Annotated in this window: 47 protein-coding genes, 1 tRNA gene and 1 pseudogene; 27 read left to right on the plus strand and 22 right to left on the minus strand. The window is 60.7% G+C overall.

What is annotated here, in order from left to right; all coding sequences use genetic code 11:
• Nucleotides 1–351 precede the first annotated feature (351 nt).
• From AC4BBN_RS19345 to AC4BBN_RS19355, 3 genes are all read left to right on the plus strand, one after another.
• Nucleotides 352–855: a DUF1269 domain-containing protein gene (locus AC4BBN_RS19345; RefSeq protein WP_490593651.1), complete on the plus strand. Its 504-nt coding sequence runs from the start codon at nt 352–354 to the stop codon at nt 853–855.
• Nucleotides 856–916: 61 nt separating this feature from the next.
• The gene (locus AC4BBN_RS19350) at nt 917–1072 is read left to right on the plus strand and encodes a hypothetical protein (protein WP_490593652.1); all 156 of its coding nucleotides are present in this window, start codon (nt 917–919) and stop codon (nt 1070–1072) included.
• Nucleotides 1072–1470, plus strand: a complete 399-nt coding sequence (locus tag AC4BBN_RS19355; RefSeq protein WP_490593653.1) for a hypothetical protein — start codon at nt 1072–1074, stop codon at nt 1468–1470. Before AC4BBN_RS19350 ends, AC4BBN_RS19355 begins: the two co-directional genes overlap by 1 nt.
• Nucleotides 1471–1701: 231 nt before the next feature.
• Here the strand turns inward: AC4BBN_RS19355 and dnaK are convergent, their stop codons facing one another.
• Complete coding sequence (gene dnaK, locus AC4BBN_RS19360; RefSeq protein WP_490593654.1) at nt 1702–3645, minus strand: molecular chaperone DnaK; 1944 nt, start codon at nt 3643–3645, stop codon at nt 1702–1704.
• Between the two features lie 261 nt (nt 3646–3906).
• Between dnaK and AC4BBN_RS19365 the strand changes: the two genes are divergently transcribed.
• Entirely contained in the window at nt 3907–4566 is a 660-nt protein-coding gene (locus tag AC4BBN_RS19365; protein ID WP_490593655.1) for a BON domain-containing protein, read from the plus strand.
• Between the two features lie 167 nt (nt 4567–4733).
• On the opposite strand, the gene AC4BBN_RS19370 is transcribed toward AC4BBN_RS19365, so the two are convergent.
• From AC4BBN_RS19370 to AC4BBN_RS19400, 7 genes are all read right to left on the minus strand, one after another.
• Nucleotides 4734–5453: a Crp/Fnr family transcriptional regulator gene (locus AC4BBN_RS19370; protein ID WP_490593656.1), complete on the minus strand. Its 720-nt coding sequence runs from the start codon at nt 5451–5453 to the stop codon at nt 4734–4736.
• Nucleotides 5454–6258: 805 nt separating this feature from the next.
• Entirely contained in the window at nt 6259–7362 is a 1104-nt protein-coding gene (tal, locus tag AC4BBN_RS19375; protein WP_490593657.1) for a transaldolase, read from the minus strand.
• A gap of 4 nt (nt 7363–7366) precedes the next feature.
• Nucleotides 7367–8782, minus strand: coding sequence for a glucose-6-phosphate dehydrogenase (gene zwf / locus AC4BBN_RS19380; RefSeq protein ID WP_490593658.1), 1416 nt, complete (start codon nt 8780–8782; stop codon nt 7367–7369).
• Between the two features lies 1 nt (nt 8783).
• Complete coding sequence (locus AC4BBN_RS19385; protein WP_490593659.1) at nt 8784–9026, minus strand: hypothetical protein; 243 nt, start codon at nt 9024–9026, stop codon at nt 8784–8786.
• A 163-nt stretch (nt 9027–9189) separates the two neighbouring features.
• Nucleotides 9190–9795 (minus strand): histidine phosphatase family protein, encoded by a 606-nt coding sequence (locus AC4BBN_RS19390; protein WP_490593660.1) that lies wholly within the window; start codon nt 9793–9795, stop codon nt 9190–9192.
• The gene (locus AC4BBN_RS19395; protein ID WP_490593661.1) at nt 9795–10835 is read right to left on the minus strand and encodes a class I fructose-bisphosphate aldolase; all 1041 of its coding nucleotides are present in this window, start codon (nt 10833–10835) and stop codon (nt 9795–9797) included. Before AC4BBN_RS19395 ends, AC4BBN_RS19390 begins: the two co-directional genes overlap by 1 nt.
• On the minus strand, nt 10813–13209 hold the full coding sequence (locus AC4BBN_RS19400) for a phosphoketolase family protein (RefSeq protein ID WP_490593662.1): 2397 nt from the start codon (nt 13207–13209) through the stop codon (nt 10813–10815). Before AC4BBN_RS19400 ends, AC4BBN_RS19395 begins: the two co-directional genes overlap by 23 nt.
• A gap of 348 nt (nt 13210–13557) precedes the next feature.
• On the opposite strand from AC4BBN_RS19400, the gene AC4BBN_RS19405 reads away from it, so the two are divergent.
• The 7 genes from AC4BBN_RS19405 to AC4BBN_RS19435 all read left to right on the plus strand — a co-directional run bounded on the left by AC4BBN_RS19405 (nt 13558) and on the right by AC4BBN_RS19435 (nt 23329).
• Complete coding sequence (locus AC4BBN_RS19405; protein ID WP_490593663.1) at nt 13558–13800, plus strand: hypothetical protein; 243 nt, start codon at nt 13558–13560, stop codon at nt 13798–13800.
• A gap of 68 nt (nt 13801–13868) precedes the next feature.
• Nucleotides 13869–15290 carry an efflux transporter outer membrane subunit gene (locus AC4BBN_RS19410; RefSeq protein WP_490593664.1) on the plus strand — a complete coding sequence of 474 codons (1422 nt, stop codon included), beginning with the start codon at nt 13869–13871 and terminating at the stop codon, nt 15288–15290.
• Nucleotides 15287–16612 (plus strand): efflux RND transporter periplasmic adaptor subunit, encoded by a 1326-nt coding sequence (locus tag AC4BBN_RS19415; RefSeq protein ID WP_490593665.1) that lies wholly within the window; start codon nt 15287–15289, stop codon nt 16610–16612. Before AC4BBN_RS19410 ends, AC4BBN_RS19415 begins: the two co-directional genes overlap by 4 nt.
• A gap of 35 nt (nt 16613–16647) precedes the next feature.
• A complete protein-coding gene (locus tag AC4BBN_RS19420; RefSeq protein WP_490593666.1) occupies nt 16648–17397 on the plus strand; it encodes an ABC transporter ATP-binding protein in 750 nt (249 codons plus the stop codon).
• Nucleotides 17397–18611, plus strand: coding sequence for an ABC transporter permease (locus AC4BBN_RS19425; protein ID WP_490593667.1), 1215 nt, complete (start codon nt 17397–17399; stop codon nt 18609–18611). Before AC4BBN_RS19420 ends, AC4BBN_RS19425 begins: the two co-directional genes overlap by 1 nt.
• 352 nt (nt 18612–18963) lie before the next feature.
• Nucleotides 18964–21954: a bifunctional diguanylate cyclase/phosphodiesterase gene (locus AC4BBN_RS19430; RefSeq protein ID WP_490593668.1), complete on the plus strand. Its 2991-nt coding sequence runs from the start codon at nt 18964–18966 to the stop codon at nt 21952–21954.
• Between the two features lie 10 nt (nt 21955–21964).
• On the plus strand, nt 21965–23329 hold the full coding sequence (locus AC4BBN_RS19435) for a TAXI family TRAP transporter solute-binding subunit (protein WP_490593669.1): 1365 nt from the start codon (nt 21965–21967) through the stop codon (nt 23327–23329).
• Nucleotides 23330–23498: 169 nt separating this feature from the next.
• Here the strand turns inward: AC4BBN_RS19435 and ettA are convergent, their stop codons facing one another.
• The gene (ettA, locus tag AC4BBN_RS19440; protein WP_490593670.1) at nt 23499–25160 is read right to left on the minus strand and encodes an energy-dependent translational throttle protein EttA; all 1662 of its coding nucleotides are present in this window, start codon (nt 25158–25160) and stop codon (nt 23499–23501) included.
• A gap of 246 nt (nt 25161–25406) precedes the next feature.
• On the opposite strand from ettA, the gene AC4BBN_RS19445 reads away from it, so the two are divergent.
• The 3 genes from AC4BBN_RS19445 to AC4BBN_RS19455 all read left to right on the plus strand — a co-directional run bounded on the left by AC4BBN_RS19445 (nt 25407) and on the right by AC4BBN_RS19455 (nt 28845).
• Complete coding sequence (locus AC4BBN_RS19445; protein ID WP_490593671.1) at nt 25407–27188, plus strand: DEAD/DEAH box helicase; 1782 nt, start codon at nt 25407–25409, stop codon at nt 27186–27188.
• A gap of 272 nt (nt 27189–27460) precedes the next feature.
• Complete coding sequence (gene gloA / locus AC4BBN_RS19450) at nt 27461–27868, plus strand: lactoylglutathione lyase (protein ID WP_490593672.1); 408 nt, start codon at nt 27461–27463, stop codon at nt 27866–27868.
• 89 nt (nt 27869–27957) lie between these two features.
• Nucleotides 27958–28845 (plus strand): caspase family protein, encoded by an 888-nt coding sequence (locus tag AC4BBN_RS19455; RefSeq protein WP_490593673.1) that lies wholly within the window; start codon nt 27958–27960, stop codon nt 28843–28845.
• 39 nt (nt 28846–28884) lie between these two features.
• On the opposite strand, the gene eda is transcribed toward AC4BBN_RS19455, so the two are convergent.
• Together eda and edd are read right to left on the minus strand one after the other, a co-directional pair.
• A complete protein-coding gene (gene eda, locus AC4BBN_RS19460) occupies nt 28885–29547 on the minus strand; it encodes a bifunctional 4-hydroxy-2-oxoglutarate aldolase/2-dehydro-3-deoxy-phosphogluconate aldolase (RefSeq protein ID WP_490593674.1) in 663 nt (220 codons plus the stop codon).
• Entirely contained in the window at nt 29538–31355 is a 1818-nt protein-coding gene (edd, locus tag AC4BBN_RS19465; protein ID WP_490593675.1) for a phosphogluconate dehydratase, read from the minus strand. Before edd ends, eda begins: the two co-directional genes overlap by 10 nt.
• A 138-nt stretch (nt 31356–31493) precedes the next feature.
• Here edd and AC4BBN_RS19470 point away from each other — a divergent pair.
• A pseudogene (locus AC4BBN_RS19470) lies at nt 31494–31804 on the plus strand (aldehyde dehydrogenase family protein); the annotation flags it as partial.
• 162 nt (nt 31805–31966) lie between these two features.
• On the opposite strand, the gene AC4BBN_RS19475 reads toward AC4BBN_RS19470, so the two are convergent.
• The 5 genes from AC4BBN_RS19475 to AC4BBN_RS19495 all read right to left on the minus strand — a co-directional run bounded on the left by AC4BBN_RS19475 (nt 31967) and on the right by AC4BBN_RS19495 (nt 38916).
• Nucleotides 31967–32830, minus strand: a complete 864-nt coding sequence (locus AC4BBN_RS19475) for a dienelactone hydrolase family protein (protein WP_490593676.1) — start codon at nt 32828–32830, stop codon at nt 31967–31969.
• 64 nt (nt 32831–32894) lie between these two features.
• A complete protein-coding gene (locus AC4BBN_RS19480) occupies nt 32895–34130 on the minus strand; it encodes a sensor domain-containing diguanylate cyclase (RefSeq protein WP_490593677.1) in 1236 nt (411 codons plus the stop codon).
• A gap of 15 nt (nt 34131–34145) precedes the next feature.
• Nucleotides 34146–35249, minus strand: a complete 1104-nt coding sequence (locus tag AC4BBN_RS19485; protein WP_490593678.1) for an ABC transporter substrate-binding protein — start codon at nt 35247–35249, stop codon at nt 34146–34148.
• Nucleotides 35250–35291: 42 nt separating this feature from the next.
• A complete protein-coding gene (gene alaS, locus AC4BBN_RS19490) occupies nt 35292–37916 on the minus strand; it encodes an alanine--tRNA ligase (protein ID WP_490593679.1) in 2625 nt (874 codons plus the stop codon).
• A 70-nt stretch (nt 37917–37986) separates the two neighbouring features.
• Nucleotides 37987–38916, minus strand: a complete 930-nt coding sequence (locus AC4BBN_RS19495) for a LysR family transcriptional regulator (protein ID WP_490593680.1) — start codon at nt 38914–38916, stop codon at nt 37987–37989.
• 290 nt (nt 38917–39206) lie between these two features.
• Here AC4BBN_RS19495 and AC4BBN_RS19500 point away from each other — a divergent pair, with 290 nt between their 5' ends.
• From AC4BBN_RS19500 to AC4BBN_RS19540, 9 genes are all read left to right on the plus strand, one after another.
• Nucleotides 39207–40358, plus strand: coding sequence for an ABC transporter substrate-binding protein (locus AC4BBN_RS19500; RefSeq protein WP_490593681.1), 1152 nt, complete (start codon nt 39207–39209; stop codon nt 40356–40358).
• A gap of 22 nt (nt 40359–40380) precedes the next feature.
• Complete coding sequence (locus AC4BBN_RS19505; protein WP_490593682.1) at nt 40381–41406, plus strand: ABC transporter ATP-binding protein; 1026 nt, start codon at nt 40381–40383, stop codon at nt 41404–41406.
• Nucleotides 41399–42352 (plus strand): ABC transporter permease, encoded by a 954-nt coding sequence (locus AC4BBN_RS19510; protein ID WP_490593683.1) that lies wholly within the window; start codon nt 41399–41401, stop codon nt 42350–42352. The genes AC4BBN_RS19505 and AC4BBN_RS19510 overlap by 8 nt, the downstream gene beginning before the upstream one ends.
• Nucleotides 42342–43154 (plus strand): ABC transporter permease, encoded by an 813-nt coding sequence (locus tag AC4BBN_RS19515; RefSeq protein ID WP_490593684.1) that lies wholly within the window; start codon nt 42342–42344, stop codon nt 43152–43154. The genes AC4BBN_RS19510 and AC4BBN_RS19515 overlap by 11 nt, the downstream gene beginning before the upstream one ends.
• 64 nt (nt 43155–43218) lie before the next feature.
• On the plus strand, nt 43219–44637 hold the full coding sequence (locus AC4BBN_RS19520) for a gamma-aminobutyraldehyde dehydrogenase (protein WP_490593967.1): 1419 nt from the start codon (nt 43219–43221) through the stop codon (nt 44635–44637).
• Nucleotides 44638–44665: 28 nt separating this feature from the next.
• Nucleotides 44666–44739, plus strand: a tRNA-Gly gene (locus AC4BBN_RS19525).
• Between the two features lie 77 nt (nt 44740–44816).
• Nucleotides 44817–45992, plus strand: a complete 1176-nt coding sequence (locus AC4BBN_RS19530) for a PQQ-dependent sugar dehydrogenase (protein ID WP_490593685.1) — start codon at nt 44817–44819, stop codon at nt 45990–45992.
• An 85-nt stretch (nt 45993–46077) separates the two neighbouring features.
• Entirely contained in the window at nt 46078–48441 is a 2364-nt protein-coding gene (locus tag AC4BBN_RS19535) for a bifunctional metallophosphatase/5'-nucleotidase (protein ID WP_490593686.1), read from the plus strand.
• Between the two features lie 76 nt (nt 48442–48517).
• The gene (locus tag AC4BBN_RS19540; protein ID WP_490593687.1) at nt 48518–49021 is read left to right on the plus strand and encodes a hypothetical protein; all 504 of its coding nucleotides are present in this window, start codon (nt 48518–48520) and stop codon (nt 49019–49021) included.
• Here the strand turns inward: AC4BBN_RS19540 and AC4BBN_RS19545 are convergent.
• Nucleotides 49013–49651 carry a CoA transferase subunit B gene (locus tag AC4BBN_RS19545; RefSeq protein ID WP_490593688.1) on the minus strand — a complete coding sequence of 213 codons (639 nt, stop codon included), beginning with the start codon at nt 49649–49651 and terminating at the stop codon, nt 49013–49015. The two genes, AC4BBN_RS19540 and AC4BBN_RS19545, sit on opposite strands and share 9 nt — an antisense overlap.
• Before the next feature lie 2 nt (nt 49652–49653).
• Nucleotides 49654–50361 carry a CoA transferase subunit A gene (locus tag AC4BBN_RS19550; protein WP_490593689.1) on the minus strand — a complete coding sequence of 236 codons (708 nt, stop codon included), beginning with the start codon at nt 50359–50361 and terminating at the stop codon, nt 49654–49656.
• Nucleotides 50362–50438: 77 nt separating this feature from the next.
• Here AC4BBN_RS19550 and AC4BBN_RS19555 point away from each other — a divergent pair, with 77 nt between their 5' ends.
• The gene (locus AC4BBN_RS19555) at nt 50439–50993 is read left to right on the plus strand and encodes a LuxR C-terminal-related transcriptional regulator (RefSeq protein ID WP_490593690.1); all 555 of its coding nucleotides are present in this window, start codon (nt 50439–50441) and stop codon (nt 50991–50993) included.
• 75 nt (nt 50994–51068) lie between these two features.
• On the opposite strand, the gene AC4BBN_RS19560 is transcribed toward AC4BBN_RS19555, so the two are convergent.
• The 3 genes from AC4BBN_RS19560 to AC4BBN_RS19570 form a co-directional block, all read right to left on the minus strand.
• The gene (locus AC4BBN_RS19560; RefSeq protein WP_490593691.1) at nt 51069–52241 is read right to left on the minus strand and encodes an extracellular solute-binding protein; all 1173 of its coding nucleotides are present in this window, start codon (nt 52239–52241) and stop codon (nt 51069–51071) included.
• Nucleotides 52242–52325: 84 nt separating this feature from the next.
• Nucleotides 52326–53699, minus strand: a complete 1374-nt coding sequence (locus tag AC4BBN_RS19565) for a glutamine synthetase family protein (protein ID WP_490593692.1) — start codon at nt 53697–53699, stop codon at nt 52326–52328.
• Nucleotides 53700–53828: 129 nt separating this feature from the next.
• Nucleotides 53829–54860, minus strand: coding sequence for a S1/P1 nuclease (locus AC4BBN_RS19570; RefSeq protein ID WP_490593693.1), 1032 nt, complete (start codon nt 54858–54860; stop codon nt 53829–53831).
• Between the two features lie 215 nt (nt 54861–55075).
• Between AC4BBN_RS19570 and AC4BBN_RS19575 the strand changes: the two genes are divergently transcribed.
• Entirely contained in the window at nt 55076–55633 is a 558-nt protein-coding gene (locus AC4BBN_RS19575; RefSeq protein WP_490593694.1) for a C40 family peptidase, read from the plus strand.
• A 74-nt stretch (nt 55634–55707) separates the two neighbouring features.
• Nucleotides 55708–56598, plus strand: a complete 891-nt coding sequence (locus AC4BBN_RS19580) for a dienelactone hydrolase family protein (protein WP_490593695.1) — start codon at nt 55708–55710, stop codon at nt 56596–56598.
• Nucleotides 56599–56675: 77 nt separating this feature from the next.
• On the opposite strand, the gene AC4BBN_RS19585 is transcribed toward AC4BBN_RS19580, so the two are convergent.
• Nucleotides 56676–57548, minus strand: a complete 873-nt coding sequence (locus tag AC4BBN_RS19585; protein ID WP_490593696.1) for a DUF1932 domain-containing protein — start codon at nt 57546–57548, stop codon at nt 56676–56678.
• Nucleotides 57549–57671 lie beyond the last annotated feature (123 nt).

Below are 57671 nucleotides of genomic sequence, written 5' to 3' on the forward strand. Positions count from 1 at the left end.
TGAAGGTGTCGGGACCGCGCATGGTGCAAAGTGGTTCGGCTCGGTGGCGATGCGTTCAGCTCAGCAGCATGCGTGCCAGGCGGGGGGGGCAAGGTGGGCAGTATTTCAGCAGCCTGTTAGGCGGGACCAATGATCATGACGGTCGCTTTCACGGCATATGGCTCTGCGAGCCGAATTCCGCAGACAGTTAACCAAGCAATGCATGCCGTGCCGACGTGCGCTGCCGTACAGACCGCACTAGACCGGTGGGGCATGCTCAGTTGCCCAGCCCATAAGGCGCCGATCCCCCGAAAAGGTAAACGGCCAAGTTTGGCTCGGGAAAAGCCCATCCACGTAACACGAAAGCTCATCATGAAAAGCTCAGATTCCTCCTTATACGTTTTTGATACTCGAACCGAAGCCGAAGAAGCGATTCGCAAGCTAGCCCAATCCGGTTTCGAAATGAACCATCTTTCGCTGGTGGGCAAGGGTTACCACAGCGAAGAGCAACCCATGGGCTTTTACACGGCGGGCGACCGCATTAAGGCCTGGGGCGGCACTGGCGCTTTCTGGGGTGGCATCTGGGGTTTGCTGCTCGCACCCGCTGTTTTTGTCTTACCGGGTCTCGGGGTTCTAGGTATGGCGGGCCCGTTGGTGGCTACCCTGGTTTCTGCATTGGAGGGAGCCGTAGTGGTCGGCGGCCTCTCCGCACTCGGCGCTGCGTTGACGCAGATTGGAGTGCCGAACGACCAGGTCATCAAGTACGAAGCAGCGCTGAAGGTCGACAAGTTCCTACTGGTGGTGCACGGTAGCGTTGAGCAGCAAGCTCAGGCCCGCGCCCTGCTCGAACAATCCAAGGCCGCCATCCCGGTATGAAGGGGCCACGCGCGCATTACCACGCATTCCAGGTAAAACACACCATTCGAATGGAGCACTCATGAAGCACGACAGCAAGACCAAACCAGTCGGCCCACTCCCGGCGCGTCCTTCGCGCGCCTTGACCGCCAAACAGAAGCAGGAAAAGGTAGAACCGCTGGAGGTGCTGGGACGACACAGCAACACATGGCAAAAAGATCACAAGGGAGCACGCTGATGACCTACCAGGGCGCCCGCGCCCGCCCCGAGCCCAACGATAGCCAACGGGTATTTCACATTTCCGCTATTCGTTGGGACAAGGAGGGCCACGTGGGCGACGTCTCATGGGCGGAGATCAGCTTTGACGTGAACCAGAAAGTGACCGCCCCGACAATGGTTCCCGTGGCAGACGTCGTCGACGCGATCCACGATGGCGCGCAGGTCAGTGCGGCTTTTCCTCACTGGCCGGTGTCTCTGCCGCCGCGTCCGATCGAGGTGATGAAGCGTCTGGACGGCACCGAAACGATTGTCCTGGTGCAAAACGCAACGGCAGTTAGTGCCGATCTTCCCGATCTGGACGATCTACCCGTGCTCCATGGATCATCTCGACAAGGCCGGGCGGGACTTGATCACTGAGGTGGCGTCAGCCAGATGCAGGGAGGGTTAAGCCGCCCCTGGCCGCTGCTGCTCGCAGCCAGGGCAACACGCCTCCGCTTGGTCACCCCGCAAAAAGTAACAGAGCCGGTTCGACAGGCATCTCCACGACGAGCGAGTGGCTTCGCTACGGCGCATTGCCAATAGGCCTGGGCCACCGAACCAATGCCACGTCCCCTCTGGCACCGCGTTGCCACCATCCGCCCAACTCGTTTATGCCCTTTTAACTTCCTTAACCTCTGCGTCGACCACGCCGTCATCGGCCATGGCGTGCTTAGCAGCTTCTGCGTTTACCGCACCCTTCGTGGCTGATGCGGCCGCAGCCTGCTCGGCCTGCGCTTGGGCATGTATGTTCTCACGGAGCTTCTGACTCGCCGTAATCAAGGATTGCGTATTTCCCTCAATCGCGGACTTGTCTTCGCCTTCAAGGGCTTCTTCCAGCTTATTGATCGCACCTTCGATGCTTTTCTTTTCGAAGGCTTCAAGACGGGCATCGTTCTCGGCGAGAGTCTTCTTCACGCTGTGGAGCATCGCTTCGGCCTGGTTGCGCGCCTGCGCAAGTTCAACCTTCTTCTTGTCTTCTACTGCATTCAATTCGGCGTCCTTCACCATCTTCTGGATCTCTGCTTCGGACAGGCCGGAATTGGCCTTGATAGTGATCCTGTTTGCTTTACCCGTGCCTTTGTCCTTGGCGCCGACGTGTAGGATGCCGTTAGCATCGATGTCAAACGACACTTCAATCTCAGGCGTGCCGCGCGCTGCAGGCGGGATGCCTTCCAGGTTGAACTCGCCCAAGGCCTTGTTGCCCGCAGCAATCTCGCGCTCGCCCTGGAATATCTTGATGGTCACGGCTGGCTGGTTGTCGTCTGCCGTTGAGAATGTCTGAGCGAACTTCGTTGGGATTGTGGTGTTTTTGGCAATCATCTTGCTCATTACACCGCCCATGGTCTCGATGCCCAGTGACAGCGGAGTTACGTCGAGCAGTAACACGTCCTTGCGATCACCCGACAGCACCTGGCCCTGTATCGCCGCGCCTACGGCGACGGCTTCATCGGGATTAACGTCCCTGCGCGGTTCCTGGCCGAAAAACTCTTTCACCTTGTCCTGAACCTTGGGCATACGGGTCATACCACCGACCAGGATCACGTCGTTAATGTCAGTTACGCTGATGCCGGCATCCTTGATAGCCAAGCGGCATGGAGCAATGGTGCGCTCGATCAGTTGCTCGACCAGGCTTTCGAGCTTAGCCCGGGTCAGTTTTATGTTCAAGTGCTTCGGGCCCGAGACATCGGCCGTCACGTATGGCAGGTTGATGTCTGTCGCAGCGCTATTTGAAAGCTCGATCTTTGCCTTTTCAGCAGCATCCTTCAGTCGCTGCAATGCGAGCACATCTTTTGTCAGATCGACGCCTTGTTCCTTCTTGAATTCGGTGACGAGGAAATCAATGATGCGCTGATCGAAGTCTTCGCCGCCCAGAAAGGTGTCGCCATTGGTCGACAACACTTCGAACTGTTTTTCGCTATCGACGCTCGATATCTCGATGATCGACACATCAAAAGTACCGCCACCCAGGTCATAGACGGCGATTTTGCGGTCACCATTTTCGTGCTTGTCCAGACCGAAGGCCAGGGCTGCTGCAGTAGGTTCATTGATGATGCGCTTCACATCCAAGCCGGCGATACGGCCGGCGTCCTTGGTAGCTTGACGCTGTGAGTCGTTGAAGTATGCGGGCACCGTGATTACAGCCTCAGTCACAGGCTCGCCCAGGTAATCCTCAGCCGTCTTCTTCATCTTGCGCAGGATTTCGGCACTTACCTGCTGGGGAGCCAGCTTGTTGCCTCGCACATCAACCCAGGCGTCACCGTTGTCGGCCTTAGAGATGGTGTAGGGCATCAAGTCGATGTCCTTTTGAACCTCCTTTTCGTCGAACTTTCGGCCGATGAGCCGCTTGACCGCGTAGATCGTGTTCTTCGCGTTGGTGACGGCCTGGCGCTTGGCGGATGCGCCAACCAGGACTTCACCGCCTTCTTGATACGCGACGATCGACGGCGTGGTGCGTGCACCCTCCGAGTTCTCGATGACACGCGCAATGTTGCCCTCCATGATTGCCACGCAGGAGTTGGTGGTGCCGAGGTCAATGCCAATAATTCTGGACATGATGTGATTTCTCCTTCAGATGGATGAATAGGTCGTCGCGAGCTGCCACAAGTTTGCGCGAGCCCACAGCCGTAGTCTGTGGGCCACCGCACGCAGCCTCCGGGTCCTTTTGCACCGTATCCGCACAGTCGTGCGGCAGCGCACAGACCTCAGCCTTTTAGAAGCACAAGATGATGTGTGGCTCTTAAATATCGAATCGCGAGGGGCGAAGAAACGTAGGTGCCACTTAACCGCAACATCAACCAACATAAGGAATCAAAGATGAAAACCGATACACAACTGCAGCAGGACGTAATGGCAGAGCTCAAATGGGAGCCCACATTGAGTGCATCCCAGATCGGCGTCTCGGCCAGGGATGGCATCGTTACGCTAACCGGAACCGTCGACGGCTATGCCAAGAAGTCCGAAGCAGAAGACGCCGTGAAACGGGTTGTCGGCGTGACTGCCGTCGTCGAAAAGATCGAAATAAAGTACCCCAGCAATTGGGCAAAGAAGGATGACAATGACATTGCCGCTGAAATTGTTAACGCATATAAGTGGAACTGGGAAGTCCCTTCCGGCAAGGTCAAAGCAAAGGTCGAAAAAGGTTGGGTCACTCTAGAAGGTGAACTGTCATGGAAATTCCAGAGTGATGCTGCGGCTAAAGCAGTGAAGAGTCTGGAAGGTGTTTCGGGCGTTTCTAACAACATCAAGATCAAGTCCAGCACGGACGATGCCGTTGAGAAGGCGGACATCGAAAGCGCGCTTAGTCGAAACTGGTCCGTCTCCGACCAGGGCATCCAAGTCAAGGTCACCGGCCACAAAGCGACACTCACTGGATCGGTTGACTCCTGGTACCAAAAAAATGAAGCAAGTCGTATCGCCTGGAATGCGCCCGGTGTCTGGACTGTGGCCAATGAACTAGTGGTCGAGTACGATTGAGATTGATTGCAGCGCAGTCGAAATTACAGATCTCAATGGTGAGCAACTTCTGAGCGCTGGCGTTTAAATCTTGTCATGACAGCAAGGTCCCCGCGACCGTGGAGTGGCCTTGCTGTAGTCGCCCAGTTGGACTCCGACCGCAACACCTATTGCTACTCTAGGCCCCGCTACACAGCCATCAAATCCGGTAGCAGCCTGTCGTACTCCCTCTTCACGACCGCATAACACTCGCAAGAGCGTGACTCGATTCCTGGACGGTTGATCGCCGTGATATGGCCGCGGGCATAGCGGATGAGTCCAGATCTTTGCAGCTTGAGTGCTGCCTCTGTAACGCCCTCGCGTCGCACACCCAGCATGTTGGCAATCAGTTCCTGCGTCATCACCAGTTCCGGGCCATAGAGCCTATCCAGGCTCAACAGCAGCCAGCGGCACAGTTGTTGGTCCAGGGTATGGTGGCGGTTACAAACGGCAGTTTGGGCCATCTGAGTTATGAGGGCCTGGGTGTAGCGCAGCAATAAATGAAGCACTGGTCCTCCGCGATCGAACTCCGCATGCATCGCGTTCGCTTTAAGTCGGTAGCCATGCCCCGCACTCTGCACGACGGCCCGGCTCAATGTCGAGCCGCCGCCCATAAAAAGTGATATACCGACGATGCCCTCGTTTCCAACAACGGCAATCTCAGCCGATGAACCGTTCTCCATGACGTACAGCAGCGACACGATGGCGGTGGTGGGAAAGTAAACGTGGCTCATGATTCGACCGGACTCATATAGGACCTGCCCAAGCGCGAGTTCGACCCTCTCCAGATCAGGCTTCCATCTTTGCCACTGCTCTGGAGGCAGGGAAGCCAGCAGGTGGTTTTGAACAGACTGGAGGGCGTTGGTCATGTGAGAGATCCCAAGACTATTGTTTATATTTTTTTATCATAGGGAGATGGCGCACAAATACTGTTCGCTAACGAACACATTGATATCTCTCGGATGGTCACCGAGACAGCCAGTCAGCCAGTCAGCCAGTCAGCCAGTCAGCCTCCCAGGATCGTGGTGATGCGGATGCTTCGCGCCACCAATCGTGCATATCGCAATTTGGGAACACCATTTGTAAGTACTATGGATTGCCAATGTGAATATGGAGGCCAAGCATCCGCAGTAACCCCCGTAGTGATCTTCAACTAGGGAAAGCGCGGGTCGAGTGGGTAGCGTTAATCGGCTTTTCATGCAGCCTAGCCGGCACGATTCACGACTCGATCTGGCCTGTAATCGTGGCAGGTCGGCCAGGAAGCACCGACGCTATAGCGCAACTTGGCGCCGATCCAGGGTTGCCTCAAAGGCAATATCCTTATTCGGTCGTCCCACGGCGGCCAGCAGCACCTTTCGGCCCCGCTGTTGTAGCCGGGCTTCAACCGTAGGGCGTTTGGCCAGAACACGCAGTTCGCACTCGGTGTGCTGATCCAGTTCAATCGTCTCGGCAACCCTCATCACTCCAGCCTCCTGCGAGGTCTGAGCGTGCCGGCACAACTAGGGCAACGCCGAACACTAGGTGATGCCAAGCGGCGTTCAGTACTTGGTTTTCATCAAAACCGAAATGGATCAGCACCACCTTACTAGGAGCTGAGATGCCCAAGGCAAGCATGAAAGCGCTCGTTCGCGGCTGCAATCTGCACCTACCAGGTCGGCCTTGCGTTCAGTTCAGTCACTGCTGATTTTTAGGTGCTGGGAGCGACGACGGTGCCGTACATTTCTCACGGATGCGGGCAAGCAACGCCTGCCATGAAGTGGCAAAGGCCTCCACCCCCTCGCGCTGCAGTCGGGCGGCCAATGCGGCATCGTCCACGCCCTCGCGCCGGAACTCAGCGATCACCACCTCGGCGTAGCCGCCGTCAGGCGGTAGGCCACGCTCTATCTTGCCGTGATCGGCAAAAGCGAGAAGCGTCTTCTCGGGCAATGCAATGATGGTTCCAGGCGCGGCCAGCGCTTGCACGTATAGCGTGTCCGGTGCTGCCGGGTCCTTGGTGCCGGCGCTCGCCCACAGCAGTCGTTGCGGGCGGGCTCCTGCGGAAGCGAGGCGTTGCCAGCGCGGAGATGAAAGCAAATCACAGTGGGTCTTGTAGGCACGCATGGCGATTGCAATGCCCAACCGGCTGTGCAATGGCGAGGCTACCTGCTCTCGTACCGCCGCGTCCCAACGACTAACGAATAGCGAAGCCACCGACGCCACCCTCGCGTCGCGCCCGGCCTCCAGCCTGCGCTCGATGGCGCACATGTAAGACTCTGCAGCTGCAGCGACTTGCTCGCTGGAGAACAGCAAGGTGACGTTGACTGGAACACCGTCGAAGATGAGCTGCTCGATGGCCTCAAGTCCCTCGGCCGTGCCCGGGATCTTGATGAACAGGTTGGCCCGCTCGGCCTTGGCATGCAACCGCTTGCCTGCCTGGATGGAGCGGGCCGTATCACGCGCCAGTAGCGGTGAAACTTCGAGCGACACCCAGCCGTCCACTCCGTCGGTTGCATCAAAGTGCGGACGGAACAGGTCCGCTGCCTGCGACAGGTCTTCTAGCGCCAGTTCGAAGAATAGGTCTTCCTGCGCGAGGCCGGCCTTGTCAAGCACACGGATGCTGGCGTCGTAGCTGTCGCCGACTCCTATTGCCTGCTCGAAAATCGTCGGGGTCGAGGTCAGGCCGGTCACGCCAAGGTCCCGAATGTAGGACGCTAGGGTGCCGCTGGTCAAAAGCGAACGCGTGATGTTGTCTAGCCACAAGCTCTGGCCGAGCTGTTGAAGTGTCTGGATAGCGTTCATGGATTCAGTCCTCGTTGCAGGTGGGTTCGGGATCGCGCCATCCGCCGTCGCCTGCGATCAGATGATTCGCGGCTGGAGGTCCCCAGGTGCCGGGCTCATATACAGTGGACGCACGTTGATCGACTAGGACTGGCTCCACCACTCCCCAGGCAGCCTCGATCGCGTTCTCCCGGGCGAACAAGGCACCATCACCGTTCATGGCGTCCGTCAGCAGCAGCGCATATGGCGCATATTCTTCGGGCGATTGCTCCTGCAGGCGGAACTCGCGCTGTTCGCCGGCAAACGCCCTTCCGGGGCGCTTGACGCGGGCGGCCAATGCGATCGACGAATGGGGCGACAAACGCAACCTCAAATAGTTAGCGTCTTCGCCTAGTGAGGCATCCTCAAAAAGGTTCTGCGGGGGAGACTTGAAACGCACCAACACTTCGCACGCTGTTACTGGCAAACATTTACCGGAACGCAAATACCACGGTACGCCGCCCCATCGCCAAGAATCGATATGTAGCCTAAGGGCAAAGTAGGTCTCAACATCTGAATCCGGGGCAACTCCGGCCTCGTCGCGATAGCCTCGATACTGACCACGCACGACGTCGCTCGGACTCAGTGGCCGCATGGTGTCGAACACATCAGCCTTGTGCCGGTGTACTGCCTCGAAACCACGGGTTGCCGGCGGCTCCATGGCGAGCAGAGCCACGATTTGAAGCAGGTGGTTCTGTACTACATCGCGCAGGCAACCCACACTGTCGTAGAAGGCGCCACGACCACCTACGCCGGTATGCTCGGCCAGAGTGATCTGCACACTGGCGATGTGGTTGCGATTCCAGACCGGCTCAAGAAATGAGTTAGCGAAGCGGAAGTACAGAATATTCATGATCGCCTCCATGCCCAGGAAGTGATCGATACGGAATATCGCGTCTTCGGCGAAGAACTCTGACGCTATACGGTTAAGCGTGTGCGCGGAATTAAGGTCGCGCCCGAACGGTTTCTCCACTATGACCCGGGCACCTTCAGCGAGGCCGCAGCTCCCTAGACCATGAATTACAGCCGGGAAAAATACCGGCGGAATGGCCAAGTAATGGCTCGGGCACTGGGCACCCCGCAGCGCGGCGCGCAACGCCTGGTAAGTTGAGGCTTCCGCATAGTCTCCACCGACATAAGCCAAAGAGGCGAGCAGCCGGTCGAGCACCTGCCGGTCGATGTCGCCACATTCCCGCAGCACGCTTTCACGCACCATGGTTCTGAACTGCTCAATGTCCCAGGGCTGCAACGCGACGCCTACCACTGGCACATGGAGGTCGCCGCGCTCGCTCATCGCGTAGAGCGCCGGGAATATCTTCTTGTGCGCCAGGTCGCCCGTCGCACCGAAAACCACCAAAGCGTCGGCCGGCAAGCGGTTCGCAGGAGTAATGACAGGCTGCATCTCAGTGCACTCCATGGGAAACATTTGCTGGCCTCCCGTCATAGCCATCGAAGCCGGGGTACATCGCCGATTGCACGCAGTTAGCGAAAACAGCATCACCACGCGAATTCTCGAAGATGCGGTCGAGCGCTGGCGCAGCTATGACGATTCCCGGCGCCGCCAGCGCGTCGGCACGATAGTGGAGTTTGCCGCCATCGATAGCGGTGTCGCCCGCCAGAAGCAGTGGTGCGATGTGGCCAATCATTGCCGATCTGCATCGCAACGCTCCGCTCAAAGCGGACCTCGTCCGGATTGGGCCGGGGCTGGAACAAAAGGGGCGAAACAAGGACATTTGCGCAACTCCGAAGTCATACAGAGGTGCAAGGGTCGCGCCATCGCCGCAATGCGTCTGTGCGTTGCCGCACGCTCTACGTCGCACCGAAGCCTGCGCCCGGCACGGCGTTCCAGAGCGCAATCACGGGACGCAGCGCATGTTCACGGTCCAGACCCAAGATGCTGACGGAGGCTGGATCGAGCACGAAGTGACGGCCCTCTTGCACCGCTAATTCGATCCATCGTGTAGCCAGAACTCGACCGAACTGACCATGAGAGAACAATGCCACATTGCCCGACAGCCTACGCAATCGGTCAATGAGTCGGTCGGCGCGGGCTGACACGGCGGTAGGCGTCTCTCCACCAGGGCAGCCATCGCGCCAGATGTCCCAATCGGGCCGACGCCCGCGGATCTCATGAGTTCGGAGACTTTCGTACTCGCCGTAGTCCCATTCGGCCAAGTCAGGGACAGTCTCGGCCGTCGATGCCAGCCCGGCCAGCGCACATGTGCGGCGCGCGCGCAATCGTGGGCTGGTCAGCACCTGCGAGAACGAACTGTGTCTAAGCATGGTTACCAGAGCCCGGGCCATGTGCTCACCCCTCATGGTGAGGGGCAAGTCCGTCACGCCCGTGTGTTGGCCGCTCAACGACCATGCCGTTTCGCCATGCCGGATCAAGAATAATTGCAGCGTCGGGTCCATCAAAGCTCCATGCTGGCGTCGTATCGTCCTACACAGGCGGCGCTGGCGCAGCGGGCCCGGTGCAGCAATGCGCGCTGCGCGGATTCACGGTGAGCACCGCTGCCGGCCCAAGTCTCCAGTGCGGAATGCTGCAGTGCACGCCCGAACGAAAAAGTCAGCGACCATGGCAGGGACTGGTCCGATCTGTCGCCGTAACGCGCCTGCACCGCGTTCAAATGGGCGCATGCCTGCGCCCCCGTCTGCCCCCCTGAGAGGAAAGCAATGCCCGGGACTGCCACCGGCACAACACGCCGCAGGCACAGCATCGTGGCGTTGGCGACCGCCTCCACTGTCACCTGAACGGCGCACCCGCGTCCCGCCACAACCATATTGGGCTTAAGGACCATGGCCTCCAGTGCAACGTCCTGCGTATTCAATGCCGCGAAAACGTGGCGCAGTAGACCCTCGGTAACCTCAAGGCAATGTGCCTGGGAATGGCCTCCATCCATCAACACCTCGGGCTCGACAATAGGCACCAAACCGGCCTCTTGGCACAAGGCGGCGTAGCGGGCAAGTGCGTGCGCGTTGGCGCGCACACAAGCCTCGCTGGGCAGGTGGGCGCCCGAAGGAGCCGCATTGATTACGGCACGCCATTTCGCGAAGCGCGCACCCATCGCTACATACCCCCCTAGCCGCTCGCGCAAGCCATCAAGCCCTTCCGTGACCTTCTCGGAGGGATGAAAAGCCAGAGCTTTGGCGCCAACATCGACCTTGATCCCGACGAGAATGCCGACATCCTGCAGCACCCGAACGAAGGGTGTGCCAGCAATGGTCGCCTGGCGGATGGTTTCGTCGTAAAGGATGGCACCACTGACGTACTGCGCCAGACCGGGCGTGGTGACCAGCAAATCCCGCCAGGCGCGGCGCATAGCCACTGTTTGTGCGATGCCCAGGTCTGCGAAGCGCTTGTCGCAGGTGCCGTTGCTCTCGTCCATGGCAAGCAGGCCCTTACCTTCAGCGAGCATGGCCCGCGTGGTTTCAGCCAGCATCTGAACGTTCATGCGAACCTCCCGACGGCCACTTCCAGCTCCGAATTTCCGGCAGGTCTTGGCCATGCTGGTCGATATAGAGCTTATGCGCGATGAGCTTATCCCTCGCTATCTGCTTCAGGTCCACGCCCGGGCGGCCAAGATGCGGCAGCAGGTCGATGGCGTCCTGCACCAGATGGAAGCGGTCGAGGTGATTCTGAACACGCATGTCGAAGGCCGTGGTGATGGTGCCCTCTTCCTTGTAGCCATGCACGTGCAAGTTGCGGTTGGTACGCCGGTAAGTGAGCTGGTGCACCAGCGAGGGATACCCGTGGAAAGCGAAGATGACATGTTTATCCCGAGTGAACAACGCATCGAAATCGGCCTCATCCAACCCGTGAGGGTGCTCGCTGGCGGACTGCAGGCGCATCAGATCTACCACGTTAATGACCCGGATCTTCAGGCTTGGCAGGTGCTCACGTAGGATGGAAACGGCGGCCAGCACCTCAAGCGTGGGCGTGTCGCCGCAACAGGCCAGCACTAAGTCGGGCTCACCGTCTTGGTCGTTACTGGCCCATTTCCAGATGCTGATGCCTTCGGTACAGTGCCTGACGGCCTCCTCCATCGTCAGCCATTGCGGCAGCGCATGTTTACCGGCGATCACGACGTTTACATAGTTGCGGCTGCGCAGGCAGTGGTCGGTGACGGAAAGAAGGCAGTTGGCGTCCGGTGGCAGGTAGACACGCACAACGTCCGCCTTCTTGTTAACCACATGGTCGATGAAGCCCGGATCTTGATGCGTGAAGCCGTTGTGGTCCTGCTGCCACACGTGCGAGGCCAACAAGTAGTTCAGCGATGCGATGGGCCGGCGCCAGGGCAACTCGCGTGTGACCTTGAGCCACTTGGCATGCTGGCTGAACATCGAATCGACGATGCGGATGAAGGCTTCGTAGCTGTTGAACAGGCCGTGGCGTCCGGTTAGCAGATAGCCTTCCAGCCAGCCCTCGCACTGGTGCTCGCTTAGCATCGAGTCGACTACCTGCCCTTCGCGGGCCAGGAATTCGTCGCTGGACAGTGTTTCGGCACCCCACTGGCGACTGGTTACCTCGAACACGGCGCCGAGCAGGTTGGATACTGTCTCGTCGGGGCCGAAGATCCGGAAGTTGCGCTGGTTCCGATTGAGGTTCGCGACATCCCGCAGAAAGCCGCCCAGCACCCGTGTGTCCTGCGCCTGCAACGCTCCTGGGGCGGGCACATGTACGGCATGCAACCGAAAGTCGGGCATCTGCAAAGAGCGCAACAACAGTCCGCCATTCGCATGCAGATTTGCCCCCATCCGGCGCGCACCGCTGGGTGCCAGCGCGGCGAGTTCGGGCAGCAATCGACCGCTTTCATCGAACAGCTCCTGCGGCCTATAGCTTTTCATCCAAAGTTCGAGCTGGTTCACGTGCTCCGGGAAATCCGGATTCACCACGAGCGGAACCTGGTGTGAGCGGAAAGTATTCTCGATCTGCAATCCATCGACTTCCTTCGGGCCTGTCCAGCCTTTGGGCGACCGGAGCACGATCATTGGCCATGGCGGTCGTACCTTTACGTTGCGGTTCCGGGCATCGTCCTGGATCTGCTGTATCAGTTCAATAGCGCGGTCGATGGCCCCTGACATGCGCTGGTGCATCACCATTGGCTGGTCACCCTCTACGAAGATTGGCGTCCAGCCACAGCCTAGGAAGAAATGTTCGAGCTCATCGTGCCCGATGCGCGCCAATACCGTTGGGTTGCTGATCTTGAAGCCGTTGAGATGCAGGATCGGTAGTACGGCACCGTCTGTGACAGGGTCCAGGAACTTGTTGGAATGCCACGCCGTCGCCAGCGGCCCGGTTTCGGCCTCGCCGTCGCCGATGACGCAGGCCACAATCAAGTCCGGGTTGTCGAAAGCGGCACCGAAAGCGTGGCTCAGCGAATAGCCCAATTCACCTCCCTCGTGGATGGAGCCGGGTGTGGTGGGTGCCACGTGGCTGGATATGCCGCCGGGAAACGAGAACTGCTTGAACAGCTTCTTCAAGCCCGCCTCATCCAGCGTGACCTCCGGATAGACCTCGCTCCAGGTGCCTTCAAGGTACACGTTGCCGACCACCGCCGCACCACCATGGCCCGGCCCTGAGACGTACAACATGTTGATGTCGTATTTCTGGATTGCGCGGTTTAGGTGCACGTAGATGAAGTTCTGGCCTGGCACGGTGCCCCAGTGGCCCACCACCAGTGGCTTGATGTGGGCCATGGCCAGCGGCTCATACAACAGCGGGTTGTCGTATAGATACAGCTGTCCCACGGACAGGTAGTTGGCGGCGCGCCAGTAGGCGTCTATTTTGTATAGCAGGTCAGGCGCAAGGGTGTCAGGGGAGGTCATGGGGGTGTTCCGGTTTGCCAGCGATCGCGCTTACGCAGGCGATTTAGACAGCGTAAGCAGCCGCTGAAGCACGCTTCAGGAAAGGCACGGATCACTGTTATCGAAACGTCCTGTTGCGTCTGTTCGCTGACGCACGCAACGAGGCCCAACCCCACTACATGCTGCGTAATACCCGTGTTGCCTACCGCACAGACCACTGAAGTAGCTTGGTCTAACTTCAAGGCGACATTACATCGCATCCTATGTGCGGCCGAACTGAGCATTGCGTTGACGAACCAAGCGACGAACGCCCTGCGTGCTGTCGCACATGGCTCGGGGCAGCGCATCTATCAACAGAAAGTCGACACCATGTTTTTTGTACGGAAGGCCTACGTTGTGGCCGGGCGCGTCGGTTTACTCGCCGCCATGGCATTCCCCCTTTCTGATGGCGGTATTTGCACCCACTTCAACCGCCCGCCGATGCGCCCCGCCCATGTACTGCTGACGCTGAGATCGGCGAGCGCTTCCCCGCCAGAAAGTACCGCCACACAGCCACACGCCCCCCAGGGCCGAATCGCCGCCAACGCCAAGGCCAACGAGGTGTCCGCCTGAAACATTGCCTCAACTTCTGCATGGTCCTTGCGCCAAGGGCCTATGCCCTGGCGGCAGCGCTCTGCCTGATGCTGCATGTGATCGGTTGCGCGCCGGTCGCACCGTTGGTCACCAAGACTTCGGCCGTTGATATACCCGCTGCATGGACACCCCCCACCGAAGCAGCCGCATTGGAGGCCGGCACTGCATCCCCCGGCGTTTGGTGGCTACGTTTCGATGACCCTTTGATGGCACGGCTGGTGGTGCAGGCATTACATGCCAACACCAGCGTAGCGAGCGCGCAGGCTGCACTGCGCCAGGCAAGGGCGCTGCGCGATGTCGCCGCCGCCTCGTTGCGGCCCACGCTAGCCAGCACGGCATCGGTCCAGCGCCGTAGTGCCACCAGTGCAGCCCTGGGCGACGAGCGCAGCACCGGTAATAGCTTCCAGGCCGGCGTGGACGCTAACTGGGAGCTCGATCTATTCGGAGCCAACCGCAGCGCGCTCGCAGTGACGGAGGCCACGGCCCGTGCCAGCGCGGCAAGCCTTGGCGATGTTCAGGTGTCGATAGCCGCGGAAGCAGCACTAGCCTACATCACGGTGCGCTACACCCAGGTGCGGCGGGCCATCGCCAACGAGAACCTGGCGAGCCAGCAGGAGACACTGCAGATCACTCTCTGGCGCGAACAGGCTGGCCTGGTAACGGCACTTGAATCCGAACAGGCGCGGTCCGCCGCCGAGCAAACGAGCGCGCTGTTGCCGGCACTGGAAACCGCCATCGCACAGGCGAGCCACGCACTGGCGGTCCTCATCGGCCAACCCCCAGCGTCGCTTTCCGCCGTGCTGGTTGCTGGACACGAACTACCGCAGGCCAGCGACGGGCTGGCCTGGCGCATACCGGCCGAGACGTTGCGACAGCGTGCAGATGTGCGCGCCGCAGAACAGCAGGTAATCGCATCACAGGCCCGGGTCAGCCAAGCCGAAGCCCAGCGCTGGCCCAATTTCACCCTAGGCGGGACGCTGGGCCTCAGCGCATTGACGCTGGGTAGCCTGACCAACGGCGCCTCGGTGGTCGGCAGTCTGCTGGCCAGCGTGGACTGGCCGGTGTTCGACGGCGGCCTGGCCCGCGCCCAGGTGGATGTTCAGCAGGCAGCCCTCGAACAGGCGCGGCAGGCCTATCGCGCGGCCGTGCTGCTGGCCTTAAAGGAGGTCGAGGATGCCTTGGCCGCGCTGCGTGGCGACCGCCTTCGCCTGACCAGTCTCGGCCAAGCGGCCGAGGCCGCCACCTCTGCAGCCCGGATGGCAAGCCAGCGGTACAGCAGCGGGCTGGTGGACTTCCAGACCGTGCTGGAAACGCAACGCATGCAACTCGGCACGCAGGATAGTGTGGCCAGCGCCCGCGCCGACGTCAGTAGCGACCATGTACGCCTGTACAAGGCTCTCGGCGGCGCCTGGAGCTCCGATCACATGGAACCCGTCCCCAACCAAACCAGCCGAACCAACACGCCGTGACCACACCAGCGCCTACCACCTCCGACACCGCTGACACACGTAGCGGTGCCACTAACCTCGCCGTGCTGCTCGACGAGCCGCCACCCAAGGCCTGGTACAGCCGCCCTACGCCGTGGCTGCTGGCGGCGGCCGCGCTGCTGGCAACAGCGGGCGGATGGTGGTGGTGGGCAAACCGTGCGGCCCAAGCTGTACCAAGCTACACCACACAGTCTGTCGCACGCGGGGACCTGAGCCTGTTAGTGACCGCCAACGGCACCATCCAGCCGACGCGTTCCATCAACATCGGCTCAGAACTCTCGGGCACAGTGCTGAAAGTCAACGTCGATGTCAACGACAAGATCAAAAAGGGTCAAGTACTGCTGGTGTTGGATACCGCCAAGCTGCGCGACCAGATCCTGCGTTCCCAAGCCACGCTGGCCGCCGCCAGGGCCAAGGTCGGCCAGACCGGCGCCACCGTCCAGGAAGCCCTGGCCGCACTGGGCCGGCTTGAGGAAGTGGAGAAGCTGTCGGACGGCAAGGTGCCCTCCAAGGCCGAACTCGACACCGGCCGCGCCACGCTCGCCCGGGCCGTAGCGGACAATTCAAGTGCCCAGGCCGGCATCAACGACGCGCAGGCGGCACTGTCCACAGACCAGACTAACCTGTCGAAAGCCTCTATCACCGCGCCGGCCGATGGCGTGGTGCTGACCCGTACAGTGGAGCCAGGCACTGCAGTGGCCGCTTCTTTGCAGGCAGTGACGCTATTCACACTCGCAGAGGATCTGCATCGGCTGCGGCTGTGGGTCTATGTAGACGAGGCCGATGTCGGCGCCGTTCAGCTGGGTCAAAGCGCGACCTTCACCGTCAGTGCCTACCTGAGCCGAAGCTATCCAGCGCACATCACCAGGGTGGGGTTCGGCTCGACCGTCACCGACAACGTGGTCACCTACCTCACCTACCTGGACGTGGACAATGCCGACCTGAGCCTGCGGCCGGGCATGACCGCCACGGCCACCATCACTGCCACCCAGCGCCACGACGTGCTGCTGGTGCCCAACACCGCGTTGCGATTCACTCCCAGCGCCGCCGCTAGGCAGACGGCCGCCAAAAGCATCACCGCCAGTCTGTTGCCGCGCATGCCTGGTACCAACAACCGGCGCCCGGCCGCCGCCAGTGCCAGCACCGCCAACGCCAAACAGGTGTGGGTGTTGCGCGACGGTACAGCCGTGGCTGTGGCGGTGGTCCCTGGCGTCAGTGACGGCCACATGACCGAGATCACCGGCGGCGGGCTAGCAACCGGCATGCAGGTGATCACCGATCAAAAAATGGCGCAGGCGAAATGAATCCGGCCACGCCCCAGGCGGCGCCGGCGAGTCCGATGCCACCCACCCCACTGCCGCTGATCCAGCTCCGCGGCGTTACCAAGCGCTATGGCAATGGCCCCACCACGCTGATGGCGCTCAAGGGCATCGCCCTCGACATCGCCGCCGGCGAATTCGTCGCAATCATGGGCCCCAGCGGCTCGGGAAAATCGACCGCGATGAACATCCTGGGCTGCCTGGATACGCCGAGCTCGGGCCAGTACCTCTTCAAGGGCGCTCACGTGGAAGCAATATCACGCGACCAACGTGCACTGCTGCGGCGCCGCTACCTGGGATTCGTGTTCCAGGGATTCAACCTGCTGGCGCGCACGACTGCGCAGGAAAATGTGGAGCTGCCGCTGCTGTACCGCGGCGACAGTGCTAGCTTGCGCCGCGCCGCTGCTACCAAAGCTTTGCAATCGGTTGGCCTAGGAGGCTGGGAGCAGCATACTCCGGCCGAACTCTCCGGCGGGCAACAGCAGCGCGTGGCAATCGCGCGAGCCATCGTCACCCAGCCCGCCGTGGTGCTGGCTGACGAGCCCACGGGCAACCTCGACACCCAGCGCAGCCATGAAATTATGGGGCTGCTGCTGGCACTGAACCGCGACCACGGCATCACCGTACTGATGGTGACGCACGAGCCCGACATGGCAGCGTATGCGCGCCGCATGGTGCATTTCGTCGATGGGGCTATCGCCCTGGATGCAGCCAACCCGTATCCAGTGACGGCGGCACCCATCGGCCTGACGGCCGAGCAGAGCACCTGATGCTGGCCAGTGTCTTCATACTTGCCCTGCATTCGGTACAGCGCAACTTTCTGCGCTCGTTCCTGACTATCCTTGGAATCGTGATCGGCGTGAGTGCCGTCATCACCATGGTTACGCTGGGTAACGGCGCCACACTGGCGATTCAGACCCAAATCTCCAGCCTCGGCACCAACCTGCTGATGGTCAGGCCGGGCCAGCGGGGCTTTGGCGGAGGCGGCGGCGGTGGTGTGCCGCAGTTCACTGAAGCTGACGCAGAGGCCATCGTCGCACAGATCGGGGGAGTGGGGGCCGTCGCACCGCAAGGTACAGCAAGCGTTACCGTCGTGGCAAATGGACGCAGCTGGGCCACCAGCGTCACCGGCAGCAGCAATGCGTGGTTCACCACCGGAAACTGGGTACTCGCCGGAGGACGCATCTTCGACCCCGACGAGCAGCGTGCGGGTGCCGCAGTGTGTGTCATCGGGGAGACTGTGAGGCGCGAGATCTATGGTGGCACGGTTGGCCAGACAGGCCTCGGCGCTCAATTGCGCGTCAAGCAGTTCTCTTGCGACGTCATCGGGATCCTGGCCGCCAAAGGCCAGGGCGGCATGGGCGACCAGGACGATGTGGTGGTCGTGCCACTGCATACCCTGCAGCGCCGCGTAACCGGCAGCCGCAAGGTTGGTACGCTACTGGTTGCCATGCAGGACGGTAGTGACAGCGCCCCGCTGAAGGCGAGCCTGCGCCAATTGCTGCGCGAGCGTCGCAAGCTGACCGAGAGCGACGACGACAACTTCAACATCTTCGATACACAGCAACTAGCCGACACACTGGCGGGAACGACCCAGGTACTCACCACGCTGCTGGGCGCAGTGGCGGCGGTCAGCCTGCTGGTGGGCGGGATCGGCATCATGAACATCATGCTGGTGAGCGTGACTGAGCGTACGCGCGAGATCGGCCTACGCCTGGCGGTCGGCGCACTGGAAAGCGAGGTGCTGCTGCAGTTTTTGATCGAGGCCGTGGTGCTTTCGGCACTGGGGGGCTTGGTCGGCATCATCGTCGCCACCGCTGCCTCCTACGTGCTATCCAGGGCAATGGGCGTGCCATTTGCGTTCGATCCGGCGATCAACCTGCTGTCGATGCTTTTCTCGGCAGCTATCGGAGTGGTGTTCGGCTACTTCCCGGCAAGGCGCGCGGCACAGATGGACCCGATCGAGGCGCTGCGGCATGAATGACCTCACAGGTGCTCCAGCTGGCTAGCAAGAGCCCGTGCCTAAGCCTAACCCCGTTTGTCGGAATGTGAACGCATCAATGCGTTCAATTAAAGAGGTAATTCCTTGCGTTAGACGGGGACAATTAGCACTGAAAGCGATATCGCCAGTACGTTGACGCTACTCCATTTCTCGCTGGCGATGTGCTGCAGTTTGGGAGCTCTAACGGAGCTCTAGCTGAGCTGTCTCCGCCACTTACTCTCTTCGAAGTGCTGCCATATACCCAAGCTATATAGTCAGCGCTGCGAGTCCCCCGTCTACAAGAAACAGAACAACCACTACGCCTTGCGTCATGAAGATTACGTACCCCACACGCTTGCTGCGCACCATCCCCATATGGTTGCTCGGCCTTGCGGTGTTTATGCTGACCGCCATGGCGGCAGCTCTGTTGATATGGAACCTGGAGCAGCGCCGCATTCAAAGCCAGCGCGCGCATGTAGATAGCGTTGTAGCTGACCGTGCCCATGCAATCCAGGCAACCATTGAGCGGGCTTTGTCCAGCGCTTACGCGCTGTCGGCTATGGTGCACCAGGCTGGGGGGGAATTCCCGAACTTTGAGGGTGTAGGCGAAGAAATGTTGCACCTTTACCCTGGTGTGACCATGTTCAGCCTGTCACCCAATGGCGTGGTCAATCGCGTAGTGCCTCTGGCGGGTAACGAGGCCACCATGGGGTTCAATCAACTCGAAGACCCCGTACAAGGCAAGGAGGCGGCACGAGCAATCGCAACCCGCGAATTGACCTTGGCTGGCCCCCTCAACCTGGTGCAAGGCGGATTGGGGCTTGTGGGGCGATTGCCGGTGTATTTGCCAACACCTACCCTCGCGTCCCCCCAGCAAGACAGTTTTTGGGGATTTATATCTGTCGTAATCCGGGTCCCCGAAGCATTGGCCGGCAGCGGCATCTCGCAACTGCAGGAACAAGGCATCGCCTATGAACTATGGCGCATACATCCAGATACCCTTAAAAGGCAAAGCATCACAGGTGCCGGCAACCAGTTTTTACATGACCCCGTAGACCGCAACATCCTGGTGCCCAATGGACGGTGGGTGCTGAGTGCCACACCGGTCAACGGCTGGGGTGACCTCGGGGCTTTGGCGTCTGAAATTGCACTGGGTCTGCTGCTGAGCACCACGATCGCCTGGCTGGCCCAACTGATGCTCCAGCTCAAACGACAGGAGCAAAGCTTAGAAGCACAGGTCGTTGCCCGCACCCAAGAAATTTCGGCGACGCAAACCAAATTAGAAGCCACGCTGGACGCTATTCCCGATCTATTGTTTGAGCTAGGTCCAGACGGCACTGTGCATGATTGCCGGCTTCCCCGGGCTTTGCTGTCGGATATTCCTCTTGAACATTTTTTGGGTAAAAACGTGATGCAGGTCTTGCCCGCCGATGCCGGAAAAGTGATTGCGGCCGGGCTGGAAGATGCCCGACTAAACGGCCACTCGGAAGGCGGCCAGTTCGAGCTCCAGTTGCGGTACAACCTTTTATGGTTTGAAATTTCGGTAGCTCGTAAAGACATTCCCGGCCATGCCGAGCCCCGCTTCATTGTGCTGGCGCGAAATATCACGCTACGCATGCAAGCCGAGCTGGATCTACGTATCGCAGCAACGGCTTTTAATGCCCAAGACGGCCTGGCAATTACCGATGCACAGCGTCAGATATTGCGCTGCAACCCGGCATTTACCCACATCACTGGCTACACCGAACACGAGGCTATTGGTAAAAGTCTGCACATACTCAATTCGGGTAGACACGACAGGGCTTTCTACCAAAACATGTGGGATACCGTGGAAACACAGGGTAGCTGGCGTGGTGACGTGTGGAACAAACGCAAAAATGGCGATATTTACCCAGACTCCCGCACCGTGACCGCTGTGCACGACAAAAATGGCAAGATCACCCACTTCGTCAACACCTTCAACGACATCACGCAGCGCAAAGCGGCGGAAGAAGAAATCAACAAGCTCGCTTTCTACGACCCCCTAACCCATCTGCCCAATCGACGCTTATTGTTGGACAGATTACGCCAAGCAATGGGCTTGGGTGTTCGCAATGGCCAATGCGGTGCACTGCAAGTGATTGACTTGGACAACTTCAAAACCCTCAACGACACGCTAGGGCACGATGTGGGTGACCTGCTATTGCAGCAGGTCGCAATCCGATTGACCGAATGCGTGCGTGAAATCGATACGGTGGCGCGCTTGGGGGGCGACGAGTTCGTGGTGCTGCTGACCCAGCTCAGCAGCTATAACGCCGAAGCGGCGGCCCACGCCGAAGCCGTAGGCGAAAAAATTCTGCAATCGATCAGTCAACCCTACCAGCTAGGATCGCATGAGCATCAAATTTTTGCCAGTATGGGTGTAACACTGTACTTTGGCCAGCAAGACAGCACCGACGAGCTGCTGAAGCAAGCTGATCTGGCGATGTACCAAGCCAAATCAGCAGGACGCAACACGCTGCGCTTCTATGATCCGCAAATGCAGGCTGTCGTAAACGCCAGGGTGAAGCTGGAAGCCGATATACGCCGGGGCTTGGCGCAGCAGCAGTTTGTACTGCATTACCAGGCACAGGTAGATCGGCAAGGCCAAGTTGTTGGTGCAGAAGCCTTACTGCGCTGGCCGCACCCAGAGCGCGGCTATATATCTCCGTCTGAATTTATCCCGCTGACCGAAGATTCTGGACTGATATTGCCCCTAGGCCATTGGGTTTTGCATACGGCGTGTATGCAGCTTAAGCAATGGAGCCAAAGCCCGCTCACCCAAGAGCTCAGCCTGGCAGTCAACGTCAGTGCGCGGCAGTTTCGGCAAGCCGATTTTGTGGAGTCCGTGCTGCACATATTGCAGAACACTGGCGCACCTGCTCACAAATTGAAACTAGAGCTGACAGAAAGCTTGTTGGTGGATGACGTAAATGAAACCAGCGACAAGATGCATGCGCTCAAAGCCCACGGCGTGGGCTTTTCGCTAGATGACTTCGGCACCGGCTATTCATCATTGGCCTATTTAAAGCGCCTGCCGCTGGACCAGTTGAAAATAGACCAGTCATTTGTACAAGACCTGCTCACAAATCCCAAGGATGCTGCCATCGCCCGGACCGTCATCACCCTGGGGCACAGCCTTGGACTGAGTGTCATTGCAGAAGGCGTGGAAACCATGGAACAGCGGCGATTTTTGGCAACAGAATGTTGCGACGCTTACCAGGGCTACTTTTTTGCTCGCCCGCTGCCACTGCAGGACTTTGAGGAATGGCTGCAGCTGTCGCCACGGTCCGACATGATTCACTCAGCCGTCGACCTCTCCAGATAGCCAACGAGCCATGCCCAAGACATTAAAGCTGATCCTGCTGTCTCTACGTGACCTGATCGTTTCCGCTGGGCCAGTGGTGTTCATCGCGATCGGCTCGCTGCTTGCCGCCTACTGGTACCTCGACCCGCAGCCGCCAAAAACCGTGACTCTGGCCACCGGCCCCGCCGGCAGCGCCTATGCCGAATTCGGCAAGCGCTATGCCAGCGCGCTCAAGGCCAGCGGCATCGAAGTCGTGCTAAAGGCCACAGACGGTGCAGCGGACAATCTCCAGATGCTGCGCAACGGTGAGGCCGACGTCGGTTTTGTACGCGGCGGTAGCGCCGACCCGGTAGCTGACGAAGAAGCCGGCCTGGTCTCACTGGGCAGCCTGTTCTACGAGCCGCTGTGGTTGTTCTACCGCATCGACTCGGCTCGAAAAATCGACTTGAATACCGCTGCACTGACAACAATCCCACAACTAAAAAGTCTACGCATCAACATTGACAACCAAGGCAGCGGTGTGCCCGACATCATGGAGAAGATGTTCGAGGCCAACCACATCGAGTTCCGCACGCTGCGGCTATCTAACCTGGAGCCGGCGCCTGCTGTTGAGGCTCTGCTGGCAGGCAAGGTTGATGCAATTGCGCTGGCGTCGGCGCCGCAATCCCCGCTGGTGCAACGCCTGTTACGCGCCCGCGGCATCCAGCTAATGGACTTCGGTCAAAGCGAAGCGTACGCCAGGCGATTTGCCTTTCTTTCGGCCGTCACACTACCGCGCGGCGTAGTAGATCTGGCTGCCGACATGCCGCCGCACGACGTGGCCCTGCTTGCCGCCACCACCTCGCTGATTTCCAGTGACCAGACGCACCCCGCCCTGCGCCAGCTGTTTGCACAAAGTGCGCAAACTATGCACAGCGGTGCCGGCTGGTTCAACCGCGCTCGCGACTTTCCGAATACCCGCACCAGCGAATTGCCAGTCAGTGCCGAAGGTGACCGAGCCATTAACGGCACGCCGTCGTTCTGGCAGCGCTACCTGCCGTTCTGGGCCAGCAATCTAATCGAACGTATGTGGCTGGTCCTCGGCGGCCTGTTGGTACTGATGCTGCCGCTTTCAAAAATCGTGCCGCCGCTGTACCAGTTCCGCGTCCGCAGCCGCGTGTTCCGCTGGTACGCCCGGCTGCGCGAAATCGAAACCAAGGTCGATGCCCGCAACGGCGACCGCGAGGCCCTACTCAACGAACTCGATGAGCTCGACCGTGTGACCCACGGAATCGCCGTACCTCTGTCTTACACCGACGAGCTATACGCCCTGCGCAACAACATCGAAGCCGTGCGCAGGCGCTTGCTGGCGAGCTGGCCCAAATCATCGGAGTCAGACGGAAAAGCAGAGCCGTAAACGGCCATAAATAAAAACGGCCCGCATAAACGGGCCGTTTTTATCCAAGTGCAAGCGAAGCGACGCCCCTTCGTGAACTGCGCGGAACTGGCTTTGCCAGGCCGCTGCAGTTGCCCCCCTGCAAGGGGGGTGGCGCTGCCACACGCAGTGGGCAAGCCTGGGGGTGTGCTTACTTCAAAGCCTTGTAGCGCATGCGCTTGGGCTTGGCACCCTCCTCACCCAGTCGCTTCTTCTTATCAGCTTCGTACTCTTGGTAGTTTCCGTCGAAGAAGGTCCACTGGCTATCGCCTTCAGCTGCCAGGATGTGGGTGGCGATACGGTCCAGGAACCAGCGGTCATGGGAGATCACCAGCATGGTGCCGGCGAATTCCAGCAGCGCGTCTTCCAACGCGCGCAGGGTTTCCACGTCCAAGTCGTTCGACGGCTCATCCAGCATCAGCACGTTACCCCCGGCGATCAAGGTCTTGGCCAGGTGCAAACGGCCACGCTCGCCACCGGACAACATGCCGACTTTCTTCTGCTGGTCCGCACCGTTGAAGTTGAAGCGGCCGCAGTAGGCACGGCTGGCCATCTGGAACTTGCCCACGTTCAGGATGTCGAGTCCGCCGGACACGTCTTCCCAGACAGTTTTTTCATTCGACAAATCGTCACGGTGCTGGTCCACAAAGGCCATCTTCACGGTCTGGCCGATCTTTACTTCACCCGAGTCGGCTTTTTCCTTGCCCGCAATCAGCTTGAACAGCGTGGATTTACCGGCGCCGTTGGGGCCGATGATGCCGACGATGGCGCCAGCGGGGATTTTGAAGCTCAGGTTGTCGATCAGCACGCGGTCGCCAAAGGACTTGGTCACGTTGGTGAATTCGATCACTTCATGGCCCAGGCGGTCGGCCACCGGGATAAAGATTTCATTGGTTTCGTTGCGCTTCTGGTATTCGAAGTCGCTCAATTCCTCGAAGCGGGCCAGACGGGCCTTGCTCTTAGCCTGGCGGGCCTTGGGGTTCTGGCGCGACCATTCCAATTCCTTCTTGAGGGCCTTGGCGCGGGCTTCTTCACCCTTTTGCTCGGCTTCCAAGCGAGCGCCCTTTTGCGTCAGCCAGTCGGAGTAGTTGCCCTTGTAAGGGATGCCGGAGCCACGGTCCAGTTCCAAAATCCACTCTGCCGCGTTGTCCAGGAAGTAGCGGTCATGGGTAATGGCCACCACGGTGCCGGAATAGCGCTGCAGGAATTGCTCCAGCCAGTCCACCGATTCAGCGTCCAAGTGGTTGGTGGGTTCGTCAAGCAGCAGCATGTCGGGCTTGCTCAGAAGCAGTCGGCACAGCGCCACACGGCGCTTTTCACCGCCGGACAGCACACCAATGTTGGCGTCCCAAGGCGGCAGGCGCAGCGCGTCGGCGGCGATTTCCAGTTGGTGCTCGGAATCAGTTCCGGCGGTGGCGATGATGGCTTCCAGCTCAGCCTGCTCGGCGGCAAGGGCGTCAAAGTCAGCGTCTTCTTCGCCGTAGGCGGTGTAGACCTCTTCCAGACGGGCCTTGGCGGCAAACACCTTGCCCATGCCGGCTTCGACGCTTTCGCGCACGGTCTGGGTCGGGTCCAATTGGGGTTCTTGCGGCAAATAGCCGATGTTCAGGCCGGCCATGGGGATGGCTTCGCCTTCAATTTCCTTGTCCAGACCGGCCATGATCTTCAGCAAGGTGGACTTGCCGGAGCCGTTGGTACCTAGTACGCCGATCTTGGCGCCAGGGAAGAAACTGAGAGAAATGTCTTTAAGAATGTGGCGCTTGGGCGGCACGATCTTGCCGACGCGGTTCATGGAAAAAACGTATTGAGCCATCTGTTTTGAAGGTCTGGTTAGTGCAAAAAAATCTGCCGAAACTAGTCGGGCGGACCCTGATTATCCCAGCATGCGACAATCTACCTGTTGCGGCATTCCAATTGGCTGCAACGCCAGCACTTCGCTGGGGGCCAAAACGACTTGTTTTGCGTCCATTTTTAAAAAATGTCTGCCTTTGATTGGTGCCCGTGTTGACTGTACGGGCGATAGGCCAGGCTTCCAAGCGCCCAGGACGGGCGCAACAAAATGAACTTTGAAGAACTGAATCTGGCCCCGGCCATTCTGAAGGCCGTGCAAGAGCAAGGCTATACCGAGCCCACACCGATCCAAGCACAGGCCATCCCGGTCGTCTTGGCTGGGCACGATCTACTGGGCGGCGCCCAAACCGGCACCGGCAAGACAGCAGCGTTCACTCTGCCCCTGCTGCAGCGTCTGAGCGAAAGTGCTCCCGCGCAAAACAAATTCGGTGGCAAGGGCATTCGCGCCTTGGTGCTGACCCCCACCCGCGAACTCGCAGCCCAGGTTGAAGAATCCGTGCAAACCTACGGCAAATACCTGGAGCTGAGCTCCACCGTAGTCTTTGGTGGCGTGGGCATGAACCCGCAAATCACCAAGGTCAAAAAGGGCGTGGACGTTCTGGTGGCCACCCCCGGCCGCCTGCTGGACCTGATGCAGCAAGGCATGCTAGACCTGGGCCAGGTGCAAATCCTGGTGCTGGATGAAGCCGACCGTATGCTGGACATGGGCTTCATCCACGACGTGAAGAAGGTGCTGGCCGCTGTGCCCAAGGACAAGCAAAGCCTGTTGTTCTCGGCCACTTTCAGCGATGAAATCCGCGATCTGGCTGCCACCCTGCTGAAGAATCCGCAAAGCGTGCAAGTCACGCCGCGCAACACCACCGTGCAGCGCATCACCCAGGTGATCCACCCGGTGGGTCGCGGCAAGAAGAAGGCTTTGCTGGCCCACATCATCAACGAACACAAGTGGAGCCAGGTGCTGGTGTTCACCCGCACCAAGTTCGGCGCCAACAACGTGGCCGAATTCCTGGAAAAGAACGGCATCACCGCCATGGCGCTGCACGGCAACAAGAGCCAGTCCGCCCGTACCCAGGCACTGCAAGGCTTCAAGAGCGGCGATGTGCGCGCCCTGGTGGCCACCGACATCGCGGCCCGTGGCATCGATATTGACGACCTGCCCCACGTCGTTAACTACGAAATCCCGAATGTCTGCGAAGACTATGTGCACCGCATCGGCCGTACTGGCCGCGCGGGTGCCGAAGGCGCAGCCGTCAACCTGGTGTGCCTGGACGAAGAAGGCTTCATGCAAGACATCGAGCGCTTCACCAAGCAAGAAATTGCCGTGCAAGTCATTGAAGGTTTCATGCCTGAACCAGGCGAACGCGCCGAGCCCATCGCCATGGGCCGCCAGACCATCTGGGGCGGCGCTGGCAAGCCACCTAGCCGTGACGTGATGCAAGCCGCAGCCAAGGCGGCACGTACCGAAATGCTGCAGCGCGTGCGCGAAAACAAGGCCTCGCAAGGCGACGGTGGCCAGCGTGCTGGCAATGGCGGTGGCCGTAACGCCCCGCGCGGCGGCCCACGCAGTGCGCCCCAAGGCGATGGCATGGCGCCTCCCCGTCCGCAAGGTGCACGTCCGCCGCAAGGTGGCCGTGGCCCGCGTCCCGGTGGCAGCAACGGCGGTGCTCGCTCCGGTGGCTACGGCGGTGGCGGCGGTGGTTATGGCGGCGGCTACGGTGGTGGCGCACAGCCTGATCACACCCGCTCGGCATCCATGGGCGGCCAGGCGCCTGCACCTCGCGCGACCCAGGGCGGTCAACCAGACCCCATGCGCACCAGCGTAGACAGCATGCTGGACCGTGGTCGCCGTGGCGGCTTTGGTGGCGGCAACCGTAACGGTGGTGGTGGCTACGGCGGCGGAAACAGCGGCGGCTATGGTGGTGGCGGTCGCGGCAACGGCGGCGGCTCCCGGGGGCCCGGCGGCGGTTCGCGCGGTTCTTTCGGCCGTTAATCCAGAAAATTTCAAGTAGATTTCAAGGCTCTAGCGCAGATCGCAACAGCGGGAAGCGCTATAAAATATAGAGCATTTTGGATCTACAACGCAAGGCGCATGCTCCAGGGCATGCGCCTTTTTTATTTGCTATTTTTTTGTAGCTACTTGCGCAGACATTACCTGCGCCAGAGCCTGTTTTCCCATCAAAAATCCATACCCTGCATCGCAACAGTTAAATAGCAAGCCGTTAGTATTTGCGCCCTACCCTTTTCCCATTACAAGGCCCCACCATGCGACTCCTCCATACCATGCTGCGCGTTGGCGATTTGCAGCGATCCATCCAGTTCTACACCGAAGTGCTGGGCATGCAACTGCTGCGCACTTCCGAGAACACCGAATACAAATACTCGCTGGCCTTCGTGGGCTACGGCAGCAACCCGGACCATGCCGAGATTGAGCTGACCTACAACCATGGCGTCAGCAGCTATGAGCCCGGTACGGCGTTCGGCCACATCGCCCTGGGCGTGCCCGATGCCTACGCGGCCTGCGCCAAGATCAAGGCGGCCGGCGGCAATGTGACGCGGGAAGCCGGCCCGGTCAAAGGCGGCAGCACCGTGATTGCCTTTGTGACCGACCCCGATGGCTACAAGATTGAACTGATCCAGCGGGCGGAACACGCCGGCGGCACCGGGTTGTAATAAAGCCGCGCCCCCGCCCTGCGTCGCCGCTTGACAGGTAGCGACAAGCGGGCGGAATATGTCCCCCCAACTACCACCCGGGGGACACCATGGCCAGCCCAAAAACCACCACTCCCGCAGCGGCCAAAGCGCTGTCGCTGCACATCGGACTGAACGCCGTCAGCGGCGCGGCCTACTCGGGCTGGACCGGGCCGCTAGCGGCCTGCGAGTTTGATGCCAACGACATGGCGGCCATCGCCAAGTCCCAGGGCATGAAGTCCACCGTTTTGCTGACCCGGCAGGGCACCCGCGCCAAAGCCCTGGCGGCGATGCGCAATGCGGCCAAGAGCCTGCGTGCCGGCGACCTATTCTTCCTCACCTACTCGGGCCACGGCGGCCAGGTGCCCGACAGCAACGGTGACGAGGCCGACAAACAGGACGAAACCTGGTGCCTGTACGACGGCCAACTGATTGACGACGAGCTGTATTTCGAGCTCAGCCAGTTCGCTGCGGGCGTGCGCATTCTGGTGCTGTCTGACAGCTGCCACAGCGGCTCCGTAACCCGGGCCGGGCCAACAGGACCCCGTGAACGCGCGATGCCCACCGCTGTTGCCATGCGCGTCTACCGCGACCACCAGGCCTTCTATAACAAGCTGCAAAAAGATGTGGCCAAAGCCGCAGGCACCGCAACGGTAGACCCCGACACCGCGCTGGCCCAGGTCGCGGCCAGTAGCCGCCTCACGGCCATCGTGAAGAAATTCAAACCAGCGGTGCTCTTGATTTCTGGTTGCCAGGACAACCAGACCTCGATGGATGGCGACCACAACGGAGCCTTCACAGAGCAGGTGCTGAAAGTCTGGAACCAGGGTGGTTTTGTCGGCAACTACGGCCAGTTTCATACCCGCGTGAAAGCGGATATGCCGCGCACGCAGTCGCCCAACCTATTTACGCTCGGCACAGCGGGTAAGTTCCTGGCGCAAAGGCCGTTTTCAGTTTGAAAAAAAGCGCCTCAAAAGGCGCTTTTTTGATTCTCTTGTTTAGGCCGCTTTCTTCTTCAGGGCTGCCGTGTCCAGACACAGCTGGGTAATGCGGCCCCAGTCGCCGGCCTTCATGGCATCTGTCGGTACGATCCAAGAGCCACCGACGCAGACCACGTTGGGCAAGGCCAGAAAATCTGACGCGTTCTGCAGGGTCACACCACCGGTGGGGCAGAACTTGACATCAAAGAACGGACCGCTCCAGGCCTTCAACATGGCCGGGCCACCTGCTTGCATGGCGGGGAAAAACTTCAACTCGGTAAAGCCGTCTTCCTGCGCCATCATGACCTCGCTACCGGTGGCCACACCGGGCAACAGTGCCAAGCCCAGGTCACGGCAGGCCTGACCAACCGCGCGGGTATAGCCAGGGCTGACGCCAAACAAGGCACCCGCCTTGGCTGCGGCTGCCGCATCTGCCGCACTGCGGATGGTGCCTGCACCGATCACCGCTTCAGGGACTTCCTTGGCGATGCGCTCTATGCATTCCAGTGCCTGCGGAGTACGCAACGTGACTTCCAACATGCGGATGCCACCCGCCACCAAGGCGCGTGCCAACGGCACGGCATGGGCAACGTCGTTCAGCACAATGACCGGGATCACCGGCGCATCTTCCATAACCTGGCGCGCTGTCCAGCGGCCGCTTGCGTTCTTGTTTACATCCATGTGAGAGCTCCTTGTTCTGCAGTCAGGGCATTGCGGCGCATGCCCGAAAATAATTCACGGCCCATGCCCAGCCCATTGGCCACGCGCAGGGAGTCGGGCATGGTGGCCAATGGCCGCGCAGCCCATTCACCATCAGGCACCAGGGCCTGCAAAGTGCCGGCAATTGCATCCAGGCGCACCACGTCGCCATCCAGCAACTTGGCAAGCGGGCCTCCAGCCAGGGCCTCGGGCGATACGTGGATGGCCGAGGGCACTTTGCCGGATGCGCCGCTCATGCGGCCATCTGTCACCAGAGCCACGCGGTAGCCCTTGCCTTGCAGCACGGCCAGCGGTGGTGTCAGCTTGTGCAGCTCGGGCATGCCATTGGCCTGCGGGCCCTGCCAACGCACCACACAGACCACGTCACGGTTCAGCTCTCCGGCATTGAAGGCTACATGGAGTGCCTCTTGCGAATCAAACAGGCGCACAGGCGCTTCGATGACATAACGGTCGTCCGGCACGGCGGACGCCTTGATCACGCTGCGGCCCAGGTTGCCCTGCAGCAACTTCAAGCCACCCGTGGCACTGAAAGGCTCAGCGGCTGGACGCACGATGCTGGTGTCTTTGGATGGGCCCGCAGGTTCCCACTTCAGGCTGTCACCGGCCAGTTCCGGCACGCCTGTGTATTCACGTATGCCACCGGCACGCACGGTCAGCACGTCTTCGTGCATGAAACCGGCATCCAGCAACTCGCGGATGATGAAGCCGGGGCCACCAGCGGCCTGGAACTGGTTCACGTCGGCGCTGCCGTTCGGATACACATGCGACAGCGTGGGCACCACGTCCGACAAAGCACTGAAGTCGTCCCAGTCGATCACGATGCCGGCTGAAGCGGCAACCGCCACCCAATGGATTAAATGGTTGGTGGAGCCGCCCGTAGCAACCAATGCCACCATGGCGTTGACGATGCAGCGCTCGTCCACCACCTTGCCAATGGGAGCAAAGCGTTTGGACTTGACGGCGCCCAGTACCGTGCGGGTGGATTCGCGGGTCAGTTCATCACGCAGTGCACCACCTGGGGCCACAAAGGCCGTGCCGGGTACATGCAGGCCCATGGCTTCCAGCAGCATCTGGTTGCTGTTGGCGGTGCCGTAGAAGGTGCAGGTGCCGGGCGCGTGGTAGGCGGCCGATTCGGCCTCCAGCAGCTCCGCACGCCCCACCAGCCCTTGGGCGGCTTGTTCGCGCACCTTGGATTTGGCGCTGTTGGACAGGCCAGACGGCATCGGACCCGCAGGCACAAACACCATGGGCAAATGGCCAAACTGTAGCGCACCAATCAGCAAACCTGGCACGATCTTGTCGCACACACCCAGCATCAGGGCGGCATCGAACATATCGTGGCTCAGCGCGACCGCAGTGGCCATGGCGATGACATCCCGGCTGAACAGGCTGAGTTCCATGCCTGGCGTGCCTTGCGTCACGCCGTCGCACATGGCGGGAACACCACCTGCGACCTGGGCCGTGGCGCCGTGCAAGCGGGCCTCAGCCTTCACCAGCTCCGGGTACGTAAGCAGCGGGCTGTGGGCCGACAACATGTCGTTGTAGGCCGTCACGATGCCGATGTTCAGCGCTTTTTCGGCAACCACCTTGAACTTGTCGTTGTTCGGCATACCGGCAAATGCGTGGGCCACATTGGCGCAGCCCATGCGCTCGGCACCCGGCTTGCGCTGTGCAGCGGCTTCAAGACGTTCCAGATACGCGGTGCGAGTTGGCCCGCTGCGCGCGCGAATGCGGTCTGTGACCGCGCTGACGGTGGGGTGGAGTTTCATGTTTTTTGGTAACAAAATTACAGCCTCCATGGTACCCCTTAACTGCAATTTTGTACCGCCTGGCAGTTACCAGTGGGTTACGAACGCCCCAGGGCAAACCCTTGGTTACAGCCTCGCCACAGCCACTATTGGACGCCCCACCTGGAAAAGCCGGCCTACGCTCAAACCGTGGGCACCGGCAACCCGATCCGCGAAACACTGAACGCCGATATTCCGCTGACCATCGAGCATTTCCGCTACTTTGCCGGTTGCCTGCGGCCACGGAAGGCGCTTTGAGCGAAATCGACGAAAACACCATTTCCGACCACTTCCACGAACCCCTGGGCGTGGTGGGTCAGGCCACTCCCTGGAACCGCCCGACCCTGATGGCCGCCTGGAAGCTGGCGCCCGCCATCGGAGCCGGCAACTGCGTGGTGCTCAAGCCTGCCGAATCCACGCCGGTCAGCATCATGGACCACTACCAGCAGACCAAAATTCTGCTGCTGGGCTGCAGCCCAGCGTATTTGTGTTCTTCACGCTCTGCGAGTCGATGGAGATCGTAAACAGGCTCCAACAGGTTTCCTACGGTCCAATAAGCCCATAGCGCAGGTAGAACCTACGCAACATGCTACTTATTTAGTAGCAACGGTACCCAGGGTCTGACGCAACTCTTCGCGCACGCTGGCATAGGCCTGTTCGCGCGCTGCGGGGTTGCGGCCAGCATGCACGCCCTGGCCGGGGTGCACGCCATTGGGCACGTTGCGAAGCAGGCGTACGCCACCCGTGGGGTTGTCAAACTCGTGGTAGCTGCCGGGGTAGACATGCAACTCGGCCCCCACCGCCTGGCCCAGTGTGATGCACGGCGCGGCAGGCGTCCAGTCGTCGCTCTCGCCCAGCAGCAGCATCAAGCGGGTGTTCGGCTGGTAGCCGGCCTTGGTGGCGGCGGCGCAGCCTGGGTAGAAGGCAATGGCGGCGGCAAAGGTATTGGGCTGTGCCGCCACCTCGGGCTGGCGACGGTCGGTAGCGGCCAGCACGGCGCTGCCGCCATGCGACCAACCCAGGGCCGCTATCGCCTTCGGGCGGGCCCAGGGTTGGGCCGCGACCCAGGCCAGCGCGCCCAGGGCATCGCTGCGGCGCTGGGTCTGCGTGATGTCGCGCTGGGCCATCTTTTGTTTGCACAGCGAGTCTTCCCCTCGCGATGTCAGGCTGTCGGGGAACAGCACTGCGTAGCCCTGGCCCAGCAGCATATCGGCCATGGCCTGGTGCCGGGCATTCAGCTTGCCACCCTTGGCATACAGGCCGCCGCAACCGTGCATGGCGATCACCGCTGGACGGGTGGCCGGCCCCTGCGTATCGGGCAGAAAAAGCCAAGCGCGCAAACGGGTGCCGTCCAGGCTGTTGAACTGGACCTCCTGCCCCGGGGCTGCGCTGGCCACATGGGCAACCGCACTCAGAGACACTAAAAAAAAGCGCTTCAGCGCCAATGAAATATGCATAAGTAGCTACGAATTAAATAGCAATAGACTATGGAATATAGCCCGCTTGTATGTCTGCTCCGGCCTACTGCGACGGAAACACCCGGTTCCGGCCAGCGGCCTTGGCCTGGTACAGCAAGGCATCGGCCCGCAGGATCAAGGCGCTACCGTCCTCCTCCGGCCGGATCTGAGCTACACCGAAACTGGCTGTCATCGGAATGGACTGCCCGTCAAAACGTACAGGTTCGGATTCCAGCAAGTGGCGCAAGCGCTCGGCGGTGTGTCGGGCGGCAGTCTCGTCGGTCTCGGGCAGCACGATCAGGAACTCCTCGCCGCCCAAACGCACAACCCAATCTACCTGGCTGCGCGACACGCCGCGCAAGCGGTCTGCGGTCACACACAGCACGGTATCACCGCAGGCGTGGCCGAACCGGTCGTTGATCTGCTTGAAGTGGTCTAAATCCATGCAAATCACTGAAAACGGCCGCCCGTAGCGCCGCGCGCGCTCCAGCTCGCGGTGCAGCCGCTCTTCCAGGTGGCGGCGGTTGAAACAGCCGGTAAGAGCATCCGTGATGGACAGCTGGTGATTCGCCTCAGCCAGGGCTTGCAGCTGCTGCGTGCGCTCGGCCACCATCTGGTCCAGGTTGTGAATGTGCTCGCGCAAGCCGTTTTGCAATTTGGAGAAACCATGGGCTACCAAGTCGATTTCATCGCTGTGGTTGCGCGGTGGGCGGTCCAGCACCAGCGGCCGTACCAGCGTCTGGGGCGTCAGCTCCCGGGCAAACTGGGCCAGATGCTGCAATGGGCGCTGCAGCTCGCGGCGCAGCATATAAGAGATCAAAGCGCAAATCAGCAGCGTGAACAGGCCATAGCCGACCAGCACGCTCAAGGCCGTACGCCTCACCTCGTTCACCACGAATTGGGGGTTCGCCCACAGCAGTAGCTCGCCTATCACCTTGCCGCCCTGCGGCGCCGGAATGGGTATGCGCAAGCTGCCTGGCTCCTTACGAAGCTGCACGTCGCCCGCCTCAAATTGCTGGCCCGTGCCCACCATCAGCAGCACATAACCGACCTCGGGGCGATCCGCGATCACATCCACCTGCTGCTGTACGGCCTGTGGCTCGATATCCCATAGGCTGACCGACAACAAGGGCGCACTGGTTTTGGCAACCTCGTCCACCAGATGTTGGAACTGCGCCTTTTGGTGCTGCAGCATCAGCCCCACCTGCACCACAAACACCGCAAGCATGCAGCACAAGGCCAGGCCCAGCGTGCCACGTATAAGGTAACCCGCAAGAGACCGGAACGGTAGGTTCTGCATAGGTGCAGTGTGCAATCAACGCAGCAATTGGGCAAATCCGAAGCTGTATTGCGCCAGCTTGGGGTTCAGCACTTTGCTGTAACGGCGGAAGTCGATGCTGTTGTAGCGCTGGCCAAAACGGTCTTCAAATTTTTGCGCCATGGCCGGCGTGAACACTACAAACATCGGGCGCTCCAACTGCAGCCCCTCGTCCACAAAATCATGGCCATGGTGGTAGTCATACAGCAGCACTAACGCCCAGGCACCCGCCATGAAATGCCCGCCGGCCAGGGCTGTCAGGCGACCGGATTTGACGGCCTCCAGTGCTTCCTTAGATGTATTCACACCGCTGAACCACATGCTGTGGCCTGGCTGCCCACCGCGCTTTTCCAGCGCCTGCATGGCACCAAAAGCGATCTGGTCACTGCCTGCCCACACCAGGCGTGCGGCCGGGTGGCGCGCAAACAGCCAGTCGGCTTGCTCGGCGGCCTTGTCACGCTTCCAGCTGGAATAGACCATCTGGTCCAGCACCGCGTCGTCGGCTTCAGATAGGGCCTGCAGCAGGCCCTGGTTGCGCAATACCGAGCTGGGCGTGGACCGGTCGCCGGCCAGGGCCAGCACATGCAATTTGCCATCGGCAGCCTGGGCCTTGGCGGCGCGCCCCTGCTCCAGCAGCGCCTTGCCCGTCAGGTAGCCAGCATCGGCCGCACGCGGCTCCAGCGAACCCAACCACTGCTTGAAACGCTGGCGCGGCCCGCCCAACTGCGCCTCCTCGACCGCAGACAGTCGGCTGAAGGCCATGAAGCACCGGATGCCAGACCCGTCAAACACGCGCAGCAGCTCGGCCCCGGTGCCGCTGTCATTGGAGAACACCACATAGTCTGGCCGGTTCGCAAGGGGACGCGCCACCAGCGCACGCGCCAGCTCCAGCACGCGCAATTGGTCACGCTCGGCGAACTGGACCTCCAGCTGCAGCCCCAGGCTGGTCGCGGCCACCTGCATAGCCTGGGCCGCAGCCACCCAGTAGGCTTCGTCCGACTTGCCGGGATTAAGAAAAGCCACCGACATGGCGCCCGCAGGCCAAGCCATCAGCATGGCCCAGCACAGGGCGAGGCGCCGGATCAGAGTAAGACGCAGCACGATAGAACTCCAGGGATCAGCACATCCCAGGAAGGTACTGCGTTAAACCCGTTCGCGTACCCAGGCTTGTACCGATGCCAGAGCAGCCGGCAGCTTAGCCGGCTCAGTGCCACCGGCCATGGCCATGTCCGACTTGCCACCGCCCTTGCCGCCAAGCTGGCTGGCAACAAAGTTCGCCAACGCGCCAGCCTGCACCTTGTCGGTACTGTCCTTGGTCACGCCGACTGCGATCTGCACTTTGTCGCCGTCCACGGCAGCCAGCACGATGACAGCGGTTTTCAGCTTGCCTTTCAGCTTGTCCATGGTCTCCCGCAGGGTCTTGGTGTCGGCGCCTTCGAGCTTGGCGGCCAGCAGCTTGATGCCGTTGAGATCCACCGCGCTGTTGACCAGCTCGTCGCCTTGGCTGGAAGCCAGCTTGCCCTTGAGCTGGGCAACTTCTTTTTCCAGCGCCTTGATGCTTTCCAGCGCCAGCGTCACGCGGGCTTGGAGTTCGGCGGGCTGCACCTTAAAGCTGCCCGCAGCTTGGGTCACGGTGCGCTCCAGGTCTTGCAGATAGGCCAGAGCGCCCTCGCCGGTCACGGCCTCGATACGGCGAATGCCAGCGGCCACGCCGCCTTCGGCCACCACCTTGAATAGACCTACATCACCGGTGCGGTGCACATGGGTGCCACCGCAGAGTTCTTGGGTAGTGCCAATGCTGAGCACGCGGACGATCTCGCCGTACTTCTCGCCAAACAGCATCATGGCGCCGGTTTTCTGCGCCGACTCTATGTCCATTAGCTCAGCCTTGGTCGGAGCGTTGGCCAGAATCTCGGCATTCACCAGGGCTTCGATCTGCAGGATTTGCGCGTCGGTGACCGGCGCGTTGTGCGTGAAGTCGAAACGCGTGCGCTCGGCATTCACCAGGCTGCCCTTTTGGTGCACATGCGTGCCCAGTACTTCGCGCAGGGCCTTGTGCATTAGGTGGGTGACCGAGTGGTTGCGCTGGGTGGCGGCGCGCAAAGCCGTGTTGACGCTAGCCGTCACGGTGTCGCCCACATTCAACGTACCCGCTTCCAGCGTGCCCTGGTGGCCGAACACATCGGCCTTGACCTTCTGCGTATCGCCCACGGCAAAGCGGGCCGAGCCACTGGTGATCACGCCCTCATCACCGACCTGGCCACCGCTTTCAGCGTAGAAAGGCGTGGTGTCCAACACCACGGTGCCGGTTTGGCCTACTTTTAGGGCTGCAACGCTGGTTCCATCTGCGTAGAGCGCTACGATTTTTGCAGTAGCTTCGAGTTTTTCGTAACCCACGAATTCGTTGCCAGCGCCGGTGTAGTCCAGCGCCTTGTCCATCTTGAACTTGCCGGCAGCGCGGCCCTTGGCTTTTTGGGCTTCCATGGCGGCGGCAAAGCCGGCTTCATCCACCGACAGGCCGCGCTCGCGGCAGACGTCGGCCGACAAATCCAGCGGGAAACCGTAGGTATCGTGCAGCTTAAAAGCAACGTCGCCGGGCAGCACCTGCACGCCGCCTTCCAGGGCTGCATTCAGGATTTCCATGCCCATCGCCAGCGTCTCGAAGAAGCGCTCTTCCTCGGCCTTCAACACTTCGGCAATGCGCTCTTGCTGCGCCGCCATGGCCGGGTAGGCCGCGCCCATCAGCGCCACGAGGTCGGGCACCAGCTTGTGGAAGAAAGGCTTGGTCTGGCCCAGCAGGTAGCCGTGGCGGATGGCACGGCGGATGATGCGGCGTTGCACGTAGCCGCGGCCTTCGTTGCCGGGGATCACGCCGTCGCTGACCAGGAAGGAGGTGGCGCGGATGTGGTCGGCGATGACGCGCAGGCTCTTGTGGCCCAGGTCTTGTTCGCCAGTTTCACGGGCGGCAGCCTTGATCAGCGCGTCGAAGATGTCGATTTCGTAGTTGCTGTGCACGTGCTGCAGGATGGCGGCCAGGCGCTCCAGCCCCATGCCGGTGTCCACGCAGGGTGCGGGCAGCGGGGTGACCGAGCCATCTTCGGCCATGTTGAACTGCATGAACACGTTGTTCCAGATCTCGATGAAGCGGTCGCCGTCTTCACCTGGGCTGCCTGGGGGGCCGCCTTCGATGTGGTCGCCGTGGTCGTAGAAGATCTCTGAGCACGGGCCACAAGGGCCGGTGTCGGCCATCATCCAGAAGTTGTCGGACTTGTAGCGGCCGCCCTTGTTGTCACCGATGCGGATCACGCGCTCGGGCGGCAGGCCAATTTCCTTGGTCCAGATGTCATAGGCTTCGTCGTCTTCTTCGTATACGGTGGCCAGCAGGCGGTCGGCGGGCAGCTTGTACACCTGGGTCAGCAGTTCCCAAGCCCACTTCAGCGACTCGCGCTTGAAGTAGTCGCCGAAGCTCCAGTTGCCCAGCATTTCGAAGAAAGTATGGTGGCGCGCGGTGTATCCCACGTTTTCCAGATCGTTGTGCTTGCCGCCCGCACGCAGGCAGGCCTGGACCGATACCGCGCGGTTGTAAGAGCGCTTGTCGGTACCTAGGAACACGTCCTTGAACTGCACCATGCCGGAGTTGGTGAACATCAGCGTCGGGTCGTTACCCGGTACCAGCGAGCTGCTGGGCACTACCGTGTGGCCCTTGGATGCAAAGAAGTCGAGGAAAGTCTTGCGGATATCGGCAACGGTGAAAACAGGCTGGGTCATGTCGGTAGTTCTTGGAGCGATGGTCAATGGAGCCGCATATTATCGCCGTGCGTCCACCGCGCCTCGGGCATCAGCGCGGCAAACCACTGACTCCGGCGTGGTGTCCATCCAACGTGGGGCGTACTGCGGTCAGAAAATTGCGCAACGGCTCGGGCAAAACAGCGCCTTTGCGCCAGGCCAGGCCGACTTCCAACAGCGGCAGGCTATGCGCCAATGGCCTGGCCTCGATGCGGTCACCCTCCAGCGACCAGGGCCGGTAAAGCATATCGGGCAGCACCGAACAGCCAGCGCCGGTGGCCACCAGGCTGCGCACAGCCTCCACCGACGAGGTGCGGATCAGCACATTCGGCTCGGCACCGCCCGCATTCCACAGCGCCGTAGCCGCGTCGCCCAGCTCATCCACCTGCAGCAGCACCAGCGGTTGCTGCGCCAAATCAGCACCCTCTACCTTGGCTTCGCTGGCCAGTCGGTGGTTTACGGGGCACCAGACGCGCCAGCCGGATCGCAGAATTGTCTCCGTCGCCAGGGCCCGGTGGTTTTGCAACTGCGACACCACCACCAGGGCCACGTCCAGCTCGCCGCTGACCAGCAGATGTTCCAGGTAATCGCGCCGGTCTTCGGTGATTTGCACCTCGATGCGTGGGAACACCCGCCGGAAGCGGTCCAGCAAGAACGGCAGGTAGTAGCCGACCATGAGGCTGGTGACACCGATATTCAGGCTGCCGGTGACGGTGTGCGGACGCGATGACAAGGCGTCACGCGCATTGCGCATGGCCACCTCGATCTGGTGGGCATGGCGCAGGAACTGGTGGCCGGCATGCGTCAACGACATGCCACGCGCGCGCCGGTCAAACAGCAGCGTGCCGAGATCGGCCTCAATCTGGGCGATGGCCTGTGACACCACCGACTGCGACACACCAAGGTCATGGATAGCAGCCGAAATCGAACCCGATTCCGCCACCGCTATGAAATATCGAATGCTCTTGAAAGAGGTGCTCATTGACCAGGATATTCACACATTAACCGCTGTTGGGGCACTGTTTTGGGCAATTCAGATAGGAAACCGGGCTGCGCACCACGATAGAACCTAGGGTTAATCACTATTTTTACGCAATTTGGTGCAAGGTTTCTGTTTTTCCGATGGATTGTATTGGCCCAGCGGGATGGCTCAGCCGCAAGCCGCCTCCTAAGATTCCTGGCAGGCAGTACAGCGCGCAAAGCTGGCTGTTGACGGGCCCGCTGCGGCGGGCCACCACCTTATTGCCCGTACCCAAAGTGAGGAGAGTCTCCATGTCCACCCCCCGCGTGTTACTCACTGGCCTGTTGGCCGTAGCCGCTGCTGCATCCGTGCTGGCCGCCCCACCCACTGCGATAGGCAAAGGCGAAGGTCAACTGAACATCATTGCCTGGGCTGGCTACATCGAGCGCGGTGAAACCGACAAGGCCTACGACTGGGTCACAGGCTTCGAGAAGGAAACCGGCTGCAAGGTGAACGTCAAATCGGCCGCCACCTCGGACGAGATGGTGTCGCTGATGAAGCTCGGCGGCTACGACCTGGTGACTGCCTCGGGCGACGCCAGTCTGCGCCTGGTGGCGTCGAAGCTGGTCCAGGAAATCAACCCGGCCCTGGTGCCGTCATGGAAGAACGTGGACGCGCGCCTGCAAAACGCCAACTGGCACACGGTGGACGGCAAGCACTACGGCGTGCCCTACCAGTGGGGGCCCAACGTGCTGATGTACAACACCAGCGTATTCAAGGAGGCACCCAAATCCTGGTCAGTGGTATTCGAGCCCACAGTGCTACCTGACGGCAAACCCAACAAAGGCCGGGTGCAGGCCTATGACGGCGCCATTTATATCGCCGATGCCGCCCTGTACCTGATGGCCAAGCAGCCGGAACTGGGCATCAAAGACCCGTACGAACTCAACGACAAACAGTACGCTGCCGTGCTGGCGCTGCTGCGCGGCCAGAAGGCGCTGACGCACCGCTACTGGCATGACTCCACGGTGCAGATGAACGACTTCAAGAACGAAGGCGTGGTGGCCTCCGGCTCGTGGGGCTATATGGTGAACGCGCTGCAAACCGAGAAAAAGCCGATTGCCTCCACCATACCCAAGGAAGGAGTCACCGGCTGGGCCGACACCACTATGTTGCACGCCAGTGCCAAGCACCCGAATTGCGCCTACAAGTGGATGGAGCATTCGCTGAGCGACAAGGTGCAGGCCCCGTTGGCCGAGTGGTTTGGCGCGAATCCGGTAGTCGGTGCCGCCTGCAAGGCCAAGGCACCGGGCGGCAGCGACTTCTGCAAGGACAACGGCTACGACCGCTTCACCGAAGTCAAGTTCTGGAAGACACCGCAAGCCAAGTGCAGCACCCAAGGCAGCTGCGTTCCCTACACCAAGTGGACGATGGACTACATCGCCATCATGGGCGGACGCTGATTTCGCCACACAGAAAGGCCGCATGACCGAAGCCATCGCGTTTACCGACGTTTCCCGCCACTACGGCAGCGTCAAGGCCCTGGACCGTGTCAGTTTCACGGTCCGGGAAGGCGAGTTTTTCTCGATGCTCGGCCCCTCGGGCTCGGGCAAAACCACCTCGCTGCGCCTGATGGCCGGTTTCGAGCAGCCCAGCAGCGGCAGCCTGACGCTTTTCGGCCAGGAAGCCGCTGGCACGCCGCCGTATGCCCGGGACGTAAACACCGTATTCCAGGACTATGCGCTGTTCCCGCACATGAACGTGCTGGACAACGTGGCCTACGGGCTGATGGTGCGCAAGATGCCGCTGGCGGAGCGCCATGCCAAGGCCCGCGAAGCGCTGGAGATGGTGGCCCTGCCAGACCACGCGCTGCGCACGCCAGCCCAGCTCTCCGGCGGGCAACGCCAACGGGTCGCACTGGCCCGCGCGCTGGTGAACCGCCCCCGCATCCTGCTGCTGGACGAACCTTTGGGCGCGCTGGATCTGAAGCTGCGCGAGCAGATGCAGGTCGAACTCAAAGTGCTGCACCGCAAGCTGGGTATCACCTTTGTGTACGTTACGCACGACCAGAGCGAGGCCCTGTCGATGTCCGACCGCATTGCCGTGTTTAACTGCGGGCATATCGAGCAGATCGCCACACCGCGCGAGCTGTACCACCAACCCAAAACCCGTTTTGTCGCCAGTTTTGTAGGCAGCTCGAATGTGCTGGATGCCGCACTGGTGCAGCACATCACGGGCAAGCCGCAGGCGTTTGCAGTGCGCCAGGAAAACATCAGCCTGGCGCCAGCCGGTAAGGCCGCAGCGCCGGGCCGGGTGCAGGTCGAAGGCACGCTGATTGCCGTGCAGTTTTTGGGCGCAACGCAACGCCTGGAAGTGCAGGTCGGCGAGCACACCATCACTGCGCTGCAGCAGGAAACCGAGGCTGCAAGCGCCTTCGCAGAGCAAATCGCGCCAGGAGGCACGGTAGCTCTGCACTGGGCCGCCCAACACATGGTGGCACTCGATGCCTGATGCGCTCACCCTCCCCGCCTGGAAGGACGCGACCCCGGGGCTGCGCCGCCGGCTGTCGAACCTGCTGTACCAGCGCCGCAACCTGGCGCTGTTGTTGCTGTTGACGCCACCGCTGCTGTGGTTCGGCGTGGTCTACGTCGGCTCGCTGCTGACGCTGCTGGTGCAAAGCGTTTTCACCTTTGACGATATGGCGATGTCGGTAACTACCGAGCTGACCAGCCAGAACTTCCAGGACCTGCTGGTGGCCGCGAACCTGGACATCGTGCTGCGCACCCTGGCCATGGCGGTGGCTGTCACGCTGGGCACCGTGCTGCTCGGTTTTCCAATGGCCTACTACATGGCGCACCACGCCAAGGGCTGGGAAAAAGGCTTCTTCTATGTCGGCGTGATGCTGCCCATGTGGGCCAGCTACATCGTCAAGGCCTATGCCTGGACCGTGCTGCTGGCACAGGGCGGCGTGGTGTATTGGGTGCTGAGCCATCTGGGTTTGCTGGGCCTGCTGCAAGCGGTGTTGCAGATGCCGGTGATCGGCGGCGAAACCCTGGCCACCTCGAACCTGGGCCGCTTTCTGGTGTTTACCTACATCTGGTTGCCGTTCATGGTGCTGCCGATCCAAGCCGCCATAGAGCGCGTGCCGGGCAATCTGCTGCTGGCCTCGGCCGACCTGGGGGCCAAGCCGCTGCAAACCTTCCGCAGCGTGCTCTGGCCACTGGCATTTCCCGGTGTGGTGGCGGGCTCGATCTTCACCTTTTCGCTGACGCTGGGCGACTACATCATTCCGCAGCTGGTCGGCCCATCCGGCCTGTACATCGGCAGCATGGTCTACACCTTGCAGGGCACCATAGGCAACCTGCCGATGGCGGCGGCCTTTACCTGCGTGCCCATCGTACTGATCACCATCTACCTGGGCTTTGCACGCCGACTGGGAGCTTTCGATGCGCTTTAAACCGGCCTTGCATGGCACTTATTTGCTGCGCGCAGCGGCCTATGCCGGCCTGGCGTTTCTGCACCTGCCGCTGCTGTTCATCGTCTTGTATGCCTTCAACAGCGACGACGGTGGCTACAGCTTTCCGCTGCGTGGCCTGACCCTGCGCTGGTTCGCCCGCGCCTGGGAGCGCGACGATATTCTGCAGGCCATCAGCCTGTCTCTGAGCGTGGCCGCGATGGCAACACTGATTGCCATGGTGCTGGGCACGATGACGGCGGCGGCGCTAAACCGAGAACGCTTCTTCGGCAAGGACGGTTTCACCACGCTGCTGATCCTGCCCATCGCCCTGCCCGGCATCGTCACTGGCATTGCCTTGCTGGCGGCCTTCAAGCTGATGGACGTGAACCCGGGTTTCTGGACCATTGCCATCGGCCACGCCACCTTCTGCGTGGTGGTGGTGCACAACAACGTAGTGGCCAGACTGCGGCGCATGCCGGCGCGACTGGTCGAGGCCTCGATGGACCTGGGCGCCGACACGCTGACCACGCTGCGCTACATCATCCTGCCGCAACTGGGCACGGCCTTGCTGGCCGGCGGCATCCTGGGGTTTGCGCTGTCGGTGGACGAGCTGATCGTCACCACCTTCACCTCGGGCAGTGAGAAAACCCTGCCGATCTGGCTGCTGAACCAGCTGAGCCGGCCGCGCGAAGTTGCCGTCACCAATGTGGTGGCGCTGACCGTGATGCTGCTGACCATGCCCCTGATCCTGCTAGCCTGGCGGTTGACCCGCGACACCGACACCAGTCCCGGCGCCCACTGAATCACCTATAACCCTCTTCACTCCAGGAAGCTCCACCATGGCCATACAACGATTTCCCACCCAGTTGCTGATCAACGGTGCTACTGTCACCGGCGAAGGCCGCGCAGAAAGCGTGCTCAACCCCTCCACGGGCGAAGTGCTGTGCGAAGTACGCGAAGCCAGTGCCGACCAGCTGCGGTTGGCAGTCGATGCCGCCAGCAACGCCTTTCCCGCCTGGGCCGCACTGACACCGCGCGACCGCAGCGGCTATCTGCTGCAAATCGCCGATTCCATCGAAGCCAACGGCGATGAATTTGCCTCGCTGGAGTCGCTGAATTGCGGCAAACCTTTGAGCGCAGCGCGCAACGACGAGATTCCGGCCATCGCCGACGTATTCCGCTTCTTCGCTGGCGCCCTACGTAACCTGAGCGGCGCTCTGGGCGGCGAATACCTGGCCGGCCACACCAGCATGGTGCGGCGCGATCCACTCGGCGTGGTGGCTTCCATCGCGCCGTGGAACTACCCGCTGATGATGGCCGCCTGGAAGCTCGGCCCGGCTATCGCCATGGGCAATACCGTGGTGCTCAAGCCGTCCGAAAACACGCCGCTGACCACCTTGCGCCTGGGCGAGCTGCTGGCCGCTATTCTGCCGCCGGGCGTGGTCAACATCGTCTGCGGCCGGGGCGATACCGTGGGCGCACCGCTGATCCGCGACCCACGCATCCGCATGGCGTCGCTTACCGGCGATGTCTCCACAGGCAGCAAGATCATGGAAACCGCCGCCCGCGGCATCAAACGCACGCACCTGGAGCTTGGCGGCAAGGCCCCGGTGATCGTGCTCGACGATGCCGATCTGCCTAGCGTCATCGAAGGCCTGCGCACCTTTGGCTACTACAACGCCGGCCAGGACTGCACCGCCGCCTGCCGCATCTACGCCGGCGAAAAAATTTATGACCGCTTGGTGGCGGATCTGAGCAGCGCCGTCTCCAGCATCAAGGTCGGTACGCAGCAAGAACCCGGCGTGGAAATGGGCCCACTGATCTCGGCCCGCCAGCGCGACCGCGTCGCCAGCTTTGTTGACCGTGCTGCGCAATTGCCGCACGTGGAAGTCACCACAGGTGGCGCCGCCTGGGGCAGCAAGGGATTCTTCTACAAACCCACCGTAGTGGCCGGTGCGCTGCAGGACGACGAAATTGTCCGCAGCGAAGTCTTCGGCCCGGTGGTATCCGTCACCCGGGTGAAAGATGCCGAGCAAGCCATCACCTGGGCCAACGACTCAGACTACGGCCTGTCCAGCTCGGTCTGGACCCGCGATGTCGGCGTCGCCATGCAGGTGGCGTCACGCCTGCAATACGGCTGCACATGGGTGAACACCCATTTCATGCTGGTGTCGGAAATGCCGCACGGCGGCATGAAACACTCGGGCTACGGCAAGGACATGTCTGTCTACGCACTGGAAGACTACAGCTGCGTGCGCCATGTGATGGTGAAGCACGCCAGCTAAACTCGCGACCTATAATCGCGCCACCTCAGCGGGTGTAGTTCAATGGTAGAACGCTAGCTTCCCAAGCTCGATACGTGGGTTCGATTCCCATCACCCGCTCCAGTCGTTGAAGCCAAGACGACCGCCATCGGCCCCGCGCCAACCCCACCGACGCGGTGCTGCTCAAGGGAGCCTGCACCATGCGTTTGCCAAAATTACCCCAGCCGTATTTTTCTTTCGTGCTGCCTTTGCGCTGGCTTGTGGCCACCCTCGTTTGGCTCGGCATCAGCGCCTGCGGTGGCGGAAGCAGTGGGGCCGCTGCACCGCCGGTCACGCCGAAAATCAGCACGCTGAACGGCAGTTTGGCAAGCCCGTGGAGCATGGTGTTTTTACCCTCCGGGGAACTGTTGGTATCTCAGCGCGGCGGCAGCCTTGTCCGACTCGGCGCCGATCTCAAGAACGCTACGGTCATCAGCGGCATCCTGCCAGTCAACACCAGTGGCCAAGGTGGCTTGCTGGGCCTGGCGTTGGACCCGGATTTTGCGACGACAGCCTGGGTCTACTGGAGCTTTTCAGAGCCCGGCATCGGTAGTGAAGCCGGCTTGACCGGCACCAGCGTGGCGCGTGGCCGACTGGTGGGCAATACGCTGCAGGATGTGGCCGTGGTGTTCCGCCAGCAGCCCAAAACCAATGGCAGCAACCACTATGGCTCGCGCCTGGTGTTCGCCCGCGACAAAACGCTGTTCATCACCATGGGCGAGCGCCAACTCGGCAGCCCGGCACAAGACCTTCAGCAAACCCTGGGCAAGGTGGTGCGCATCCAGCGCGACGGCAGCATTCCAGCCGACAACCCGGTATTTGCCACACCCGCACTGCCGGGCATTTGGAGCCTGGGGCATCGCAATGTGCAGGGCGCGGCACTGCATCCAGACACCGGCGAGCTGTGGACCAGCGAGCACGGGCCGCAAGGTGGCGACGAGATCAACATCGACCGCGCCGGCGCAAACTATGGCTGGCCGGTAAAAAGCTATGGCTGCAACTACGGTGACCCGGTGGGAGACAGCTGCCGCATTGGCGGTGGCGTACACGCGCCGGGCTATGTCGAGCCACTGACCTACTGGGTACCGACCTCCATCGCACCCGCCGGCCTGCTGTTCTACACCGGCAATTTGATACCGCAATGGAAGGGGAATTTGTTCTCCGGCTCGCTTGCCGGTCAGGCGCTGTGGCGCATGACGGTCAGCACCAGCGCCGTGCTGGCGCGTGAGGCCCTGCTGGCCGATCTGCACGAGCGTATCCGTGACGTGGCCCAGGCACCCGACGGGGCCATCCTGCTACTCACCGATAGCGGCAAGCTGCTGCGGCTGGCACCTTAGCTACAAGCCCTTTGGGTATCTGTCATGTAAAGGTCATGCAGCCTGGGTAGCCTCGTGGAGTTGCAATACCGCCGAGGATCCCGAATTGAACACCTATCTGCGTAAACCCTTTCAGGGCATCGCCCTCCATCCGTTGGGTTTGTTGAGTGCACTCACTTTAGTATCCCTGGTTCTTGCAAGTTGCGGGGGTGACAGCAGCGGCGTCAGCATGCAAGGCGTGGCCGCCACCGGCGCTGCCATGGCCAACGCCAGTTATGCCATCAAATGCACCGGAGGAACGGCATCCGGCTCCACCACCGCCAATGGCAGCTATACGGCGTTCGTCGCCAACGGCACCTTCCCCTGCGTCATTGAAGTATCCGACGGCAAGCGCAAGCTGCATTCGGTAGCCCAAAACAGCAGCAATTTCGCAGTTGCAAATGTCACCCCACTGACAGAGCAACTGCTGGGACAGATATCTGCCGACACTGCGGCATTTTTTGAAAGCTACAGCGCAGCCAGCAGTGCCAGTATCAGCAGTGACAAGATCAAGGCGGCGCAGGATGCCGTGTTGGCGTCGCTAGTGGCGAATGGCTTCACCATCCCCAGTACGTTGACAAGCTTGATCGAAAGCAGCCTGGTCGCTACAACCGGCAGCCAGACCGGCAATGACTACGACAAGCTGCTCGACAGTGTGGCGGTCAAGCCCGTCAACGTGAAGCTGATTGCGATCAACGACTTCCACGGCAATATCGAACCAACCTCGGAAACAAACGGTGGTTCCGTCGTACTGCCCAATGGTGGCTCTGGCCAGCGGGTCGCAGTTGGCGGCGCGGCCTACTTGGCGACGGTGGTGAAGAACCTGAAAGCCAAGAATGCCAACAACATCATGGTCGGTGCGGGCGACATACTGGGTGCATCACCGTTTGCCTCCAGCATCACCCACGACGAAGCCAGCATCGACATCCTCAACCAAATCGGCCTGGAGGTCACGTCCGTAGGCAACCACGAATTCGACCGGGGTGCTACCGAGCTCAAGCGCATCCAGAACGGTGGCTGCTATCCGGCCTCCGGCAACGTGGGGATCGTCGGCAAGGACACTTGCCTGATCGATGGCACCTTCCCCGGTGCCAAGTTCAAATACCTGACGGCCAATGTCGTAGATACAGCCACCGGCAAGCCTTTGTTTGCTGCCACTTACATCAAGCGTTTCGGCACGGTCAGCGTGGGCTTCATCGGCCTGACCCTGCAGGGCACGCCGGCCATGGTTGGGTCCACCGGCGTAGCCGGGCTGCGGTTTGACGAAGAGTCGGCCACCATCAACCAATATGCGGCCCAGCTCAAGGCAAATGGTGTCACCGCAGTCGTGGTGCTGATCCACCAAGGCGGGCAGACCACAGCTACCACCGTCAACGACAAGACCTGTCCCGGTTTGAGCGGCGACATCACGCCCATCATGGACAAACTCAGCGCCAATGTGGATGTGGTGGTCAGCGGCCATACCCACCAGGAATATGTGTGCAACTATGCATCGGCCGCCGCAGGCAAAAACATTCTGCTGACATCGACCGGCTTTTACGGTGGTGCGGTCAGTGAAATCGATTTGACCCTGCAGCCCAGAAAAGGACTGGTCAGTTCCACCGCCAATACCGTACCCGTGATACGTGCTGCCGGCACCTACACCGTGAGCACGTCCAACAACACAGTTATCCCCTCGGGCTTTACCACCGTAGCGCGGGATACGGCTATCGACGCGCTGGTGACCAAGTACGTAAACATCTCCAAGCTCGCCGGCTCGCAAGCCGTTGGCACCATCACCGCCACCATTGCCCGCGCGCTGCTGCCCAACAGTACCACCCGTGATGAAACCACAGAAGGTGCCCTGGGTGATGTGATGGCCGACAGCTACCTGGCCGGCGTGCCAGGCGGTGCTGACTTCGCCCTGGTCAACCCCGGCAGCGTGCGTGCCGACTTGACATTTACCGGCACTGGCACGGTAACCTACAGCGATTTGGCCACCATCGAGCCCTTTGGCAACACGCTGGTGACGCTGAACCTGACGGGTGCACAAATCGTGCGGCTGCTGGAACAGCAATGGGAAGCACCCAACAACACCGCCAAGGTCAACACCACTACTGGCGCGGTGGGGCGTTTATTGCTGCCCTCTAACGGTCTGACATATACCTATGACAACAACCAACCTGCAGGCGCCGCGTCAGGACAAGGCAACCGCATTGTGAGCGGTACGCTGAAGCTCAACGGCGTGGCGATCGATCCGGCAAAGACGTACAAGATTGCCACCAACAGCTTCCTGGGCACGGGCACCGGCGGTGACAATTTCACCATCATGGCAAGGTCAGGCACCAATATTCTGGACACCAAGGTGCTGGATCTGGATGCGTTCATTGCCTACTTCAGCACGCATTCGCCAGTGAGCCCACCGGCAGCACGGATCACGCGCCTGAACTAGGCTGGAACTAGGCCCTGCCCTTCCCACAGCCCTCTTGGAAAAAAGAGGGCTTTTCCACGTGAGATGCCAGCTATTTATGTTTCAGAAAACCCTGCTTTTGTCCGCCCTGCTATGGGCCTTGTCCTGCCAGGCGCTGTGGGCCCACACCCTGACCGAGAGCGAACACCTGGCCTTGGCCGATGGCGCACGCCAGGCCCAAAGCGCTTGCTATAAAAACATCTACCGGGATACCAATGCGTATAGCCAGTGCCTGCGGGACCTGGTGGCACCACAGAAGAAGAAATCCTATACCCGGCTGGGCATGGAGTATTTCGGTTTTGTTGGCGCAATGGCCTACGTGCGGGTCAGCCAACTCGGGGCCGACCAGGCCGCGGCGGAATTTCTAAAAAAATACCGGGCAACGCAAAAACTGTTGGGGGTGAACAACTCCGCTCTGTGCGCCACCGTGCCGGGCGATTGCACAGTGCGCATAGCGCAGGCGGCCGAAATGGAAGCCGCCCCGCCCAAAGCAGTCGCTATGGGCGTGCAGTGCCTGGGCGGGGTATGCCGGATTGCTCCGTTAAACCCAAGGTCAAATTAACTTCACGCCGGTCTTGGCCTGCAGCGTATCCAGCGTCACGCCGGGCGCCAACTCCACCACCTTCAAACCGGCAGGCGTCACGTCCAACACCGCCAAGTCGGTGATGATGCGGTCAACCACGCCGACGCCGGTCAGCGGCAGAGTGCAGGCGGGCAAAATCTTCAAGTCTGCGGTACCGTCTTTCTTCTTGGCAACGTGTTCCATTAGCACGATGACGCGCTTCACGCCAGCCACCAGGTCCATCGCACCGCCCATGCCTTTGACCATCTTGCCGGGGATCATCCAGTTGGCCAGATCGCCCTTTTCGCTGACCTGCATAGCACCCAGGATGCTGAGGTTGATCTTGCCGCCACGGATCATGGCAAAGCTTTCATGGCTGCCAAAGATGGACGAGCCGGGCAGCGTAGTCACCGTTTGCTTACCCGCATTGATCAGGTCGGCGTCTACCTGGTCTTCAGTGGGAAACGGGCCAATGCCCAGCATGCCGTTCTCACTCTGCAGCCAGACTTCCTTGTCGGCGGGCACATGGTTGGCCACCAAGGTAGGGATGCCAATGCCCAGATTCACGTAAAAGCCGTCTTCCAGCTCCTGGGCCGCGCGGGCCGCCATTTGGTCTTGTGTCCAGGCCATGTTTATGCTCCAGCTTTCTCGGTGAGGGTTCTCTTCTCGATGCGCTTTTCGGGGTTCACATTGAGCACGATGCGGTGCACGTAGATGCCGGGCAGATGCACCTGGTCGGGCTCCATGCTGCCGGTTTCCACGATCTCTTCCACTTCCACGATGCACACCTTGCCCGCCATTGCAGCGGCAGGGTTGAAGTTGCGTGCAGTCAAATGGAATTGCAGGTTGCCGGACTTGTCGGCGCGCTGGGCTTTGACCAGGGCCACCTCGGGCACCAGGGCGCGCTCCATGACGTAGGTTTCGCCATCGAATTCGCGTAGCTCTTTGCCCTCGGCCACCAGCGTGCCTACGCCGGTTTTGGTGAAGAAAGCGGGTATGCCGGCGCCGCCGGCACGCAACTTCTCGGCCAGCGTGCCTTGGGGGGTGAACTCCAGCTGCAGTTCGCCAGCCAAGAACTGGCGCTCGAACTCCTTGTTCTCTCCCACATAGCTGGAGATCATTTTCTTGATCTGCCGGGTCTCCAGCAGCTTGCCCAGGCCAAAGCCATCGACGCCTGCGTTGTTGGAGATCACCGTCAGGTCTTTCACGCCGCTGTCGCGCAGGGCATCGATCAGCGCTTCGGGGATGCCGCACAGACCAAAGCCGCCTACCGCCAGCAGTTGGCCGTCCTGGACCACGCCTTGCAGCGCCTGCGCCGCAGAAGGGAAAATTTTGTTCACACAGCTCTCCGGTTAAAAGATCAACGCATACGATACTACGTATTCATGTACGTAGTTTTTCGTAGAGGGCCCACCTGATGGATGTTGATTACCGTCTGGCGTTTGAGCTGGCTCCTGTCGGCCTGGTGGTCTCGCGCAACCGCAGCATTGTGGATTGCAACCAGCATCTATGCGATATGTTTGGCGCAGAACGTGCGCAGTTGCTTGGGCAGTCGTTTCAGATCCTCTACCCCAGCGCTGCAGAATTCGAGCGCATAGGCGCACGCATCGCTCCCATACTCAACGCCACAGGCCATTACGCCGACGAACGCATCATGCAGCGGGTGGGTGGCCGCCTCAAAGGCGAGGTCTTCTGGTGCCACGTCACGGGCCGCGCCTTTGACCGCAACGCACCGCATGCGGCGGGCATCTGGAGCTTTGAAGACCTGTCTTCGCGCCGCCCCGTGCAGGCCGCACTGACGCCACGTGAACGCGAAGTAGCAGCCCATGTGATCAGCGGGCTCACATCGAAGGAAATCGGCCGTGCGCTTGGCATAAGCCACCGCACGGTGGAGCTGTACCGCGCACGTTTGATGCGCAAGTACCAAGCCAACACCGCCGCCGACCTGACGCACCGGCTGATCGGCGGCTGACAACAGGCCCCATGAAAAAAGCCGCGCACCGCTCAACACAGTGCGCGGCCTGCTCGTGGCCGGAGAAGCAGCAGCTTACTTGCTCTTCTTGAACAGCGTGTATACGTTGCTCATGGATTCACGGGTTTCATTGCTCAAGCTGGTGGGAGACACCATCTTGGCCATATTTTCCGCGTCCACGAAGATGGTCTTGTCGCTGGCGATTTCAGGCTTGACCTTCTCGATGCTGGCCTTGTTGGCCGTGGGGTAGCTCAACTCGTTGGTCAGGGATGCCGATACCTCTGGACGCAGGAAGTAGTTCATGAACTCCATGGCGTTGTTGGGGTGCTGCGCATCCTTAGGAATGGCCAGGTTGTCAAAGAAGATCAGGCCGCCGTTCTTGGGCAGCAGCACTTCGATGTCGTTGCCATTCTTGTTTTCCACAGCGCGCGCCTTGGCGATGTTCAAGTCACCGGCCCAGCCCAAGCCCACGCAGGCCTTGCCACCGGCCATGTCGTCGATCATGGTGCTGGAGAACAAGCGGATGTCCTTGCGCACCTTGGCCAGCATGGCGCCAGCAGCCTTGTGGTCCGCCACATCGGCGGAGTACGGGCTCTTGTCCAGGTAGTGCAGCGCTGGAGGAATCACTTCGGTGGGGGAGTCCAGATAAGCAATGCCGCAAGACTTGAGCTTGGAGGTGTAGGTGGGGTTGAACACCAGGTCCCAGACATTGTCAGGCAAGGGTGTGGAGCCCAGTGCCTTGGCAACCTTGCCCTTGTTAATAGCCACGGTGGTGTAGCTCCAAGCCCAGGGGATCAAGTGCGCGTTGCCCGCATCGACATTGGCGACCTTCTCCATGATGGTCGGATCCAGATTGGCCAAATTCGGGATCTTGCTCTTATCCAGCGCCATCAGCAAGCCGCCATCAATTTGCGATTTGGCGAACACGGCGCCTGGCACCACGATGTCAAAACCACTATTGCCGGCCACCAGCTTGGCGTGCAAAGCCTCGTTGTTTTCAAAGGTCTGGTAATTGACCTTGATGCCGGTTTCTTTTTCGAAGTTGGCCACCATATCTGCAGCGATGTAGTCGGGCCAGTTATAGACGTTCAGCACTTTTTCTTCGGTATTGGCAGGTGCTGGAGCAGGCGCCGAAGCCACCGGAGCCGGTGCGGGCGCAGAGGCTGGTGCCGCAGGCGCCTCTTCTTTTTTACCGCAGGCGGCTAAAAAAAGGGCTGACAAAGCAATAACCAGTGCTTGCTGTTTCATAGCGTTTAAGACTCCTAGAAGGAACAGATAAAAAAGTGAGAACCCCGAAAAAATCAGATTGTATAAAGCAAAACTGATACGCAGTTACACATGCAGCAGGAGATGCTCCCGCTCCCACGGTGAAATAACCTTCATGAATTCCTCGAACTCGATTTCTTTAATCTCCGTGTAGACCGTGATGAAATCTTCGCCCAATATCTCATGCAGATCGGGCTCACTGCGTAGCAAGTCCAATGCCTCCCCCAGGCTGCGTGGCAAGGTAAAGGGCGCCAGATACGCATCCCCCTTCATCTCGGACTTGGGCTTGATCTTCTTTTGCATGCCCAGGTAGCCGCAGGCCAGGGTCATGGCCATGGCCACATACGGATTGGCGTCCACACCGATCACACGGTTTTCGATCCGCCGCGCCTGCGGCGTGGAAATGGGGGAACGGATGCCCACGGTGCGGTTGTCGTAGCCCCATTCGGTGTTGATGGGCGCGGCGGTATTGCGCGACAAGCGGCGGTAGCTATTCACATACGGCGCTACAAGGGCCATGGCTGCGGGCAGATAACGCTGCAAGCCGCCGATGTAATGAAAAAAGGCTTCCGAAGGCGAGCCATCGTCGTTGCTGAAGATATTCCGCCCCGTAGCTTTGCTGACGATGCTTTGGTGCACATGCATGGCACTGCCCGGTTCACCCTCGATGGGCTTGGCCATGAAGGTGGCGTACATATCGTGGCGCAAAGCCACTTCACGCACAGTGCGCTTGAAAAAGAACACCTCGTCTGCCAGGCCCAGGGGGTGGGCGTGGAAGAAGTTGATCTCCATCTGCCCGGCACCTGCCTCGTGGATCAGCGTATCCACGTTTAGCTCCATTTTTTCGCAGTAGTCGTACAGCTCCTCGAACAGCGGGTCGAACTCGTTCACCGCATCAATGCTGTAGGACTGGCGCGAGGTTTCGGCCCGGCCGCTGCGGCCAATCGGTGGGCGCAACACCGTGTTCGGATCGGTGTTGCGCGCCACCAGATAGAACTCCAGCTCTGGCGCCACCACCGGCTCCAAGTCCAGCGCGGTATAGAGATCACAAACCCGGCGCAACACACTGCGCGGCGCAAATGGCACCAGCTTGCCGTCACGGTCATAGCAGTCGTGGATCACCTGCGCCGTGGGGTCCGTGGCCCAGGGCACGATACGCACCGTGGACGGATCGGGACGCAAGTGCATATCGCGGTCTGTGGGGTTGACCACATCGTAATATGGACCCTGGGAGGGCAGTTCACCGGTCACGCCCATTGCCACCACCGCCTCGGGTATGCGCATGCCGCGGTCTTCGGTGAACTTCTCGCGGGGCAAGATCTTGCCCCGGGCCACGCCCGTCAAATCAGGTACTAGGCACTCCACCTCCGTCACCCTGCGCTGGTTCAGCCAATTTTCCAGATCGTTGAAGGTCATGTTCTCTTTTTTGGCTACCGCCATAAACGAATGCTCCTGTAGTTGAATCAAGCAGCAACCCGCTGCAGTCTATTGCTTTTATTTTTATAGCACGCCGCGCACGCAATATATGCGCCAGAAGCCTATTTTGCTTAAACGTGCAACCACCCGGGTTCATCGGTAGAGCGCATTCACCAGCTGGGCCAAGCGCGCACCTGCCTTGGTCAACTGGCGTATTTGCAACCGCTCCCGGCGCGCGCGGTAGCCTGCCTCATCGTCGAAGCTGGTTTGCCATACACGGGCGCCCTTCTGCAGCGATGCGGGGCTGAAATGCACACCCACAAAAACCTCCCTGCTCGCCGTAAGTGAATCCTGGGCCCACGCATCTACCCAGCGCTCCGGCTTGGCCCGGCTGGCGCGCAGGGCCCGTGCATCGTGCAACATGGCGGCCGGGATGCTGCTGGAACGCAAGGTATCCGGAATATCGTCCCACATCGCATGCAAATTGCTGCTGCCAACCTCCAGGCTATTGCCGCCCCGGGTGGCGAACACCGCGTCAGAAGCCGCATTCTTTGCATCGGGGTCTACAGGCTGCGCATCGGCATCCAGATATACCGCGCCCACATGCAAAGGCTGGTGCAGGTCCCCCACAAAATGGGCCAGCAACAACAAGGCTTCTGCACGGCTGGCAATGCTGAAGGGTGCAGGCACAGGCTTGCCTTGCAGCATGGCAACCGCCGCTCGGATCGCATGCACCAAGTCATGCCCATTCACCCCTACATAGTCCGCCCGGTAACGGAGATGCTGGTGGGCCACGTCGGTGAAGTGGTAGGTCTTGTGGCAGTCGACACGCTGGCCGCAGCCATCCCAGTTACGCGCCACATAGTCCCGCATTGCCTGCACGCCCTCCTGGGTCTCAAAGCGAGTGCAGGCAGGTGACGGCCATCGCTCGTCTGCAGCATAGGTAAAGCCTTTGGGTCCAAAAGCCACGTTTTTCACGCAGTCTGCCCATGGTGCAGCCTGCTCCAGCGTCAGGCCCAGATCGGCTTGCAAGCCCGCCCGGGCACGATCCGTCAGCAATTGATCGGCTAGCGCGCCAACCACCATATGTCCTTGGTGGCCCCATGCCAGAGCCTGCTGCGGCAGGCCGCCTAACAAGGCAAAAACAACCATGGCCAGGCCAAACCAACTCTTGTAGTTATGCATACGGGTCTCCAACTTATCTGACAGCCCAAGGGGCAAGGCAGCCCAATACGGCAGCATATCGCGCCACTTGCAGCCCAAAATATTGCCTTCAAAACCAGTATGCATGAACAACTGCATACAAAAAAATTTCAAAGGTTACGCCAAGTTTCAGACCGCTTTGCAAAGCTGGGCTTTCTGCCTTGACTTGACTGCCAAATCCCTCTAACCTGCGCCGGATGCCCAAATGGATACTCGTTTTACTTCTCGCCTGCTCCACCGCCCACGCCGCCCCTCCCTCCCCCAGCAATGAAGAGATAGACAAAATCCTGGCCGACAAAGGCCTGTTGAACCACACCATTGACCAGCTAGAGCAAGTGCGCCAAAGCATGAGCACCAAAGCCTCGGATTTGGTGGTGAATGCCATGGGTTTCCTGGGAGTTCCTTACAAGCGCGGCGGCAACTCCGCAGAGACTGGTTTTGATTGCAGCGGCTTCGTACGCGCCATGTACGAACAAACCGTGGGCCTGGTGTTGCCGCGCCGTGCCAAAGAGCAGGCCGCTGCGACCGACCGCATTGACAAGAGCGAACTGCGCCCGGGCGACCTGGTTTTCTTCAACACCATGAAACGCGCCTTCAGCCACGTAGGCATCTACGTGGGCGATGGCAAGTTCATCCACTCTCCTCGCACAGGCTCTCAAGTGCGCGTGGAAGACATGCGTGAAGCCTACTGGCAGCGCCGCTTCGATGGCGCCCGCCGCGTCACGCCACAGCCTGAAGCAGAGGCCAAACCCTGAGCAAGACCTGCGGCAACTTACGGTCTTTGCCGTAATACAGCAAACCGATATGCTCCAAATTTTGGAGACCTTCGATGCGACGCAAAACTGCCCAGGATTTCGACCAGGAACTGTTAATACTGTTTGACGCCTATGTACACGGCAACCTGGACCGCCGAGGCTTCCTGGAAAAGGCCCAAAAATTCGCAGTCGGTGGCGTCACAGCCACCATGCTGCTAGGCGCACTCAGCCCCGATTTCGCACTCGGCCGACAAGTCCCCCCCAACGACCCGCGCATTGCCACCGAAACGCTGTCATTTCCTTCCCCCAAGGGCTATGGCAGCGTCAAAGGGTATTTGGCACGCCCCGCGAATGCCACCGGCCCGCTGCCGGCCATCTTGGTAGTGCATGAAAACCGCGGCCTGAATCCCCACATCGAAGATATCGCCCGGCGCCTGGCGCTCGACAACTTTGTGGCCTTCGCACCCGACGCGTTGACTCCGTTGGGCGGCTACCCTGGCGACGAAGAAAAAGCCCGCGTCCTTTTCGGCCAGCTAGACCAAAGCAAAACGGCAGAAGACTTTGTTGCCGCAGCCGAGTTCCTCAAATCACGCCCAGAAGTGCGCGGCAAGATAGGCGTCGTAGGCTTTTGTTTTGGCGGCGGTGTGGCACACATGCTGTCTACCCGCCTGCCCGATTTGGGTGCCGCCGTCCCCTTCTATGGCAACCAACCTGCAACCAGTGCCGCAGCACAAGTCAAAGCCCCACTGCTGATGCACTTCGCCGCGGTAGACGAACGCATCAACGCATCCAGGCCCACCTACGAAGCCGCACTCAAGGCCGCTGGCGTACCGTACACCGCCTACCAGTACCCAGGCACACAGCACGGCTTCAATAACGACACCACGCCACGCTATGACGCTGCTGCAGCCAAGCTGGCATGGGAGCGCACGCTGTCATTTTTCAACCAAAATTTGCGCAGCTGAGCCAGCAAAAAAAGAGATTAAAAACAGGCTATGGCGCACCATTTATCTGCGCCAGCAGCTCTCAATTTGAGAGCAAATCACTCTGTGCCTAGCAGGCGATCCGCGTAGTCTTGCCAGCGCGCATTTGACCCCAGGTCCGCGAACAGCTTGGCACGAGCCAGGCGGGCCATGGCGTCCTGTTTGTGAGCGGTGGCGGTGGCCATAGTCGGGTCCAGGCCCGCGTCGCGCACGGTGCGGGCGGCCTCGAACATCTCCTCGGCACGGCGCTTGCCATGTTGCGCCACCCGCTGGAAGAAATAGCTGCCCTGCTGCTGCCAGTCGATGCCGGGGAAGGTCTCGGCCAATGTGGCCAGCATATGCTCCTCCACGCCGTAATGGCGGGCTGCGGCATAGCTCTCCATCACCAAGGCCTCCATTCCCTTGACCACCACGCTGCGGCACATCTTGATGGCCGAGGCCACGCCGATCTCATCCGACACGGCCTTGGCGTCCATGCCCCAGGCACGCAGGGTCTCGGCCAGCTCCTCGGCCTTGGCCCCCCCCAGCAGCATCGGCACACGTATGCCATATGGTGGCACCGACGCCATCACACCCGCATCCACGTAATGCGCGCCACCCGCAGCCAGCATGGCGGCCGCGCGCTTCTTGGTGCTGGGCGAGGCTGAGTTCAGGTCCAGGTAAATGCTGCCCTCGCGGATGCACATGCCGGCGTCTTCTGACACGTCCAGCGCGCTCGATGCGGTCACGGCTGACACCACCAAGTCGGCCTGCGCATACAGTTCCTGGAATGAAGCGCAGGCTTGTACGCCGCCCGGTACGGCGTCGCGCACATGGTTGTCGTTGAACTGCAGATCCCAGGCGCTGACCGCGCCCACATGGGGGGCCAGGCCGGCAGCAAAAATCTTGCCGACCTCGCCATAGCCGAGCACGCCCAAGTGCTTGAATTGCATGGTGTTACTCCGAAAATCAGGGTTGTGGAATAGGGCATTGAGGATCTACCAACCGCCCGGAAAAGGCATTGGCCAGGCGCTCACTATCCCCTGCCCGCGCGCTGGGCGCAAGAGGCGAGAACA

The organism is Rhodoferax sp. SPJ21 (assembly GCF_058216335.1).

Bases quoted from the DNA above. Each gene is read 5' to 3' on its own strand.
- AC4BBN_RS19345 (WP_490593651.1), top strand. From the start codon at position 352: ATGAAAAGCTCAGATTCCTCCTTATACGTTTTTGATACTCGAACCGAA.
- AC4BBN_RS19350 (WP_490593652.1), top strand. From the start codon at position 917: ATGAAGCACGACAGCAAGACCAAACCAGTCGGCCCACTCCCGGCGCGT.
- AC4BBN_RS19355 (WP_490593653.1), top strand. From the start codon at position 1,072: ATGACCTACCAGGGCGCCCGCGCCCGCCCCGAGCCCAACGATAGCCAA.
- dnaK (WP_490593654.1), bottom strand. From the start codon at position 3,645: ATGTCCAGAATTATTGGCATTGACCTCGGCACCACCAACTCCTGCGTG.
- AC4BBN_RS19365 (WP_490593655.1), top strand. From the start codon at position 3,907: ATGAAAACCGATACACAACTGCAGCAGGACGTAATGGCAGAGCTCAAA.
- AC4BBN_RS19370 (WP_490593656.1), bottom strand. From the start codon at position 5,453: ATGACCAACGCCCTCCAGTCTGTTCAAAACCACCTGCTGGCTTCCCTG.
- tal (WP_490593657.1), bottom strand. From the start codon at position 7,362: ATGAACGCTATCCAGACACTTCAACAGCTCGGCCAGAGCTTGTGGCTA.
- zwf (WP_490593658.1), bottom strand. From the start codon at position 8,782: ATGCAGCCTGTCATTACTCCTGCGAACCGCTTGCCGGCCGACGCTTTG.
- AC4BBN_RS19385 (WP_490593659.1), bottom strand. From the start codon at position 9,026: ATGATTGGCCACATCGCACCACTGCTTCTGGCGGGCGACACCGCTATC.
- AC4BBN_RS19390 (WP_490593660.1), bottom strand. From the start codon at position 9,795: ATGGACCCGACGCTGCAATTATTCTTGATCCGGCATGGCGAAACGGCA.
- AC4BBN_RS19395 (WP_490593661.1), bottom strand. From the start codon at position 10,835: ATGAACGTTCAGATGCTGGCTGAAACCACGCGGGCCATGCTCGCTGAA.
- AC4BBN_RS19400 (WP_490593662.1), bottom strand. From the start codon at position 13,209: ATGACCTCCCCTGACACCCTTGCGCCTGACCTGCTATACAAAATAGAC.
- AC4BBN_RS19405 (WP_490593663.1), top strand. From the start codon at position 13,558: ATGTTTTTTGTACGGAAGGCCTACGTTGTGGCCGGGCGCGTCGGTTTA.
- AC4BBN_RS19410 (WP_490593664.1), top strand. From the start codon at position 13,869: ATGCTGCATGTGATCGGTTGCGCGCCGGTCGCACCGTTGGTCACCAAG.
- AC4BBN_RS19420 (WP_490593666.1), top strand. From the start codon at position 16,648: ATGCCACCCACCCCACTGCCGCTGATCCAGCTCCGCGGCGTTACCAAG.
- AC4BBN_RS19425 (WP_490593667.1), top strand. From the start codon at position 17,397: ATGCTGGCCAGTGTCTTCATACTTGCCCTGCATTCGGTACAGCGCAAC.
- AC4BBN_RS19435 (WP_490593669.1), top strand. From the start codon at position 21,965: ATGCCCAAGACATTAAAGCTGATCCTGCTGTCTCTACGTGACCTGATC.
- ettA (WP_490593670.1), bottom strand. From the start codon at position 25,160: ATGGCTCAATACGTTTTTTCCATGAACCGCGTCGGCAAGATCGTGCCG.
- AC4BBN_RS19445 (WP_490593671.1), top strand. From the start codon at position 25,407: ATGAACTTTGAAGAACTGAATCTGGCCCCGGCCATTCTGAAGGCCGTG.
- gloA (WP_490593672.1), top strand. From the start codon at position 27,461: ATGCGACTCCTCCATACCATGCTGCGCGTTGGCGATTTGCAGCGATCC.
- AC4BBN_RS19455 (WP_490593673.1), top strand. From the start codon at position 27,958: ATGGCCAGCCCAAAAACCACCACTCCCGCAGCGGCCAAAGCGCTGTCG.
- eda (WP_490593674.1), bottom strand. From the start codon at position 29,547: ATGGATGTAAACAAGAACGCAAGCGGCCGCTGGACAGCGCGCCAGGTT.
- edd (WP_490593675.1), bottom strand. From the start codon at position 31,355: ATGAAACTCCACCCCACCGTCAGCGCGGTCACAGACCGCATTCGCGCG.
- AC4BBN_RS19475 (WP_490593676.1), bottom strand. From the start codon at position 32,830: ATGCATATTTCATTGGCGCTGAAGCGCTTTTTTTTAGTGTCTCTGAGT.
- AC4BBN_RS19480 (WP_490593677.1), bottom strand. From the start codon at position 34,130: ATGCAGAACCTACCGTTCCGGTCTCTTGCGGGTTACCTTATACGTGGC.
- alaS (WP_490593679.1), bottom strand. From the start codon at position 37,916: ATGACCCAGCCTGTTTTCACCGTTGCCGATATCCGCAAGACTTTCCTC.
- AC4BBN_RS19495 (WP_490593680.1), bottom strand. From the start codon at position 38,916: ATGAGCACCTCTTTCAAGAGCATTCGATATTTCATAGCGGTGGCGGAA.
- AC4BBN_RS19500 (WP_490593681.1), top strand. From the start codon at position 39,207: ATGTCCACCCCCCGCGTGTTACTCACTGGCCTGTTGGCCGTAGCCGCT.
- AC4BBN_RS19505 (WP_490593682.1), top strand. From the start codon at position 40,381: ATGACCGAAGCCATCGCGTTTACCGACGTTTCCCGCCACTACGGCAGC.
- AC4BBN_RS19510 (WP_490593683.1), top strand. From the start codon at position 41,399: ATGCCTGATGCGCTCACCCTCCCCGCCTGGAAGGACGCGACCCCGGGG.
- AC4BBN_RS19515 (WP_490593684.1), top strand. From the start codon at position 42,342: ATGCGCTTTAAACCGGCCTTGCATGGCACTTATTTGCTGCGCGCAGCG.
- AC4BBN_RS19530 (WP_490593685.1), top strand. From the start codon at position 44,817: ATGCGTTTGCCAAAATTACCCCAGCCGTATTTTTCTTTCGTGCTGCCT.
- AC4BBN_RS19540 (WP_490593687.1), top strand. From the start codon at position 48,518: ATGTTTCAGAAAACCCTGCTTTTGTCCGCCCTGCTATGGGCCTTGTCC.
- AC4BBN_RS19545 (WP_490593688.1), bottom strand. From the start codon at position 49,651: ATGGCCTGGACACAAGACCAAATGGCGGCCCGCGCGGCCCAGGAGCTG.
- AC4BBN_RS19555 (WP_490593690.1), top strand. From the start codon at position 50,439: ATGGATGTTGATTACCGTCTGGCGTTTGAGCTGGCTCCTGTCGGCCTG.
- AC4BBN_RS19560 (WP_490593691.1), bottom strand. From the start codon at position 52,241: ATGAAACAGCAAGCACTGGTTATTGCTTTGTCAGCCCTTTTTTTAGCC.
- AC4BBN_RS19565 (WP_490593692.1), bottom strand. From the start codon at position 53,699: ATGGCGGTAGCCAAAAAAGAGAACATGACCTTCAACGATCTGGAAAAT.
- AC4BBN_RS19570 (WP_490593693.1), bottom strand. From the start codon at position 54,860: ATGCATAACTACAAGAGTTGGTTTGGCCTGGCCATGGTTGTTTTTGCC.
- AC4BBN_RS19575 (WP_490593694.1), top strand. From the start codon at position 55,076: ATGCCCAAATGGATACTCGTTTTACTTCTCGCCTGCTCCACCGCCCAC.
- AC4BBN_RS19580 (WP_490593695.1), top strand. From the start codon at position 55,708: ATGCGACGCAAAACTGCCCAGGATTTCGACCAGGAACTGTTAATACTG.
- AC4BBN_RS19585 (WP_490593696.1), bottom strand. From the start codon at position 57,548: ATGCAATTCAAGCACTTGGGCGTGCTCGGCTATGGCGAGGTCGGCAAG.